Origin of the sequence: Microcoleus sp. Pol8_D6 (assembly GCF_036700965.1) — a bacterium.
Taxonomy (GTDB): domain Bacteria; phylum Cyanobacteriota; class Cyanobacteriia; order Cyanobacteriales; family Microcoleaceae; genus Microcoleus.
In genome coordinates, this window is sequence record NZ_JAUBPW010000022.1 from 1 (window position 1) to 57,671 (window position 57,671).

Consider the following 57,671-nt stretch of genomic DNA (forward strand, 5'->3'; position numbering starts at 1 on the left):
CCTCATTCTCTCCTGGCGCGGTGGCTCTAGTTCTTCTTTTGCCACCGTTCTCATCTTTGGTTAGTCTAAACTACAGTTAATGTGAATTATAGCGATATTTCGGTGGTGGTCAACTTCAGTGTAAATCATAATGTGTCTGGGATTTGCTTTTGCTTCTTCCAAGTTTTGCTTCAGTAGAAAATCTTCTAAGGTATCAATTGCATTAGATATAATGTTAATAAATACCTGATTTATCTGTCCGGGGTAGCACGGTACTAGAGGTAAATTTCCATATTCTTTAACTACTTCTATTTTCGGACGTAGATCATTTGCTTTTAATCGATGTTGTAGAATTAGTAATGCACTGTCAATCCCTTCATGCAGGTTAGCTTCTACTTTTGATGTACTATCAGCGCGGGAAAATGTCCTTAAAGATACACTAATTTGACGAATCCGTTCTACGCCCATTTTCATGGATGAAATAAGCTGGGGTAAGTCTTCTATTAAATACTCTAAATCCACTTCTTCGGCACGAATGGCGATCGCTGCACCTGGAGAGGGCAACTCTTGCTGATAAAGATGAACAATTTCTAATAAATCTTGAATATAAGTTTCAACATGAGTCAGGTTTCCCTTGATAAACCCTACTGGATTATTAATTTCATGTGCCACCCCAGCCACTAATTGACCGAGGGTAGACATTTTTTCGCTTTGGATCAATTGTAGTTGAGCTTGTTGTATGGTCTGTAGAGCTTGTTTTAGTTCAGAGGTTCGGTCTTCAACTCGTTTTTCTAATTCTTGATTCAATTGTTGTAAAGTTTTTTCTAAAGCCGTTTTTTCTTCAACTTTTTCTTGGAGTAATTGATTTTTGCGTGCTAAATCTTTGGTCAAGTTTCTCAACTCTAAATGAACTTTAATTCGCGCTAATACTTCTTCTTTCTGAAATGGTTTAGTGATATAATCTACAGCGCCAAGACTCAAACCTTTGACTTTTTGATCGGTGTTGCCAAGAGCAGTCATAAAAATTATCGGAATTTCTGAAGTTGACGGGTTACTTTTCAGTCGAGAACAAGTTTCAAATCCGTCAATTCCCGGCATCATTATATCTAATAAAATTAAATCTGGGGTGACATATTCTATTTTTTGCAGCGCACTTTCTCCCTCTTGAGCTACTAAAACTTCTAGCCCTGCTTCATCTAAAACGTTAAATATAACACCTAAGTTTGTAGGATTATCATCTACAATTAAGATGGTGTTTTTTGAAAAAGATAAATTATTCATAACGGTTTAGCCTTCTCCTTTCTTTTTAATTATAAGCCGCGTGGCGTCCTGACTATCTAAGCTGCCAGTTTGCAGAGCCAATCTGCGACAGGATTTTTCAATTATTATAAGCTGCGTAGCGTTCTGACTATCTCAGAGGCGGGAAAAAAGTAACTTTGTTCCCTTGGTATATCATTATATTATAGTTCAACGCGAATGCCAACAAATGTAAGATTTTTTGTGTTAAATTAAAATTTTTGTAACACACTCTAGTCTTATTGTTTTCCTATCCCTTTCTCTACAGAAGAGTCCTACGTCTGGTGAATATTCTCTTCCTCTATAGTATAGACAAATACATTTTTCCTAAAAAGTTATGTGTACAAATGTTGCTAATTTCCGGAAAATGCCGTTACGCCGTGTCTTAATTGTTCCTTTTGTTTTACAAATATTTACAGCCGTAGGGTTAACCGGATATTTTTCGTTACAAAATGGACAAAAAGCTGTTAATGATGTAGCTGCACAGTTGCGCCGTGAAATGGCCACGAGAATTGAGCAGAATTTGCATACCTATCTAGCTGCTCCCCATTTAGTTAATCAAATTAATGCTGATGCTGTTAGTCTGGGCCAATTGAGCATAGAAGATATGAGAGCATGGGAGCGTCATTTTGGGCAACAAAAAAATCGCTTTAATAGCGTAGATGGCTTGACAATTATCAATGAAAAAAGCCAAGGTATATCTATTATTAGTAACGATGAAAGAAAGCGATTCCTTCAAGCAACAAGTCCAACCAAGCCGAACCAAGTATTCATGTATTTGGCTGGTAGTCAAGGAGAAAGAATAAAATTAATCAAAGTGGTTAAGAATTTCGACCCCCGAAGAATTACAGCTTACCAAAAAAGCATGGAAGCTGGCAAACCTACCTGGAGTAAAATACATTTTGGTGAACTTATTATCACCCCTATAATGACAGCAGGGCAACCAGTTTTTGATAAAAATGGAAAAGCTACTGGTGTCTTGTTAACTACTCTACGTTTATCCCTCATTGGGGATTTTTTGCAAACTCTAAAAGTTGGAAAAACAGGACAAACTTTTATTATCGAGCGAAGCGGAATGCTAGTGGCAACTTCCACATCAGAAAAACCATACCGAAATAGGCAAAGCTTTCCAGCCACTGACAGCAAAGATATTTTAACCAAAGCGACTGCCAAGTATTTAATAGATCGATTTAACAATCTCAATGAAATTAAAACTTCTCAGCAGTTAGACTTTTTAGTGAACGGACAAAAACAATTCCTACAAGTTGTTCCTTTTCAAGATGGTAAAGGTATTGATTGGTTAATTGTAATTGCGGTTCCAGAAAATGATTTTATGGAACAAATTAACAAGAGTAGACATACGACGATTTTATTATGTCTTTTGGCACTATTTTTGGCAACTGTTTTGGGAATTGTGACTTCTGAATGGATAGATAGACCGATTCGGCGTTTGGGTAAAGCCACAAGCGCGATCGCTGACGGCGACTTTGAGCAAAAAGTAACTGCTTCCTCTATTAAAGAAATCAGTGCTTTAGCGACTTCTTTCAATTTAATGAGCCAGCAACTCAAGCAGTCCTACGCACAATTAGAAGATTATTCGTACTCCTTAGAACAAAAAGTCGCAGAAAGAACCCAAGCATTAGAGCAAGAAATATGCGATCGCCAACAGATCCAAGAGATCCTCCGAGAAAGCGAGCAAAGGTATCAATTAACCCTAGAAAGCGTGAATGAGGGCATCTGGGACTGGCGAATCAAAACAAACGCCATCTATTTTTCACCCCAATGGAAAGCCATGCTAGGCTATCAAGACAACGAAATTATTAACGAGTTTAGTTCTTGGGAAACACTGATTTACCCCGATGATTTACACCCGGTATTAGACTCTTTAGAAAACTATTTAAAAAGTGGAAGTAACGAACCTTATAGTTGGGAATTTCAGATGCAACACAAAAACGGTAGCTACAGGTGGATACTATCGCGAGGTCGGGTTGTAGAGCGAGATGCAGACAGCCAACCCCTACGTTTAGTCGGTTCTCACACCGATCTGACCGATCGCAAACAAGCAGAAATAGAACTGCAAAGAGCCAAGGAAACTGCCGACTCTGCTAACAAAGCCAAAAGCGAATTTTTAGCCAACATGAGCCACGAACTTCGCACGCCACTCAACGGTATATTGGGCTACGCTCAAATCCTCATGCGTTCAAAAAATTTAGACTCTCAAGATGCGAACAGTCTGAAAATTATTTATCAATGTGGCTCTCATTTGCTCACTTTAATTAACGACATCCTCGACTTTTCTAAAATCGAAGCTAGGAGAATAGAACTTTACCCGACACAATTTCATTTTTGGGCATTCTTAGAAGATATCAGCCAAATCTTTCGCCTCAGATCAGAACAAAAAGCCATCAGTTTTATTTGTCAATTTGACTCTTCCTTACCCACCAACGTACAAGGGGATGAAAAACGCTTAAGGCAGATTTTAATTAATCTCTTAGGTAATGCTGTAAAATTTACCGATCGAGGGGGCGTTACTTTCAAGGTTCAACTCATCAAATCAGTAGCCTTAGAACCTAACCCGAAAGAATTCAACGCCATCAACACTATCCACTTTCAAATTGAAGATACTGGAGTGGGGATCGGCGAAGAGAAAATACAGAAAATTTTTCAACCTTTTGAACAGGTAGGCAATACCGATAAGATGGCAGAAGGAACGGGTTTGGGATTGGCAATTAGCTTAAAAATTATCGAAATGATGGGTGGCAGTATTCAAGTTAACAGTCAGTTAAATGCTGGCAGCCAATTTTGGTTTGATTTAGATTTACCTTCTGCTAGTAAATGGGAATCGGCAATTCAGCCACAAGCTGCGATCGCTGGCTATCAGGGAACTAAACTGAAAATTCTCGCAGTTGACGATAAGTGGGAAAATCGATCTGTGCTGGTTAATTTGTTAGCACCTCTTGGCTTTGAAGTGCTAGAAGCTGCTAATGCCAAAGAAGCTTTAAAACAAATCAATCGTGGCTTATTTAATGCCATTATTACTGATTTAGTCATGCCAGAAATGGATGGTTTCGAGTTAGTAAGCCGTCTTCGATCTCAACCTAAATTTAAAGATTTAGTCATTATCGTTTCTTCAGCTAGCGTGTTTGAAGCTGACCAGCATAAGAGTTTAGATATGGGCGCAAATGCTTTTTTACCCAAACCCGTACAGGCGGCTGAGTTATTTGTATTGCTACAAAAGCATTTAGGGATATCTTGGGTATATCAAGAGTCATCTCACCTCAATCAAAATGTCAATCCATCCGTGCGATCGGATTCAGATTCTTTGTTAGTACCTCCCCCAGATGAAGAACTTGTAATTTTATACGATTTGGTTATGAGAGGTAATTTAAAAGCCGTGACTCAACAAGTTGAACAGTTAAAAAATTTGGATGCAAAATATATTCCCTTTGCCGAACGGGTAGGTGAATTGGCTGCAAGCTTTCAGGAAAAACAATTACGGTTATTTATCAAGGATTACAAAGCCGATAACAAAAATCAAGTTGATGGTTAAAAATAACGTAAGAATAGTTCAATTATAAGCCTATAAACCGCGTGGCGTTATGACTATCTAATGGGCGTGAAAAAAAGTAACCTTGCCCGAGAATACATCCTAGTTCTCGAATAATTTCTATTTGTTCTTGAGTTTCCACTCCTTCAGCAACAATTTCCATATTTAAATTTTTACCTAATAATATAATTGTTTGAATTAAACTTGTATCATTGGGATTTCGAGCCAGGTTTTGCAAAAAGGAACGATCAATTTTTAAAGTATCAATTGGTAACTCTTTGAGTAAACTTAATGAAGAGTAGCCCGTACAAAAATCATCGATACATATACCAACACCAATAGCTTTTAAAAATTCAAAGTTTAAATTTGTTGTTTCCAATAGACAACTTTCTGTAATTTCTATATTTAAAGTGTTTTTATTTATCCCAGTTTGTTGTAAAATTTCTGCAATTTGTTCAAAGAAATTAACTTGCTGGAATTGAATGGGAGAAAAGTTAACGTTCAGTTTCAAAGGCAGGTCAGGCAATTCCTCTTGCCAACGTCGTAACTGGCTGCAAGCTTCCCGTAAAATCCACCAACCTAAAGGGTTAATTAATCCTGTTTCTTCAGCAACAGGGATAAATGTATCGGGTGAAATTATGCCTTTGGCATGATTCCAGCGGATTAAAGCTTCAAAACCTTTAATTTCTTCAGTAATGAGGGAAACAATAGGTTGATAGTACAAGCAAAAGTCTTGTTGAGCGATCGCTTTTCGCAAGTCTTGCTCCAGTTCGAGGCGTGCGCTCGCATCCGCTTGCATCTGCGGATCGAAAACCTGATAGTTACCACTTCCCTGCTTTTTGGCTCGATACATTGCAATATCCACATCTCTAAGGATATCCATCGGTTGTTGATAATTCATTGCACTAGAAGTGATCCCAATACTCGCTTCTACAATCGCTTCATAGTCATTAAACTTAAAGGGTAACTTAAACTGTTCTAATAATTTTTGAGCGACTGAAGTTCCGGTTTCTGTTTCTACTACTAAAATAACAAATTCATCCCCCCCCATTCGCGTTGCTATTTGGGAAGGTTTTAAACACCCTTGTATCCGCTTTGCTACGCACTTTAGTAGCTCGTCTCCTGCTAAATGTCCTAGGCTATCATTGATAATTTTAAAACGATCTAAGTCAACAAACAAAACAGAATAACTCGTATTTGCGGCAATTAACTCCTGCAATTGTTTAATCAACCATTCTCGATTTGGCAAACCAGTTAAGGAGTCATGAAAGGCATTATGCTCCAATTGAGCTTGACTTCTATACAAGTCTTGTAGCGTTTGAGAAACTTCTGCTGTTCGTTCTTTGACTCGGTTTTCCAATTCTTGATTTAGCTGTTTTAAGTCGGCGCGAGCCTTAGCATGTTCAACAATTTCTTGCAATAAATGCTGATTTTTAGTTTCAATAGTTTGAGTTAAATTTCGCACCTCTAAATGAGTTTTAATTCTTGCTAAAACCTCTTCTTTTTGAAAAGGTTTAATAATATAATCAACGGCTCCTAAAGATAAACCTTTGACAACATTATCTGTTTCGGAAAGAGCCGTAATAAAAATTACAGGAATTTGACTCCATAAGGGGTTAACTTTCAAGCGTTTATAAGTTTCAAATCCGTCTATTCCGGGCATCATTATATCTAATAAAATTAGGTCGGGAATCACATAATTTATTTTTTGAATAGCACTTTCTCCATCTTGAGCTACCAAAATCTCAAAACTAGCTTCACTGAGGAAATCAGCTAAGATTGCTAAATTAGCAGGGACATCATCCACTACCAAAATTGTATTTGAGTAAGGCATTGAATTTTTCATAAATTTAGTTCTTTGTATTGAGTGAGCATCTCCAAAATTTTTTTCTCTTGAAACTCTTTGGCTAGCTGTAGCATCTTTGACGCAAATGGCAAGTATATTGGATCGGTTTTTTCAAGATTTTCTGTTTGTTTGATAATTTCTTTCAAATTACCCCGCAACGCTAAATCCAACAGTTTATCTAAGGCTTCTGGAGGAGGAGGAATAATTTTATCGTAATTGGGTTTCTTTCCTGAAGGCATCAATGATACAGGTTCATAAATCCACTCTATTTGTAAATGAAGTTCTAATTTGTCTAAAAGTTCTTCAGCTTGAACTGGTTTGGCTAAAAAATCAATAGCTCCCGCTTGTAAGCTTTGATGTTGGTCGGTTTCAAAAACACTAGCAGAAGAAACAATTATTTTAATATCTTTTAATTCTAAGCTTGTTTTCCAGTATTGCATCAATTGAAATCCATCCATTTCAGGCATGACTAAATCTGTAATCACTAAATCTGGTTTAGCCTGAGTTGCTATGTTCAGTCCTTGTTTACCGTCGGTCGCTTCTATCACTTCAAATCCTAGAGGCGTCAGTAAATTAGCAATGACCGATCGATTTTCCCAACGATCGTCAATTACGAGAATTTTTTGGGGATTTCCTTTAAATCCAATGATTTTACCTCTGTCGTTTTGAGAATTTGTATTAACCCATTCTGTGGCTTCTAAGAGATCTAAATCAACCCCAAAAATACTGCCCATTTGTACTTGACTGGTGACTTGAATGGTACTGCCCATTAATTCAATAATTTTTTGAGTAATTGCCAGTCCTAATCCCGTTCCTTCTGCTTTATTTTTGCGAGTTCCAACTTGTTCAAAAGGCAAAAATATTTTGGCTATTTCTTCGGGTTTAATTCCGACTCCTGTATCTTTGACACTGAAGCGAATTTTATAGAGAGTTTGATTGGAAAAATTAATATTTTTTTCAATCACACTGACACTAAAACTTATTTCTCCTATTTTGGTAAATTTGATGGCGTTACCAAGGAGATTAATTAATGCTTGTCGCAAGCGTTTTTCGTCGGCGTGAATGGAAATGGGTAAATCGGGATCGGGTTGGTAGCTAAATTTGAGACTTTTTTGTTCGGCGCGAATGCGACAAATTTCGGCAACGGCGTGTAGAAAAGCGGGAAAATGAAAATCTGTAGGGTAGAGTTCCATTTTCTGAGCTTCTATTTTAGACAGGTCGAGAATATCGTTAATTAAAGTTAGCAGGTGAGAACCACACTGATAGATAATTTCAACGCTATTTTGTTCATGTTCTCCTAGTTTTACAGAACGTTTGAGGATTTGGGCATAGCCTAAGATACCGTTGAGTGGGGTTCGCAGTTCGTGACTCATGTTAGCCAGAAACTCGCTTTTGGCTTGGTTGGCATTTTCTGCCGCTTCTTTGGCGGCATAAATTTCTTGTTCAGCACGTTTGTATTCGGTAATGTCTTCTACTGTCCCTTCGTAGTAGAGAATATTGCCATTTTCATCACAAATAGCGCGAGCATTTTCTGAAATCCAGATAATACTACCGTCGCGGCGATAAACTTGAGATTCAAAGTCGGCAACGCTGCCGCGATCGCCTATAATTTTTACGAATTCTTCTCGGCGGTTGGGCTCGATATAAAGTTGTTGGTTAATATTGGTTAATTTGCCAATTAATTCGTTAGGAGAATTGTAACCATAAATTTCCGCTAAGGCTGGATTAGCGCTAAGATATTCACCGGCTGGCGTAATTTGGAAAATTCCATTAATTGAGTTTTCAAAAATACTGCGATATTTGGCTTCAGCAGCTTGCAATTCTTTTTCAAATTGCTGGCGCTTTTTGCGGTTGCTGACAAAAGCCATAAAAATGTAAGTCACTACCCCTAATACTAGCAGTGCAAACCCAATAATTTGATATTTTCTACCAACTAACTGATTCAGTCGCTGTTCCAATAAACGATCTAAAAGTGGAAAAGCTGTATCGTAAAGTTTTAATTGGGACTCTAGGGCAGTTTCGGCTGTAGCTGTATATACGAATGGCTGTAAGTTGATGCTGTTGGCATTAATGATATCTTTATCGAGTAAGTCAATAAATTTTTTGATATCCTTGAAATTTTCGCTCACGCTGCTAGTGGATAGCTGCCGCTGAATTTGCGGATTAGCATTAGCAGAAATTTGCAAGCCTCTTTCCACTGCTTGTATAGGCGGTGCAATTAAACTCCGAATAATCAAAAGTTTTGCTCGATCGCTGTCTGCAATTTTTTGTTTAGCTTGTTGAGCGGCGATCTTTGCACCGATATCTTTAGCTTGAGCCGTATTCTCTATCGTTAATGGTAGCTGCGTAACCACTGCATCCATTAAATAATAACTGTCTAAAGATGGATCGAGAATGAGATTAGAAACATCTCCTATGTGGGCAATTAAATCGAGGATATCGTTAACAATAGTTGTATGTGCTTGCCAGCTTTGGGTAGGAGATAAGTTTAATTTTTGCTCTTTTAATCGCTGCCAGTTGCCGTTAATGGAAGTTTTGATCGTTAGCCATTGCGGGCTAGTTTTAAATTGGGGCGATAGCTGTTTTTCTACTGCATTGAGGTTTTGAATTGCAGTTTCGATTTTTTCAGTTGCCGTGGTGATCGCAGGTGCTAAAGATTTATTTCCATTTAAATATTGATTAACTTGCGTGCGGTGTTCAATAACAGCGACAAGCAAATCTCTCAAAGGATAGTTATAAGCCAAGCCGACTTTTTCTTTTTGAGCAAATTCAATTTTGCTATCAATTTCAGCGATTAATTGATAAACTACCAGAGCAAAAGGAAAGATAAAAATTAACAACAACGCAATTAAATTTATGGGTTCGGTGAGGCGCTGGTGCAAGGGCTTATTCATAATCTAATAAGTAATGGATAATCATTTTTTTTTAAGATCTATTAAGATGATTGTCAATCTGCGCTCTAACCTCATGGTAGAATTTGACAATTTCCTTAGTAGCTGTTTGTCCATTATGTAAAGAGACATACCCCGTTATTCCTACACCCAGAAAAATATTTAGGATAAAAGGCCAAACCAAGATCAGACCTAATGGAATTTTGGGAGTTACCGTCATTAAGTAACTGATTGAGACTTTTTTAGAATTTGCCCAGCAGATACCTGACTAATATCAATATTACGCTGTCTTTTGCTGAATATCTATTCTAGTTGAAAGAAGATGCTAATTAATGTCATCTTTATTACAGTACATAAAAGTTAATGTAATGTAATAGACTTTAGTCCTATAACTATTCAATTCTCTTCTCTACGGAAGACTTTTACCTTTGGTAAATATTCTATTGTTATAGACTATAGAGTAATACATTTTTTAACAATTTATATATAGAATTGTTGCTAAATATCAGAAAAGACCGCTCTCTAGCATCTTAACTTCTAGAACTTACGCATTGACAAAGTGTTTATATTTTGTATAAGTGTCCTTAGAGGCGATCGCTATTTCCAGAGCAAACAGAATTCAGTAAAATTATTCAAGTTGTCATTGGGAGCAGAAACATTAGACATCTCCGGAAAAGCTGAATCACCTAATGGGACACAATTGTGCAGAATATGCACAGCCAGTTGACTTCACCTCGATTTGACGACAGCATCAGGATGAGAAGCAATTCTAGTTAAAAGCTAGTCCAGAAATAGCGCTTAGGTTAGTCGTTTTTTTGATAATGATGAGGGAGAGTCTACATCATCAAACCATCGGTAAAGCTGTTGAGTAGAGGATTGATATTGCTGGGGCGACCGCCCTTCCTTCCCTCGCGTTCAAACAAACTTAGCTACAATAAGCTATACTGTGCTCGGCGACTCCCCAAATCGAACAATTTGCCGTGGTTTATGTCTAACTCCTCCCTCCTCACCCCTGGTTCGACTCTCGAAAAACGCTACCGCATTCTCCGCGAATTGGGCCGCGGTGGCTTCGGGCGCACTTATCTCGCCGAAGATATCAACCGCTACAACGAACACTGCGTGCTCAAAGAGTTTTCTCCGGTGGTTCACAGCCCCAAAGCTGCCGAATTGTTCGATCGCGAAGCGAGTATGCTTTACCACCTCCAACACCCGCAAATTCCAAAATTTCGAGAACTGCTGCGAACGGATTTGGGCGGGAGTCCATCTTTATTTTTAGTGCAAGATTATATCAAGGGTCAAACCTACGAAGAAATATTGATATCGCGCCAGCAGCAAGGTAAAAATTTTACCGAAGCCGAAGTTACTCAACTGCTATTTCAGCTTTTACCAGTTTTAGAATACATCCACTCAAAAAATTTAATTCACCGCGATATTTCCCCGGATAATATTATTCAGCATGATGCTGACAAACTACCCTTTTTAATTGATTTCGGTTCTGTCAAACAAATCGCAGCCAATGCCGTACTTCAGTTTAACGGACAATCGGATACGGCGATCGGCAAACAGGGTTATTCGCCTGCCGAACAAATGCGACTGGGGAAAGTTTCTGCCGCTAGCGATTTGTACGCTTTAGCCGTCACGGCTTTGGTACTGCTAAGCGGCAAAAAGCCTCAAAAATTGTACGATATCAATAATAAAATTTGGGATTGGCGATCGCACCTCACCGTCAGTCAAAATTTCGGTACTGTGTTGGATAAGATGCTAGCAGAACAACCGGGCGATCGCTACCAATCTGCAAAAGCAGTCCGCGAAGCACTCAAAGATCCAAAACTCTCTCACATTGGCAGTATAATTTCCCAAATGGTGACAATGAACTTTGTGGGCCGCCCTTTCAAAAACACCACTCAAACTGCTACCAGCAATCATACTCCTGTTCACCAAAATCCTCAAATTGTTAATAACAACAGCACATTCAAGTTAATTCCTTGGAAAACTCTAGGGAGTTTAAGCGTGATTTTGGTGCCAGGAATTTTAGCTTTTAGTGTAGTCAAATCTGGTTTTACGTTACCAAATTTGCCGGATTTACCTAAATTTTCGTCGCGCCCGCAACCTCCCAATACATCCTTAGAGGAAGCCGAAATAATTCGTCAAGAAAAGATTGGTAAACGGCGCAAAAATCTCAACATTAATCAAGATATATTCTATCAAAAAGTTGATGAATTATATTACAATAAATATCCCGAATTCCAAGGTCGTACCTTGACAGAAAAGCCTCAAGATGCTGAAATTAGGCGGAAATGGTATGAAGTTGCGGAGGATTTACTGGACAAGTTGGAGAAAGGAGGACGGTTGTGAAATTTAAGATAAAATAAGAGTGATTGAACCGCAGAGGCCGCAGAGGGCGCAGAGAGAGAAGGAACAGGGCACAAAAAGAGAGGGAAGAGAAAGAGAACTTTATCTGGTTTAATACAAAGTGGTATAGACAACGCACTTTTAGTTTATTGCAAAATGGATTCTATTCAACTTACAGGAATTCGCTGCTACGGATATACGGGCTATCTGCCGGAAGAGCAAGTTTTGGGGCAGTGGTTTGAAGTGGATGTTACTCTCTGGCTGGATTTATCGCAAGCTGGAAAAAGTGATGATATTCAACATACTCTTGATTACCGCAGCGCAATTACTCTGATTCAAAAGCTAGTCAAAGAGTCGAAATTTTTATTAATCGAACGCCTAGCAGATACTATCGCTCAAGCGCTTTTAGAACTACCGTTAGTCGAAAAAGTTAAACTACAACTCTCGAAACCTGCTGCCCCCATCCCTGATTTCGGGGGTAGAATTACTCTAGAAATTACTAGAAGCCATTAGTCATTAGTTTTTAGTCCTTAGTCATCAGTCTTTAATCTGCATTAGTTTGTCGCTAATGACTGATGACTAATGACTGATGACTATTGATGAATTACCACTTCAGCAAGTTAAATTCTTCCATGTCTACGGTATTGCGGTTGCGATAAATCGCCAAAACAATTGCCAAACCTACGGCAGCTTCAGCCGCCGCTACCGTAACTACAAACACGGTAAATACTTGGCCCTTAATTTGTACAGGGTCGAGATAATTGGAGAAACCCATCAAATTGAGATTGACAGCATTCAGCATCAACTCGATCGACATCAACACGCGCACTGCATTTCTGCTGGTAATCAAACCGTAAATACCTATACAGAAAAGTGCGGCGGCTAATAACAGGAAATACTGGAGTTGCAGTTGCATAAATTTTGCGATTTTGTCTCAATCTAAAGTTACTACAAAACTAACACTATGGTGCGCTAGGCGCACCATAATATTACTTAGATTCTGGCGAAGACACATCTCCGGCAGAAACTAATTCGCGAGGTCTTTCCGGCAAACTCAAAGCAGGTGTTTCGGATAGCTTCTTTGACAGTTCATCCGGGAAGAAATCGCGGCGCGCCAACACAATTGCCCCTACCATTGCCATCAACAAAAACACTGATGCTAACTCGAAAGGCAGCAAAAAGTCGGTGAAGAAATGTTTGGCGATTGTGACGATCGAACTTTCTGCCGGTGCTCCTGTCGTCGCGACAATAGCCCAAGGAGTAGACACCACCATCGTACCCAAAAGCGCAAATAAACCAGCACAAACCACTGCAGTTGCTACTTGACGCACCCAAGCGTTGGGAATTGTGCGGAAGTCTTCTCGCTTGTTTACTAGCATGATGGCAAACAAAATCAAGACGTTAACAGCACCAACATAAATCAATACCTGCGCTGCTGCTACAAAGTCGGCATTCAGCAACAGGTACAAGCCGGCAATGCTGGTAAATACGCCGCACAGCAAAAATGCTGAGTAAACGATGTTGGAGAACAGCACTACTCCTAATGCTCCTGCAATCATCATTACCGACAGTATTCCAAATGAAACAATTTGAACCCCTTCAGCTAGATTCACAATTTTTTATCCTCAATTATTAGTTTTCTATTGTTCGTTTTTACTCATTAGTTAGCAGTCATTAATAATTGGTTATTTCACTAATGACTGATGACTGCTGACTAATGACTAATTACTTACTTTTCGATAATTTCCTCGGGACGCAGACCGGCGCGGCGATCGGTGTAGGAAACTTCATGAGGGTCGATCGCACCTTTTGGCAAATAAGCGAATTCCCGCATCGGTGTTACCATCGGATCGTCTGTAACCTTGTAGGGTAAACGTCCGAGGGCCACGTTGTCAAAATTCAATTCGTGACGTTCGTAGGTGGCCAACTCATACTCTTCTGTCATCGACAAACAATTAGTCGGACAATATTCTACGCAGTTGCCACAGAAGATACACACTCCGAAATCGATACTGTAGTGCTTGAGTTGCTTCTTCTTAGTTTCTTTGTTAAATTCCCAATCCACTACAGGCAAATTGATCGGACACACCCGAACGCAGACTTCGCAGGAGATGCACTTGTCAAATTCAAAGTGAATTCGACCCCGGAAACGTTCCGAAGGAATTAGTTTCTCGTAAGGATACTGCACCGTAATCGGCCGGCGTCTCATGTGGTCAAAAGTAACAGATAGCCCTTGACCGATATACTTAGCAGCTTGAAGAGTCTCTTTGGCGTATTCGCCTACTTGATTGAGGAATTTTAGCATGGTGTTCTCTCTCTGTACTTGAGTTTTTGGTAATTGATAATTAATAATAGGTAATTGGTTAACAGCTATTTTTGTTTAGCTATTGCCCTTTACCTATTATTAATTAACCGCCAAAAGCAAAGGGAAAGGCAAGTTTCAAAGCTGCGGTCAATAGCAAATTAACTAGAGCAACGGGAAGTAAAAACTTCCATCCCAAATTTAGCAATTGGTCGATCCGCACTCGCGGCAGAGTCCAGCGGAGCAGAACTGCCAGAAACAGGAAAAAGTAGGCTTTCAACATGGTCATTGTAATGCCCAGCAAGCCAGTAATTACCTGTAACCAAGGAGTCGTCTCGCTCAATCCCAGGGCATTTGTCAGCACTCCGACAGGAATCGGGCATTCCCAGCCGCCGAGGTACAAAACTGCTACTAGCAGGCAAGAAAGGACGAGGTTAACGTAGGAAGCGATATAGTACAAAGCAAATTTCATGCCAGTGTACTCAGTCTGATATCCTGCTACCAATTCTTCTTCTGCTTCCGGGAGGTCAAAGGGCAACCGTTCGCATTCTGCTAGTGCTGCGATCCAGAAAATCAGGAAACCTGCTGGTTGCCGCCAGATATTCCAACCGAGAATGCCGTAGCCGGCTTGCTGCTGTACGATGTCGATCGTACTGAGGCTATTGGACATCATCACGACTGCCAATACTGCCAAAGCTAGGGGAATTTCGTAGCTGAGGGATTGAGCCGCGGCTCTGAGTCCTCCGAGGAGGGCGTATTTGTTGTTGGAAGCATAGCCGGACATCAGCAAGCCGATCGGCTGAATGCTAGACAGGGCAATCCACAGAAAGATTGCTGTCCCCATATCGGCGATCAGCATATGCTCTCCGAACGGCACGATTAAGTAGGAGAGAAAAACTGGAATCACCACAATTACCGGGCCTAGGGTAAATAGCAGCGCGTCAGCTTTTGCAGGTACGATGTCTTCTTTGAATACCAACTTCAGACCGTCAGCAACGGGTGCTAAAACTCCCAGAGGGCCGATGAATTCCGGGCCTACCCGCTGTTGAGCGGCGGCGGAAATTTTCCGTTCCAGCCAGACGCTAGTGAGTACCCCGAAAACGGCAGCGACAATCATCAGCAACATTGGCAGCGGTAGCCAAAGCACTTGGGCGATGTCCGCCGGTAAGCCCAAATTCATGAGGGCTTCTACGAAACTTCCTTGTAAGTCAATTCCTGGGTTCATTTGTCCAGCTTTTGAGCGATCAGCATATAATTTTTCACCCGTCCTTTGTAGGAGTAGGCTTAGAAATCGGGGTCTTTGTAAAGATTTTTAATGCTTTACCGCCTAATAGTATATCGCCCGACAGGCTCCAAGAACGCACAGACAAGGTGAAGTTCTAATTATATGAGCCCGCAGCGTAGCTAATGGGTGGGTAACTTATGGTTGATGGTTGACGGTTGACTGTTGGCTGTTGACTGTTGAGTGCCCGATCGATTTTGAGTAAGAAATCAATCTGGATTTATGCACTCTCGTGTCTCAAATCTCGATCCCCCCAACTCCCTTTAATTAATTATGGGGATGCGAGGCAGGGCTGTTTCATTCTCGCTCCGGGGCAAACCCCCGTTGTTGCCCCGATGCCTGAAACGCCCCTTCGATCGTCGGTAGCGGGGTAGGCACGGGGGCACTACCCCTACAAAACCATGATTTTCCTGAGAATGAAACAGCCCTGGGATGCGAGGGGGATCTAGACTCAGCTATAAGCCAGATATAGGCCAAACAAAAGGGCCCAGAGTTAACTCTGGGCCCTTTTAATGCTTTAAAGTAACTTTCAAATGGCTTAAACCATTGATTTTACGCTACTTTTTTTATGGAACTGGGCAGAATCGAACTGCCGTCCAAAGCGGGTATTTACCTTCCGATCGTTCACAGGTTTATCCCCTCTAATCCTCGGGGCGGGAACCATCTTTATCCCAAATGGGGGGATTTTCTAGTGATTGCTTTCCTAGCTAGCCGACTAGAAACGTTTAGCTAGGGCATCCGTTGGGGGTTGTTATGCTACCTTTAACGGAGTGAGGTGGCATACACTCTAAACCGAGCTCAAGAAGTTTTTAGGCTACAGCTACGGCTTTGCGAGCGAAAGGAACGATGTTGTTCGCATTTACTATTTTTTTTGAGCCGATATTAACGAGAGTAGACTCCCTCTCGACCTGCATCACGGAGCAGCTTTCGCCACCCTGTCGAAACCATTACAGCCCCTCGTATGTTCTTTTATGATAGACAATATTTCGTGTTGCGTCAAGTCGAGCTGGGATTTTCGATTTGGGATTTTCGATTTGGGCACAAAGCTGAGTCGGGAAAATTTACATCTTGCACCATTTTTTTGAACAGGCAAGATGCCAGTTCCACAAGAGTTCCAGTTTTTTTGGGGTGGACCCCAGAGTTCGCCCTTGAAAGGTTTATTGACAGTGGTCAAAAATGTCAGCGCTGCCAAGTTTAATGCAAATTTTCGTCCCAGACGCCGATGTAAATCCGATCGCGCTCGTTGCGTTCGATCATCCCTTCGAGCGAACCCTTCCTAAACGTAAACCGATTACTCCGGCGTTGCTGCACGTCGCCCAAGCCTTGCAAAATTTCCCTGCTGGCGCCGCCCACCATCCCGTTTAACGCGGTTCGCACCACCAAATCGTCCACCGACTGGGCAAAAGAACCCTCTGTTTGTACTAGCTCGCCCGAATCGCGATCGTAAATGTAGCCGAGAGTAATCCGATTTGGCAATATTTCATAAAGTGCGGTGCGAGTATTTGGCCAATAGCCCCGCGCTTGAGAGTCAGTGGGTTCTCCCAATTCGGATAAAATCTGACTTTCCGCCGTACCAACCGCATACCCAGGGATTGTGGGAGTCTTCTGATAACTGGTTCCCGGTTGTTCGCTGGGTGCGGGCGATCGATCTGGCGGCAACTCTTTGTCAACAAGTTTTTCCGTTGGTGTGGGTTCGACAGCTTCCGGAGAAGGCGCTGGTGTTGGCGCTGGGGCTGGTGTTGGAGTTTCAGCAGCAGGCGCTGGAGTTTCAACAGCAGGCGCTGGAGTTTCAGCAGCGGGCGCTGGAGTTTCAGCAGCAGGCGGCGGAGTTTCTCTGCGAGTCGGGGCTGGTGTTGATGTCGGCGCGGGAATTGGTGCGGGGTTCACGCGCGCGTCTGGATCGGCGGGGGTCGAAGTGCGATCGTCCTGGGCTACGGGTGCGGGTTCCGAAGACGGCCGGTTGAGGAAAACCCTAGCCATCCCGACCAAACCTGCAACAATAAGTGCGATCGCCACGAACCCCAAAATCCACCAAACCTTGCGGTTGCCTTCCCCAGAAGACACCACAGCAGGCGCTGTTCTGGAACCCGCAGGCGACTGAGGCCCGTGTCCCGGAATCACGGCCACCGTCGGCCCGGTGCTCGGCGACGCTGCACCAGGAGGCTGCCCCTGCAGCAGCGACAGCCACTCATCGACGCTAGCAGGGCGATTTTGAGCTTCTACCGTCATCCCCCGCATCACCGCAGAGCTGACAGCCGCACTTAGCTGAGGCTGCAAGTCGCGGGGCGAAGGCATCGGCTGGCTGGTACGCAAAATTGCAGCCACCGGCACCTGTGCTGTCAGCAGAGTATAAAGCGTCGCCGCCATACCGTAAACATCTGTGGCGGGCGTATATTTTCCTTGGGCAAAATACTGTTCTGGCGGCGCGTAGCCATCGGACACCATATTAGTGTGACTTTGGGTTGCACCGGGAGTAAACTCGCGGGCAATGCCAAAGTCAATCAGCACGACTTCCTGAGTACCTTGGCGCAAAAGAATGTTTTGCGGCTTGACATCTCGGTGCAGCAAACCCTTTTGATGAACAACTTTTAAAGCAGCGCCAATTTGAGTGATGTAGAGAATTGCGAGATTTTCTGGCAGCGGATTATTTGAACCGACTACATCGCCCAAATTCTGACCGGCTATGTAGTCCATCACCATGTAAGGCTGCCCGTCTTCCACAAAGAAATCGCTGACGCGGACAATATTCGGATGAACGCAGGAAGCCAACCGCCTCGCTTCGTCTTGAAACTTGCGATCGAACTCAGCAAAATTGGGTTGCTGCCGCAGAGATTCGTTGAGGGTTTTAATGACTACAGGCTGTCCTAAATAGCGGTGATTTGCCCTGAAGGTTATTCCAAAGCCGCCTCTTCCCAATTCTTGTTCGAGGGTGTACTTTCCACCCTGTAAAGTTTTGCCGATTAGCGCATCCATAGGTTCAGGCGATCGCGTACCAGATAATATGGCTGATTATGGCACGTATGGTGGGCTAAGTTACCAGTCTAAAGTGCGATCGCAATCCTCGATCGGCGTTGCCATTCCTTCCCGAATTGATTCCACGTATGGTGCTACAACTGCCCCAGCAACTTATCGTAATCTGCGTGTGAACCAACCCAAAACCAGATCGCACCGTCTCCATGCAACTGACCAACTGCTCGATAGTTTTGGCTAATTCTGGCAATAGATTGGTAACTCTGGATGCACCTTCTTGAAACGCAGGCTGGGATGACTTGGGTTTTCTATGAACTAGCGATAGGCCGCCCGCGTCTGCTCTTTAACTTGTTGAGGTAAATCAGCAAATAATCTACGGAACTCGGTTATAGTGCTTGACTTCACAATGTTTCTGGATCGAGTTCTTGGGTTTTGCCTGCACGATACTCAGCCATTGCGGTCGCTGCGAGTTTAGCAAGAGCATCTGGGGAACGGGAGAATGCTTGATCCCAGCGCCTATCGTCTTCAAGTTCTTCCAGAATCATTGAAGCGAGAGCATCTTGCTCGCTGGCAGACAATGTTTTCAACTTGGCGATTCTCTTCGAAGGCTCCGCTAACGCACGTTCGAGTAACTCAGTCATGGCTACCACACTTTTACAATGAAAATGGCATCCTATCCATTATCCATTGTTTCAGCCAAGTTGAGGGTAGGTCGAACAAATGGCAGGCTAATTATCCTCATTAATAACTACGGGAAACCCACTTCTATGTTTTCTACTAGCTTTTCCATGCACTTAAATACATCTCTATATCTCGCAAATGCAGGGATTCCACTATTCACTCAGAGTGTTTTCTATCAAATTATTTTGCTAATCCCAATTATCGCGATAGAAGCTTATATTCACAAAAAACTACTCAATCTCAGTATCCTAAAAGCAATTTTTATTGCTTTTATAACAAATATCATATCGACGATTGGGGGAGGTTTTATTATCCTCTGTATTGGGGCGTTTATTGGACATATCGTCTTCCACACAACCGTGCCTGTACAGCCTGGTTCTTTTCCATTTCTGCCGTTGGAAATTATGATTACACTCATTCCTATGTTTTTCTTTTCCGTTTACCTAGAATCATTAATAGGGAGTTGGGGAGTAAAAAAAATTGAAAAAAGCCAAGTTAATAAATCATTTTTCATAGCTAATTTATTCACTTACTTAATGCTTGAGATATTAGCTTTTACCCAACTTGTCAAGGGATACATTGAAGGGCGTGGCTAACCAAAATGTTCTATATCGTCGCATCGCTGATTGACATCTTGAGCCACCATCATTGCATTGATGTGGGTAAACATACGATCTAATTCCCCAACGGCGTCGAGTTCCGCTACCTCTTCTGCTATTAGTTGATCTGCCTTTTTCTTCTCTAACAATTGTGACCTGCGCTGTTGGAGCGATTCACTAAATTTAAACAAGTTCCACCGATCGACTTTTTCAATGCCAATTTCATGGATTAACGAGGAGGGTTTGTTGAGAATTGAAACCATTGTAGGCTCCGAGCTTCGGGTTTTAGGTAGTGACTAGATTATAGCTTTTATTCAATCGGCCAGATTTAAGGCTCCAACCGAGAACCTTCAAATTACCGCCAAAACCAGTGGCTTAAACAGCCAAACGGCGTTACAGTTTAAGTCGGATGATATTCATCCCTGCTTATTTGCCATCGCCATATCTTGCCTTCTTCAGGATCGTCCACCTCTGCAATGAACTTCATTCCCACTTTTTGCAACACGCTATTCGAGGCATTTTTTTCAGCTAAAGTGTGAGCGATGACTGCTTTCACCTCCTCGTGAGCGAAAGCATAATCGATCATTCCCTGTGCCACCTCAGTTGCAAATCCGCGATTCCAATATTCGGAAGCAATTTCATAACCTATCTCTATAGTCCCCGACTCGTCAGGTGAGCCTGTGAAACCTCCATTGCCGACAAGCACTTGATTTTTTGGATGAATAAAGAAGTAGCTGTGCCAGTCAGTTGGAGGCGGATTGGATTCGCAAGCTTCGTCAACAGGGAGGGAAAATGCTTCCGGGAAAAGAGGCCAGCTATTAGGCACTATGACATTTAAAATTGCTGCAAGCTCGCTTTTACTTCGTAAGAAAGCTTCTATGTGAATCCTTTCGACGGCAAGTAGTTGAAGATTCTTAGTTGTAATCATTTTTCTACCTTGTTTAACAAGTATGAGATCACACTATAGGCACTATCGAAACGCTTGTCTCGGAACCCTGGCGAGTTGGTAAGCGCCCCGACTTTCCAACAATTGATATTGATTTGGCTGCAATCCTAATTCCACAAATTTCTCTGGATATCCCAGCAACAAAATAGAGGGAGAATTTGCGTTTTTAGATTGCTTAATGTAGTCGATCGCCTTTGTGACAGCTCGGTAGTAAGTCACCGGCTCTTGGGTATAAAAAACCAGACTTGGTTTCCAGAAACCAACCATAATAAACTCTTCCCCTGGCAGTTTTTGTTGAACTGCAACCTGTGCTAACTGTCTCAGAGGTAACTGGCGGTTGATATCGACCACTTTGTAGGCAGGAGTAAGACCAAAGATGATAAATGCTACTAACCCGATGAGGTTAGCAACCAAAATCCAGCGCTGTTGCCGCTTCCAGAGTAAAAGTGCGATCGCCACCGCTGTAATTATCCAAATCGTACCGCCGACAATCAGCAATCCCGACTGCTGAATTGCTTGGGGAAAATTGGGCATTGCCGGGTCATCTCCCAGCCAGTTGTAACTGTAGAAAGTTGCTCCGGCTACAATTAATAAAAATATGACATTAAAAATGTATGTAACTAACAGCCCTCGCGGTAAAGAATTAGGTTTTTTTTCTAAATTTATGCGCCTGTTTTCGGGTTCATTGCCTGCAATAATATCGCTCCACAGCAGCGTTACCAAAATCGCAGCGGCGGGGATTAAAGGCAATACATAACTGGGCAGTTTGGTAACGGCGATCGTAAAAAAGCCAAAGATGCAGCCGAACCAAAATAGGGCAAATAAACTCAACTGAGCCGATCGCGGTTGACGACGCCAGTAACTGCGCTGCCAAAAACGGGTGCGGGCGATCGCCACCGGCAAATAAATCGACCAAGGTGCAAAACCAACTAGCACTACAAAAAAGTAAAAATACCAAGGTGCCGAGTGCTTGTTGACTACTCCAGTAAAACGCTGGAAATTGTGATAGCCGAAAAAGCTGTCAATATAAGTTTGACCGTTGTCTAAAATAACGAAAATGTACCAAGGCAAGGCGATCGCCAGAATAATCAAGATTCCCGACACCGGACGCATTTCGCGCCAAAGTTGCCGAAAATTTCCCAAATAAAGCCCGAAGCTGCCAACAATCAGCGCTGGCACGACAATTCCCACAGGCCCCTTAGCCAGAATTGCTAAGGAAATTAGTACGTAAAAAGTCAGATACCACTTATTGGGAAATCGGGAAGCGGAAACAGTGGAAAATTCTGCTTTTTCTCTCTGTTCTTCTAGAGTGTAACCGAGGAAAAATGCGAGTAGTGCCGAACACATACAGGCGACTAACAGCATATCTGAAACGCCAGTCCTTCCCCAGGCAATAGTTTGGGGATTTAAAGCTATTAGGGCCGCACCAATCCAAGGAGTAGAAAAAAAGAGGGGAAGACGGCGAGTTTTGAGTGTTGAGTTGTTATTGTCTGTTTCTTCTTCCGGCTTCCATCGAACTTCTTCCTGCTTCCTGACATCCGTTAAATCCCGTACAGTGCTCGTTGTCGAACTTCGTTCTTCCTGCGAGTGAGTGAACTTTTGTAGGGTATAAAATCCGAGGCAAGTCAGACCGATCGCGCACAAAGCCGAGGGAAGACGCACGGCCCATTCGTTAACGCCCAGCGTGCGGTAAGCCACCGCCATCAGCCAGTAAATCAACGGCGGCTTGTCAAACCTGGTTTCGCCGTTGAAATAAGGAGTGATCCAATCCCCTGTCACCGTCATTTGACGGGCGGCTTCGGCAAACAACGGTTCCGTTTCGTCAACTAAACCGATGTTGCCGAGATTCCACAAGAAACCTACCCAGGCGATCGCGCACAGCCATAAAATCGATAGCAGCAAAGGTGCGATCCGGCGATTTCTAAACTCTGACAAACTTTTAATAACTTCCTTCACCCAAACTTCCTGCGATTTTAGATTTTAAATTTTAGCTCGCATAGAGAGTCTACCGAAAGATTCGCATTCTCGAAACTCCCCATTCGATCGAATCCGGTTAAACAGAGATGTTGCACCATTCTCAACAAGGCTTTCATGGGCGCGTAGGATGCTCAACCCCTACTCCCCACAAGAAAATTCACTCTTTGTGGAACAGGCATCTTGCCTGTTCCTGGTAATGATGTCGCTATCTGAGGTTAACTCTCATAGCGGCACCATTCTCAATAAAACCGGATCAACCGTCTTTCTCGATTAAAATCTCGGCACCTGCCGCTAAGCATTCACGGCTGCAAAATTAACTGCCATTCTCCGGCTGTGCTGTTCCAAGCGGGTGAGGGTGTCTCCCCGGCGACGAAAGGCCCCCAGTAGCGGCGAGAACCATCCTGAGCAAAAACCACCAGAATGTCTCCCCGTTTGACTTGTAACTTGCCCTCCGGCAGCGATAGCATCAGTCCCTTGCCACCGCCTTCCCCCGGCGCAAAATCCCAGTGCGCGGGTTTTCCATAGGATTCCTTGGCTTGCCGTTTCGACAGCAGGGCCACTCGCACTGGGTGTTCGCTGCGGTTGCTGACGCGCAAAAGGCCGGAGGCTTTAGCATTTACAGGGACTGAGGAAAGCAATTCCTCCTCTGCATCTGGGGGGGTTGGTGTTGAGTCGGGCTTGGGCTCGCTGGTCGTGTCGGCAGAAGCTGTGGCGACTGGGGAAACGGGGAGTGTGGGGGGATATGCGGTGGCTTGTGAGGGCCAATCGCTGGAAGGATTTGAACCGTTGGAGATAGTGATTTCAAAACGTCCTAGAAACATTCCTGTAATTAGGACGATCGACACTCCAATTACGATCTGGTAAATTTTAAGATTCATAAATTTTAGGCTTACAGGATAGACTGCACCGATAATGAGTCTTAACTATTTTTAATGTAAAACCAGGGGCTGCTGTGCCACAAGATACAGTTACACTTAATTACTTGACCGTTCTCGGCTATAAGTCCGCGATCGCTCAATACCATCTTAGATGTTAAATTTGAGATTTTAGATGGCGACATACTGACTCCGGTAAGGATTTGGAGTTGGTCGGGAGGGTCATTTGTTTACTTATCGGTATAGCTTTTAATACCAGTTGAAAAAAAGAGTACCACTATAGGCCCGTACTCCAAACCCCAATAATTATCAGTAATTCCGCATCTCAAATCTCAAATGGTATAACTTTTATGCAGAATACCCGAATTAACAGATTGATTGATGTTCTGGGCGATCGCTTCCGAGGCTGGCTGAGCAATCCTTGGCGGCGGATTTCGCTTCTGATAATTAGCCTGCTGTTCGGCACTTTTTTGGGAACTGCTATTTCGACGATCGCCGGACAATCTGCGGATTGGGATATTATCGCGGCCGGGATGTTGGTTTTGTTGACGGAGTTCGCCAACTGGCTGGTTTACACCCGCCTGCGGCCTGCGGCAGGTTCTTTGTGGGTGGAGATGCTCAATGCTCTGAAAATTGGTCTGACTTACAATTTATTTGTGGAGGCTTTTAAACTAGGTTCTTAAAAAATGGTGAAATATTGGTCTGCTGTAGATAGTATTTATAAAAACGTGATCTTAAAAAATTTTAATTTGAACTAGGGTCGAAATTTTTGAACTCTCCACGACCGGAGTTGGGGCTTGTATCCGTTTTGAGTGGGGTCAAATATTTGTCAATTGCAGATAGGATTTGTACAAAACCCGCTTTGGCATCAAGAGTTTTGAGAAGATGGATCGCTCAACTGTAACCCCTGTTGAAATTTTACATCGATGGCAAGCCGGCGATCGCCCGATCGCTCCCGACTTCGATCACCTGGCTTTTTGGGAACTTGCGGATGATTTGCGATCCTCTTCGAGGGCTTCGCTAACGGGCGCTTTTGGGATTACTCCCGACAATGTAGCCGATGTTGTCCGCTGCAAAACCGATTTATTCTTTTCTCTTCTTGACGAACTGCATACTTTCCCCGTAAAGTCAACTGTTTTTCTCGAAACTTTGTGGAATCTGTGGCTGCCGCTGGCCATGCAATTATCGGCTGCCAAACAAAGTTTAAACCGTCCTTTAATTCAAGGAATTTTAGGAGTGCAAGGAACGGGAAAAACTACTTTATGCCAAGTTTTGAGGCTGATTCTGGGAAAATTGGGATATTCTACTGTCAGCCTTTCTTTAGACGATCTTTACAAGACTTATACCGATCGCCAACAACTCCAAAAAGCCGACCCGCGTTTAATTTGGCGAGGCCCTCCCGGCACTCACGATATTGACTTGGGAATCACAGTTTTAGACAAGTTGCGCGCTTCTCAAACTCGCAATTTAGCAGCAGTTGACAATCCACAATTTGATGCCCTCAAACCGGATATAATAAAAAATATAGAAATTCCCAGGTTTGATAAATCTGCCTATGGAGGTGCAGGAGATAGAAGTCAACCCGAAATTATTTCCGGTGCGGATATTGTACTTTTTGAAGGTTGGTTTGTCGGTGTGAATCCGGTGGTTGATGCCAAATTAAACGAGTTTTTGGCGACTGCACCGTTTCCGATTTCCACAGAAAGCGACTGTCAGTTTGTGCGCGATATGAATGCGAAGCTGCACGACTATCTGCCGCTGTGGAACCGATTAGATCGGTTGATGGTTTTGTATCCCCAAGATTATCGCCTTTCTCAAGTGTGGCGCAATCAGGCGGAACGGGAAATGATGGCGACGGGGAAGTCGGGAATGTCAGAAGCTGAAATTAATCGGTTTGTTGAATATTTCTGGAAAGCGCTGCATCCAGAGTTATTTATTAAGTCAATGCTGGAGGGCGATCGCGTGGATTTAGTAATTGAAATTTTGGGCGATCGCACTGTCGGCAAAATTTGTAGGGCGATCGACTTAAAATTAAACGATTAGGGACACTAAAAATTAAAGATTTAAGGACACAACATTGTTGTGTCCCTACTGTATTGCAGCTTATCGTGCACTCACTTAACCACTCAGGACTTATGCAAAAAGTGGTTTGACGCGCGAATTATAGAGGTAAGGCGCGCCATCAGCACCCTACAATACAGAGGTTTTGCATCGAGGATGGAGAATTTCTAAATTAACTGCCAGGAGTCCCAAGATCGATCGCTTTCTGCATCAAATCGTCGGTAACTTCGCCCGGTGTACCTGCAGGCGTAATTTCCTGAGCCATCGAACGAAAATCAGCGGGATTGCCGCTTGTATCTGCCGGCTTTGCAATATTATCTTGAGCAGCGGGAATAGGAAATTTAGGTGCAGTTGCAGCGGCTGCAGCTTGAGCGCCGGCACCAGTGCGATCGATGTCACTAACGCTGAATTGTTTTGAAGCTTCGTAGTCTGCTGATACATCCACGGTCGGCAACTTTTGTTCTCCAGCTTCCGCGCTTTCAGTGATCTGCTGAGCGTCAAAGTTTTCAGTGTTATTGACTTCTGTATTGATTTGAGACATAGCCGACTCCTTGCTAGTTTTATTTAACAATTCACTGTATCAATTATTACTTTGCTCCCCGGCTTTTTCATCTACCCGCAGATGTATCGTTGGCTTCTATCTTAAGGATGATTTATTCTAGGTTAGTGCCTTAACATTACATCACTTTCCAAAAAGAATGCAGCTTTAGGCAAGCTCCCAACCCATACATACTAAGCCATTCCCCATTGTTTGATCTAAAATCTAAAATCTAAAATCTAAAATCGTATTACCTCTCGGGGATGGTGACTTGTACTTACAAATCTTGATATTTGTATATTCTGGAAGCATTTTTAAGGAATTTTGTTTATGAACTCACCCGCCGCCACCAATCCTCACTCTCTCTCCAACGACACTAAAAACATCGTTCAGACAATCAACGGGTTGGGTACAGATGAAAAACTGGCGCTGCTCTATTTTGTTTATGAAAAAATGGGAGACTCAGTTACACCAGCAGCTCCCGCTGCCGCCGACCCACAATTAGCTCCCATGCTGCTCGATGATTTTTACAAGCTTTCCCATGACCAACAACTGAATATAATGCGCGGTATTGTCAACCGCGACGACACGCCGTATTCTCACGCTTACGGAGCTTTAACTGCTAACAATCAGTTGGTGGTTTGGTATGCTTGGGCTATTGGTATGGGGGAAACAATTGTCGATATCCCTGAAGGATATGAGGCAACTGAGGCTGTCAATGGCGTGTTGGGTCAAATTGAAGGTCTTGAGTTTGAACAGCAAATTACAGTGCTGCGCGACGTAGCTAATAATATGGGCTACACCGATGTTAAACCAATTGCTACTCAGGCGGAAGTAGGGAAAACTTCTAGTCTGTAGATAAGAGTCTGCTGTTGCAACCTATCCTACACAAACTCTCCTCCTAGCAGAGAAAGACTCAAGAATAAAGGAATTACCCAAAACCTCTATATGTAGGGTGCGTCTCGGCGCACCCTACCGCTATAATGAGTAGGTAAAACCTTTTTTTGCTCTTAGTCATATTTATTTTTTCGTGTCTTAGAGAGGGACGAAAGTTTTTGTATGATCAGTTAAAATCTGCCATTCTGATAAATATAAAAAGTTTTTCAGTCAGCAAGTGAGTTTTTTAGGGTAAACTTTTCGCGGGAATTCCATCCGAAAGATTGAACCTTTTTTGGGTTGACTTTCGGCAGTAATTGTACCGTCGATCATCTTGACTAAAGAAGCACAAATAGCTAGTCCTAAACCGGTGCCTGGATATTGGCGAGTTGTGGTTTGGTCGCCTTGGCGGAACTTGTCGAAAATGTGGGGAAGATCCTTTTCACAGATGCCGATTCCTGTATCCCGAACGGTGATAATTAGCCGATCGCAATTTAATTCCCGCACCTCAATGTAAATGCTGCCCTCATGCGTAAATTTAACCGCGTTGGAAACGAGATTCACCAAAATTTGCCGCAGGCGCAACTTGTCATTAACGATCAACTGATCCTGCAAGCAGACGCTGAGGGACAATGCCACGGTCTTATCTGTGGCTTGATTTCCGAATTCCAGGGCGACATCCATTACTAAATGCGCTAAATTAAATTTTTCAATTTTTAATTCTGTGCGGCCACTCTCGATTTTGGAGAGGTCGAGGATATCGTTAATTAGCAGTAGCAGGTTTTTGCCGTTATGTAAAATGCGCCCCACCATTTCTGTTTGCTGGGCGCTCAGTAGTTGTTTGTGCTGGCGCAGCAGCAATTGGGAAAAGCCGATAATCGAATTCATGGGAGTTCGCAATTCGTGGGACATAATGCCCAAAAATTGCGATTTTAACTTGGCTGCTTCTAGCAGTTGCAATTTTTGCTGTTGAATGCGTCGCGCCTGATTTTCCAGTTCTTCCTGCTGGCGAATTAGCAGCTCGTTTTGCAAGTCTAAAAGCTGTTCCTGCTTTTTTAATTTTTCGATCGCCAGCGCGTTGTTAATTGCGATCGCAGCTTGTTTTCCCATCACCGCCAGCAGTTGCTGAGTATGGGCGTTAATCGCCCTGCTGTCTTTGCCGTTGCCGATGGCCAACACACCCAAACGTCCGCTTGGCGCAGACTCGATCGCCGCAGCACAGGCCGCCGCCGGCAGCCAGCCGTCACGGCACTCCGACCGCAACAGTACAGACTCTCCCGTCGCAAATGCTTTCCACAGCAGCTTGTTTTGCACGTGCGGGGTTGTACCCTCACCAAAGTTTTCCATACCCCCGACAGCGCTGACTTTGAGGCCACTGCAATCGTACTCCAGGAGAGCAACTAGGCAAAATTCCGCTCCTGCGATCGCCTCTACAGTCGCATCCGCAATGCCTTGCAACAACTGGCACAAGCTACCCGCGCGCTGGCTCAACTGATTTGTAAATCGATCGATCGCGTGCAACTCGTGTTCCCCGTCTCGTACCGTCCGGGCTTCACACCAATTTTTTGCTGTAAAATTGTTTTCCGAGGGCACTTGATGGGGCAAAAACTCTGGTTCTGCTTGGGGTTCGGCTGGAGTTTTTTGGATGGCGTCGATGTCGGTGTAGGTTCCCGCCCACTCCAAAACTTCCTGACTGTCTACATTAGCGGGCGTTCCTCTGACCAGGTTCCAGCGGTAAGTGCCCTCTCGCGTCCGCAGACGAAATATAATTTCGTAGCTTGGCGGCGGGAACTTAGAACTGTGCGATCGCGCTAAAAGACGAGGACGGTCTTCTGGGTGGACCTGCGCCAGATAGCCGAAACCCAAAGCTGCTGCTGCTGGTACGCCCGTGTACTCCTCCCAGCGCTGACAGAAATAAGTCGCCCAGCCGTCGGCCTTTGTTTTCCAAACTATGTGAGGAATTGCCGACCACAGGCGATCGTCCTGAGTTTTGCAATCGCCAACTTGCGGTTGGGGCGATGTTATTTCAGATACTTTGTGTAAGATTTCAGAGTCGAAAAACTCCGAGGGAAAAGAGTTATTGCCGTGATACTGAGTCATAACAGGTTATATAAATAAGCATTGGACTAGAGCCCTAACACCGGCTAAAGACTCGTGCTGCTAGCTTTATTTATTTTGACGGCTCAAGTGCATCAAAATTTTTTATACTTTAAACTTATCCGGGTAGTGGTATCTTTACCTCTATCAACGGGCGGACAATGAGATAATTCAGTTAAAATGTTGAAACATTGAGAGCTTATCGGTCCCGATCGGGTTCGTGCAGGCATCGCCGCAAAATAATTTAAAAATTAACTTGCATTCTTGGCGACTGCATGAGTATGCTTAAAAATGATGTGCAACCTGTAAAACCATAAATCAGGACACATTCTCAAATTTACTCAGTTAGGCTGAGTCAGTTGACGATATTTTAAAAGTTTAGCGGGCTATTGGAAAAAAGATGAGTAAAATTCGCGTTGCTTTGGTAGAAGACCATGACCTGACAAGAGTCGGCATCCGTACAGCTTTACAACAGCGTGACACGATAGAAGTTGTCGGCGATGCAGCTAACGCTACAGAGGGATTGAAACTGCTTCAGTCTTCAAAACCTGATGTGGCAATTGTAGACATTGGGTTGCCGGATTTTGATGGCATTGAACTTACACAAAAGTTCAAAAAATCCGTAGCGGAGTCCGATCCAGATACAAAAATTTTGATTCTGACTTTTCAGGACAATGAAGAAGAAGTTCTGGCAGCTTTTGCCGCTGGAGCTGACTCTTACTGCATGAAAGATATTAGCTTCGATCAGTTATTAGATGTAGTAAAAGTAACTCACGAAGGTAACTCTTGGATCGATCCGGCGATCGCCCGTATCGTCCTGAAACAAGCTCGCACTCAGGAAGCCGCGCCGGAAGAACCGAAGGCTGAGGGCAAAAGAGTCACAATTAAGGCTGCTGAACCTGAGTTCAGTCACATCATTGAGACTTACCCTTTAACCGAACGGGAATTAGAAGTTTTGGAACTGATCGTGCAGGGTTACAGCAATGCTGCCATCGCCGAAAAGCTGTACATTACTGTCGGTACAGTCAAGACTCACGTCCGCAATATTTTGAACAAGTTGTGCGCTGATGACCGCACTCAGGCAGCCGTTCTTGCCCTGCGTTCTGGCTTGGTTGGATGAAGCCTGATCATCAGGCAAAATCAAGTTAAAAGTAGGGTGCGCTAGGCGCACCTTACGATCACTGATTTAGGGTGTGCAGTGCACACCGACTGACTAATTGTTACCCAAAAATTAGGGTAGGCAGTGTAGACCAGCCGAGGAATTGTTTCTTGCTAAAAAAGGGTAAAGTTTAAAGCCGCATCTATCCCAGTACAGATATTTTTTTAATCTTTTAAGCAGTAAATCTACCTTAAGATAGATGCTAAAAAACTATCCTTTTACTAATACTTATTCTTGAGCGTTACCCAGTTAGATAAATTTCGCTCGCACTGCGAATATTGCGCGATATCAATTCATAAAAGGCGGATACAGAGGCCAGATTACGATACTTTTAGGAAGAGTTAAGCCTTAAACAAATTATATCCGTAGAGTGATGCCTGAGTTCGCTTAAATTTGCGAAATTAAAAGTATCAACTGCTACTGAAATATTTTAGAAAGAGGTATTATGGCCGCCCCAATTGAATTCAAGTTATTTGCTCCCTACAACAAAGGAGCTGCCTTGATTGGCTCTTTTTCTAATTGGGAAGATATTCCGATGGAAAAGGACGAAGAAGGTTATTTCCGCACGCGAGTTGAGTTGGAGGATGGCGTTTATCAATACAAATTTCGCGTTCAGTCGAAAAGCTGGTTTCTGGAAGCGGATCAGTGGGTAGATATAGTCGATCCCTACGCGACTGACATAGACGATCCTACTCAAAACGGCCTTGTTCGGATCAAAGATGGCGATCGCATTGTCGATACCTACGTGTGGAAACACGACGATAAACCGCTACCCGCCGATCGGGAATTAGTGATTTATGAAATGCACGTTGCCGACTTTTCCGGCGGCGAAGCTGATCCGTTCGCCCGTGGCAAGTACAAGCACGTTGTCGAAAAACTCGATTACCTAGTCGAACTCGGCGTCAACGCGATCGAACTCATGCCCCTCAAAGAATACCCAGGCGACTACAGTTGGGGCTACAACCCCCGCTACTTCTTCGCTGCCGAGTCCAGCTACGGAACCACAGAAGAACTCAAAAACCTGATAGACGAGTGTCATGGCCGCGGTATTCGCATCATCATGGACGGGATTTACAACCACTCGGAATCATCCAGCCCCCTCACTCAAATCGATCACGATTATTGGTACCACCACGCCCCGCGCGATCCTGACAACAATTGGGGCCCGGAATTTAACTACGAATTCTACGACGAAAACTTAGGAACATATCCGGCCCGCAAATTTATTGGCGATACAGTCCGCTTCTGGATTCAAGAATATCATCTCGACGGCATTCGTTTCGACGCGGCGCGACAAATTGCCAACTACGATTTCATGCACTGGATAGTTCAAGAAGCCAAAAGTGTCGCCGGCCCCAAACCGTTTTACACCGTTGCCGAATACATTCCCGACGAGCCTAGCATCACGAATCTAGACGGGCCTATGGACGGCTGCTGGCACGACAGTTTCTATCACTCTATAATTCCACAACTGTGCGGGGACAATTTTGATTTAGAACGGCTCAAAGAGGTAATCGACTGCAAGCGGCAAGGTTACTTGGGTGCTACGAATGTAGTCAATTATTTGAGCAATCACGATCACGATCGCGTTTTTGCCGAATTGGGCGATCGCGGAATTTTGGATGAAGCCGCCTTCAAGCGGGCGAAGTTGGGAACCGTGCTGTTAATGACAGCAGTTGGCGTGCCGCTGATTTGGATGGGCGAAGAATTTGGCGAATACAAAGGCAAAACAATTGAGCAATCTAAAATTGACTGGACGCTGCTAGGAAATGAGATGAATAAAGGTTTGTGGGAATACTACAAAGGCTTGATTCATCTCCGCAAAAATAACCAAGCACTTTACACAGAAAACATCGAGTTTTTCCACGAAGACCCCGACTCAAAAGTTTTTGCTTACACTCGCTGGAACGATGAAGGTTCGAGAGTTGTAGTAGTTGCGAATATGTCGGAAAATTATCTGGCAGGTTACAGCGTTCCCCACTTCCCTGCCAACGGAACTTGGCACGAATGGACTGGGAATTATGATGTTGAATCTGGCGATGACAATATTATGATTGACTTGCCGGAATACGAAGCCAAAGTGTTTGTTTGGCAGTAAGCTGTCATATCAATTCCGGTTACACCGGAATCCTTGTTGACTGTTGACTGTTGACTGTTGACTGTAAGTCAAAAAAATGAAAATTGCGCTAATTATTTGTTGGCAGCTTGATTCAACTTTACGCCCGACGATGAAGCGCGGATTTGATATCATTCCGGCCTGCGCCGGAATTGATATCACTATAAACTTATAAGGGTTATTTGACAGGTTCTTATCTAATTTACAACTCAAAACAGCAACTATTTTATGTTGCGGTTCCTGATGGTTAATTTAAACTCCTTATTTTCCCAGATTGATTTTCTAGGCACAATTGCGTTGCCACCGCCGCCGGTATTGGTTTGCTAAAGAAGTAACCCTGACCCATATCGCACTGATGCGATCGCAAAAACGCTAACTGTTCTGGTGTTTCCACTCCCTCAGCAATCACCTGTAAATTCAGCCCCTGTCCCAAGGCGATCGCCAGTTTCACAATAGTAGCACCGCTGCTGCCGGTCACCAAATCGGCCACGAAAGATTTGTCTATTTTTAAATTATTGAGGGGAAAATTTTTCAGAGACCAGAGCGAAGAATAACCAGTGCCAAAATCGTCCAGAGAAATGTGAATTCCCATGTCCTGCAACTGCTGCAATACCGACACCGTGAAGCTCACATCTGTCATGGCAATGCTCTCGGTAATTTCTATTTCTAAATATTCGGGATTTAACTTGGTTTCTGATAAAATTTCAGCGATGGTTTGTACAGTGTGAGGTTGCAGAAACTGGCGGGCTGATAAATTCACTGCTATCCGAATCGGCGGCAATCCCAGTAATTGCCACGCTCGATTTTGCAAGCAAGCAGTCCGCATCACCCATTCGTCAATTTGGCAGATTAATCCTGTTTCCTCAGCTAAGGGAATAAATCGATCGGGAGGAATCAAACCGCGTTCGGGATGCTCCCAGCGAATCAGAGCTTCCATGCCCGCTATTTTGCCAGTATTTAAATTTATTTGCGGTTGATAGTGCAGGACAAACTCAGATTTGTTTAGAGCTTTGTAAAGATCATTTTCTAAGTTAAGATCCTCGGAGACTTTACTGCCGATCGCCTGCGTGTAAAACTGATAATTATTGCGACCTTTCTGTTTAGCTTTATACATCGCAGCATCAGCATTTTTTAGCAAAGTTTCTGCATCTTCTCCATCATAAGGAGCCAAAGCAATTCCCAAGCTAGCCTTAATATAAAGTTCCAGACCCTCAAAATCAAAAGGACTGCTTAAACTCTGGATAATTAGCTTGCAAATTTTAGTTGCTTCCTCCGGGGTGTTGATATTGTACAGCAGTACAGTAAATTCATCTCCGCCCCAACGAGCCATCGAATCCCCCACGCGCAAACACTTAGTCAAACGCCGAGATACACTTTGCAGCAACAAATCGCCCACTGGATGGCCGAGAGTATCGTTAACATTTTTAAATCTATCTAAATCTAGAAAGATTACCGCCAGCATTTCTCCATTTTGGTGAGCGCTAGCTAAAGCTAAAGACAGCCTTTCATTAAACAGTAATCTATTAGGTAAACCAGTTAATGGGTCGTGAGAAGCTTGATGTCGGATCATCGCCTCGACACGCCTCTGCATTGCAGCCATGTACAGGTGAGTTCCTAAAGATTGTGCTAGCTTCTGTTCTTCGCTAGTCCACTTTTGAGCTTCGCCTGTTTTGATTTCTTTCCAAGCTGCAAATGACTGTCGGGGACGATCGTGCCGGGTGTCCGAACTGCAACGGCCCGCCCACAAAATTTCGGTTTGTATAGGGCTGCGAAAAACGGTGAGACAGCCGATGCACTGTTGGCGGTATTGCAGCGGTACTGCCAAAAATGCTCGAATGGAAGCTGCGACTAAATTGGCAGATACAGATGTGAGTTGAGGTTCTTTAGAAATATCGGAAATTGCGTACAAGTGCGGTACGAGAAAACTGGAAATATTGCTGTCAATTGAGCTGTAATGCTGGGAATATAGATTTTCAAAAATACCTAATTGGCTTGTATGATTAGCTGTTTGTGGTGGATCGTCTTGGTTTGCCCTCCCCATAATCTGCTGCCAAAATGGGCTGAGTTCAAGGTCGATGTCCGCGGGCTGCTGGCCACAGGTATAAAGCAAAGCAGGCCGATCGCCAAACTCGGCTGCAATGTAGAGTCGCCCTCCTGAACCACGCAAATGCTTGACAGTTTGTTCGAGAACTACTTTCCGAATTTCGTTTAGTTCTAGAGGAGAATGCAGCAAACTGGTAATTTGGTTAATAACGGCTTCGTCACGCGCTTGCTGTCTAGCTTGACTCAGCAGAAAAGATTGGGCGATCGCAATTGAAAGTTGATCCACAAGCAACTGCACCATTTTCAATTCTCGATCGCTAAACCGTTTCGGTTGGCTATGGTGAGATACCAACAGCCCCCAAAGGTGATTTTGATGCAAAATCGGTACTGTCAGAGAAGAACGTGCCCCCATAGCCTTCAGATATTCAGCGTGACAGGGGTCTACAGGACGATAGGTAATATCTTCAACTGCTAAAGTTTTGCCGGTTTCGGGACAATCTAACCGATTAATTGTTTGATGCTTCAATTCCACATCTACAATCACTCGCTGCCGCGCTTTGAGAAACATTTCCCGAGCACTATTGGGAATGTCGCCTGGTGGAAAGCGCAAACCCAGCATAGAGGGCAATTTGTCGCCGTTGATCGACTCAGCAATAACCTCACCACTACCGTCGGCCTCAAAGCGATAAACTTTTACTCGATCGCTCTCTAAAAAGCTGCGGATTTCTAGGGCAGTTGTCGTCAAAATCTCTTGGAGTTCTAAAGAGTTGCGGATGCGATTGGTAATTCGATTGAGTAAAATTTCTTGTTCTAAAGTCGATCGTGACATTTGTGTAACTTTGGTGCGGGTCATGCCTTTTGATCTCCCGGGCTGTTGACAGCTTTTTTGCGAGCCACAGTCTTAACTTGCCCTGTATTATACATTACAATACTTTCGCTCTGTCTAGGGGCTTGACCCAACCCAAGAGCGCGAAACTCGGTTTCTGGGGATATTTCTGATTTTTAGACAAATTTGAGTGATAAACCGGGTTTTTCACAGCACTTACAAGGCAAGGCAAAAGCGATCTGACAATTAGTGAGGACGAAAGTTCGATCGAGTTTGATCAGGACTCAAGTCCTCACTACAAAGCAATTGCAGAGCTACCAGACAAAAAGTATAAAGAAACCGGGTTGAGCAACCAGTATTCTGCCCTCTGGAGGGAGAATACTGGTTGCTCAACCCGGCTGGTAAGTATTTATACCTTAAAAGGTCTCGTTAAGCAGACTCCCAAATTCCCCGAATTCTGTCCGGCAAAAAGCCAGCTATTTCCTGAATTCGCTCCTCGGACAGCTCATCCTTCGTTGCCGAAAATACAGCCGCGATCGCAGTTTCCGGTTTTACTCCCGAAGGAAGTGCGCCTTCTAGTTCCACCCTCCGTGCAAACAAATTGCCATCGATCCCCAAGGGTGCAGGCGCGCCGGTCAAAGGTTGACGCACCCGGCTGAGCAATCCCACCAGCGGATTGGTATCTTTCCAGAGGTCGGCTATTTCTTGTTGCAGGGTTTTGTCATCCGTAGGCAAAACTTCTTTGTGCAATTCAGATTCCACGTGCTCGATGGCTTCTTTTGTCATCACATCGCGCATGATCCGGTACACTACTTCGGTAATGTCACGGGCATCAAAAATATCCTCCAAGTGACCGTTTACCATCACTTTTTCCAAAAACGGCATATCCTTTGAAGCGATAGGAACTGCCGACCCTTCTTGATGGAGCGACTTCGGAGGATTCGTCTCCATTTTGTGTAACAGTTTGCGGCCTTTTTCTGTTAAATCAGCTTCTTGAAATGCGACTAAAGGCGGCAATACCTCAGTTCCTCCGTAAGGTTCTCCACTAAAGTCAGCTTTGATAAATTCTCTTTGGTTGAGGTAGTCCAGATGACCGAGCAATTCCGCTTCCGCCACCTGGTGACCGACATATTCTTCGGCTGCGTTCCTAATTTCCGACTCTCCCCTGCCGTTTCCGCTGCCAATCTTTTTGAGCAAAATGTAAGTCAGGTCGTCTCTGATTGGAATTGTCATTAAAACCTCCTAGGTTAATATCCGGTAAAGCTCATGTAAAAACTTATTTTTTTTACTGGCTTAAATTGTGATGATTACTACTTAAAAACATTGAAGTATAAAGTAGAGTAATCAAGTATCTCTCAGCAGGTGTAAGTTATTAAATTCAAGTTGGGGCTAGAATATTCCTTTAGGTAGATCCATGTACGGGAACCCACATCTAATGTTGTTATTATCCTTAAAAGCTGTCGCCACTCTTCAATGCTATTAAGCGAGGACGCTTTATTGGTAAGATTATCCGTATTTATTGCGTGTTTTTACCAGGGCTGACGCACCAAGAGCCCCTAAGTTGGTAATTGGCGCTGGGAGAGGTAGAATTAAACAGGTGCTATGGGGTTAATCAACAGCGGTCATTTTGCCCGCAGCTTGTAGCGATATTGTATCGGATTAGACCAAAAACTGGTCATGGAAGAGCTACCAATACGAGCCAATCTGTTTCAAGTGCCGCAGTGCCACTTGAAGAATGCCTCGGTAACAAATTTTTTGATCGTTTCGAGCGGCATTTATGAACTACCTTCATTGGGACAATAAATTGGAATCCTCGTCTTTGATTAGCGGTCAACCCCCGGTTGACAAGCGTCCTTTAGTGTTGGCTGTAGACGACAATCCGGACAACTTAGAGCTGCTGACACAAATACTCGATTTATTCGGCTGCGAGTGTGTGGGAGCAGTTGACGGGTACGCAGCTCTTTCAGCAGCAGTCGATCGACAACCCGACCTAATCGTACTTGACATTTGCCTGCCGGATATAGACGGTATGGAAGTAGTAAAGCGCGTCCAACAAAACCCCGATCTCAGACATATTCCGATTGTTGCCGTCACAGCACTAGCAAAAGCAGAAGATCGCGATCGGATTCTCCAAGCAGGCTGCGTGGAATACCTTTCCAAACCTTTTAACATCAAAGATTTAGAAAGAATTATCCGCCAGTACCTGAACTCTGAAATGCTTTTGGTTGAGTTTTAGATTTATAATTAGAATCACGAAATTGAGGTGCCGAGTCCAAAATTGCGATCGTTCCCGTGCGGCCAGTCTCTAAGGTCGCATCGCGGAGCAAATCAGTGACTCCCACGCCCAAAACCTTTTGAATTAATTCTTTCAGTGGCAATTCCAGAACTGATTCTAATTGTGCTCGCACCTGCAAAGCCAAATCGTGCTGACCGTTCTGAGCCAGCAGTTTTTCTGGTTCAGTAAGCCCATTTTCGATAACAATTATCAATTTGTTATCCAAAAGATTGCAGAGCGCTTGACTCGTTTGGTGTCCGAGCTGAGAGCGGTACAAAGCTTGAATTCCCTGCGAAAGAGTGCGTTCTAATTTCCCGCGAGTAGGTTCTAATGTTTCGCCTGTCATATTTTTTATTGAGATAAAGATAAATCAAAAAAACAGTTAACAGTTAACTACTAACTGGTTAACAGTTAACTACTAACTGCTAACTGTTAACTGTTAGAAATAACCGTCGCGTTATCCGACAGTAACTTCATTAGTTTCCACCCCAGTTGCACCCTTAACGCCTTTAGCAATTGTTACCAACTTCTTGACAATTTCCTGACTGGGAACTGTACCTTTGAGAACCACCGTAGTGCCAAGTTGAGCCACATAAACAGTCTCAATATCCGCAACATCTGGATTTGCATCGAAAGCCTGAGCAACCCGTTTAGCTAAACCGCTTTGATCGTATTCTCCGTTCAAGCCCATGCGTTCCGGCGGGATTGTCTGAGCGCTCGCAGCAGGTTGAGCTTGAGCTTGAGATTGAGCTACAGGTGCTTGGTAAGCAGGAGCATCAACAGTTTCTTGATTTTCAAGTTTTTCTAAACCAAACAATCTTTTTAGCCAGCCCATAGAGTTTGTCCTCCGACAAAGTTTGTGTTAATTGACTTGTTAATTGACAGTTGGCACGTCGCCGTGCAATTTTTATTCTCAATACCAGGAATTACGATCGCACTCTTGGATGCAGAAACCGAGTTTTTTTACAAAAAAGTATCGTTACAGCCATCCACCTAGGTAGAAAAACCCAGTTTGTTGAGTTTGGTGCGCCCATCCTAAATACAATCTACTGTTGTACAACTGAGCCGATCATCTGCCTGGAGACATAATTCTCCGGCTCTCAAACAAATACTTGCGCTGATCATTCCGGCAAATCCAACTTAAACCCTTCTTGCCCAACTTCTACTATTTTGTTATACATCCACTCGTGCCAACTTCCTGCCGCCGGAAACTTAGGAATGCTGTTACCAGATAGATAAGTATCAGAAAAATTAGCGACAACTACTGCTCGCGTTTCCTCATCGCTCCAGCGGTAGTAAGCCAGCACTTTGGCTTCGAGATTTTCGTGGATAAATATCAATATTTTCGGTATAAAGTGCCGGAACTTTTTCCCGCAGCCGAATCACGTGTTTGTAGTATTCCAAGAACTCATGATTTGGCTAATTTTTCAACAAAAACCATTGCAGTTTATTCGACTGGTTGCGAGTTAGCCGAGTGGATTGTCCAAACTCTTCGCCCATCCACAGCATCGGTATTCCTACTGCTGTGACTAACAAAACCGGGCGTTGCTGATTTATGGTATGAAAGGCTAAATATGCAAGTCATAGAAACCAGTATCTACAAAGCTTCGGGATTTTCAACTTATTTTTTTATACCCTGATTAAGCAACGCGCTGAATTTTAGTGCGGAAATAACCTCTGTCATCTTTTTCTAATAATTTTTTTGCCATTGGGAAAAAGCGCCGAGCAGTGTAGCTGCTTTGTGGTTGGGAGCGAAGAGTTTGAATTCAATTGCAGCGGCCATGAATATCTGGTTTGCAGAAATTATAAGTGTGATTAGTATTGATTTTTACAATTTGGTAAATCTGTCGCCCTCGTTCTTAAGAGTTACAGGTGTAACTCTTATGTTGTTAGGTAGTTATAGGCGCACCCGGAGGGTTTAGTAGTAGACACCCTAGCGATTGAGTAAGGTGCGCCACTAAGCACCCGGAGGCCAGATTTAAATCAATCAAAAATGTAGTTAAAGTAACTAAAAAATATTAAGGGCTGTTTATGAAAAGTAATTTAACTTTTGATAACTATATAAATCGTGGTCAGAGTTTAATTTTTGTAACTAAAGGAACATTTTTTCGCTAACAGAGCTAATACTGTAGAAAGATGTCATTTTAGGCGGAAATAGCGAGGATGTGATTGTAATTATAAGGCAAGGAAAACCACAAGAATGAATGCTTTATTCCACTGGATTTTCGCGCCATCGACTTTAAGCCAAGTTTGAGCCGAGAATAGCAATGATTATTTTTGCTTATGTCTTGGCAGCAGTTGTTTTATATTTTTTGACTGGCAAACTTGGCAGAACCGGAATCAGCTTTAACGACTGCTGCTACCTCAGTAATTGGTAATTGGTGAAAATCTCATTCGTCCCTGTTACCCGTTAGATATTCCGAGCAGTGGCTCTAAAGCTCTAAAAGTTTAATTGGGGATGTTGGCGAATTACCGTTACTGTAAAACTCTGGAGTGTTAAAAATGCTAAAACAAATGTGTTGGTTGCCCAGACTCGGAGGCAAGGGAGAAAAGATATTGCACTTACGCACCGATGCCCGTCAGGGGTGGCGGCCTTATACAGCTTTTCCGCAGTTCGCTGTACCCGACTACCGGGAACCGGGCGGTTCTAAGGGATGGGCAACTTATCAGAAGCTGAGAACTCAAGGGTGGAATTTAATATCGACTGCAGAAGGGCAGCAGTCGATTTTTGGCGAACAGAAAAGTGCTTAAAAAATCTGAAGCCGCAGCAATAAAAGAAGAGGTAAAATCCTCTTCTTTTTATTGCTTGTGGAGAGAGAAACTGGGTTTTTAACCGTCCTACTTGCTAGAATGGGTAAGGTTTGCAGTGCTCACCTTAGATAATTTTAAGATGTTTGCCAGTTGCAAGTAAATTAGGCGATCGCCCTTTCTTTCTCTGCTGTAGTTGCTACGTTATGGAGCACCGGCTGGCGAGTTTTCAAGTTAAACCGGTATCCGTGGGGGAGTATGTGCAACTTAGCGCCGCAAATCGCCAAAGCCTCATCCTTCAAAAGTCCCTCTACATTGTCGTGGAGTTTTTCCGACTCGTCGATGACAGTTACAGCGCTTTCGCCAATGACTTCCAACTCGTCACCGTGGACTAAAATAGCTGTATTTTCGTCAATACCAAATCCCAACACGGCAGGTTGCAGCAAGAGTGCCGAAACTAAGCGTCCCAGACGGCCTCGCTGGGCGAAATGCTGGTCTATGACAACTCCTGGAAGGAAACCCATTCCCGGGCCCATTGCTACCACATCAACGCGGGGATTTGTCTCTGAGTCTCCTTCAATAATCATCATGTCTGGCATCATTGCCGCGCCGGCGCTGGTGCCACCAACAATCGCCCCTTCCGAGTAGCGTTTGTGCATAGCTGCGTCGAGTTTGGTGTCTTTCAAGCAGCTAATAATCCGCGCTTGATCTCCGCCAGTAAAGAATATGCCAGTGGCTTGTTCGATCGCTTCTAAATAATCTGGATTGCTGGCATCTTCGGGTCTCTGGGTGTCAACAACTCGCACATCTTCAGCGCCAAGTCGCTCAAACACTCGGATATAATTATCTCCTACTTCTCCCGGCAGGCTTGTGGCAGCAGTCATCACTACAATGCGCGCTTTAGTGCCTCCGGCGCACCGCAAGAATTCCCGCAGAATTTTGCAGTCGCCCTCTTTGTCTTCCGCGCCACCAATAATTAGCAACTTCCCCTGGTTTTCGTTGCTCGCCATATTATCTCCACTTTTAACTTATTAAATTTCAATAAAACACAAAATTCCTTTTTCCGAAAACTGCCAAAAGGTATATATAGATACAAAAAAATCTCATGCTTCTACACTCTAGGATGCACACAGCAAGGGTGATATGGAAGTTTACTCATCCTCGATGATCCACAAAACAAACTTACCCCCCCTAACAGGAGATAGGAGGGGTCAAGAAATGAGCTTAAACTACAGGGCTGACGCGCGCGCGGTGATCAATCCGGTTTCTGATCCGATTCTTCGCTAATCCTCCTCTGATTGCTCGTAGAAATCGGGTTGATGAGCATCAGTCCTCAATTAGTCCGATCGCCCGTTAGTGCGATCGCTCGATCAAATTGCTCAATATGGTACTCGCCCGTTCTAAAGGTAGGTGTCTGGGTTTGCCGTTCCAGACAATCTGATATTCGTTGCTGTTTTGACCATCACCGTAGCCAGATATTAGCTTCCGGTGAAATGCTTCCTCAGCCAAGTGGTGAACTTTTTCCCTGAGAGCAGTTTGTGCGATCTTCATAATTTGCTGCCTCTTAAATTTTCTTTCACTGTCATAAACAATTATAAGTACACAGTGTACCTCTCAAAAGTTATAGCTTTTTTTTGCAAGCGGGGAAAGAAGTAGTCGTTAGTCATAAGTGCTTAGTTATCTATGCTTAGTTATCTATGCTTAGTCATCTATGCTTAGTTAGATGTTGAAGGAAGAAGGAATATTTTCCCACTCTCACCCTCTCCCCCTCTCCCCATCTCCCCTACTCTCCCACTCCCCCTATCGGGCAATACTGAGGGCAGAATTGCTGGGAGTATTTATCTCACTGCTGGAATATCTATGCCCGCAGGTAGTATCCCCTGCACCGACTATAAAGTTACCGTAAAAAATTAGCTCAAAGGAGGTTAGAAAATGCTGCAAGAAAAAAGCACGGAAACAGCCCGCGTCAATGCTCGAAAAACCGATATTTTTGATGTGTTCAACTTCAAACACTATATCGGGCCCAACCCTTATTTAGACACCGCGGCTTTAGTTTTTGATTTAGCGGTGACGGGCGCGAGCGAACCTTTGCCGATCGCACATTACCAGGAAATTATTAGTGATCGCTACCCGCAATTCCTGCACGAAACTTTCTCGAACCATGCCCAACTGTTCGGCCGTACCGCCTCAGAAGTAGCAAAACTTGACATGGGTTTGCATTTTCAACACTGGAACATCAAGCCGTTTTCTCAGTTTAACAGAATCAGCATAGAAGCACTTCACGCCCGCACTGCCAGAGCCGTAGTGTACGCAGTTTGGGATTGGTTTGAAGCCATTAATCAAAATCAAGACTTTCCCTTGGAAGCACAAATGGGCGCGCTGCAAAATATGTTCCGGCAGTCAGTTTACGGAGGCCCGACAGTTTATTCGTTAATGCGATCGGCATCCCAAAAAGGCATTCCCGCATTTTATTTGTGGGATGAAGGACTAATGCAATATGGGTACGGTAAAAAACTGGTTCGTGGCTCTGCAACTACCTTTGATTCTGACAGCCACTTAGACTCAGATTTTACCACCCGCAAAGACGATTGTAAAGCTTTTCTCGCTACATTAGGATTTCCTGTTCCCAAAGGCGATATCGTCTCCACAGAAAACGGAGCTCTGGCAGTTGCTAGAGAAATTGGCTACCCAGTTGCTATCAAACCAGTAGTCGGTCATAAAGGAATTGGCGTCACAGCAGATGTCCGGGAGGCAGAGGAATTGCAGGCTGCTTTTAAAAGAGCAGTTAAGGCTATTCCCGAAACAGATCCGGTGCGAGTAATTGTGGAAAACAGCATCAAAGGATCGGATTTTAGGCTGCTGTGCGTTGACGGCAAATTTGTTTCTGCCACTGAACGCCGACCCGCTTGCGTAACAGGTGATGGCGACTCAACAATTCGCGAATTGATCCGCCGTGAAAACCGCAAACCAGAACGTTTGGATACGCCAACTTCGGCGATGAGCAAAATTCAGTCCGACGAAGCGATGGAAATGTATCTGGAAGAACAAGGACTGTCATTGGATAGTGTGCTAACTCGCGATCGCACTGTGTATCTACGCAAAGTCGCTAATCTTTCCGCAGGCGGTGTCAGCATCGACGCTACCCGCACTATTCACCCGGATAACATTGTTTTGGCTCAAGATATCGCCCTACATTTTCGGTTAACTTGTTTGGGGATTGATGTGGTAACAGAAACTCTCGCCAAATCTTGGAAAACAGGCAATTTTGGGATTATCGAGATCAATGCCGCGCCGGGAATTTTTATGCACCTCAACCCCGCTGTCGGCGAAGGAGTTGATGTGCCTTCGCATATTATCGAAACTTTCTTTGAATCGGGAAAATCAGCTCGAATCCCAATTATTACTTTCAACAGAATTTCGGTACATGACCTACAAGAAACTATCGACCATATTCTGTTGCAGCATCCTGATTGGACAATTGGTGCTGTTTGTCGCGGTGGACTTTTTGTTAACCGTTCTGAAAAAGTTTTGAATAAGAATTACCATCTTAACGTGCAAAGTTTGCTACGGAATCCCAAGCTAGATTTGTTAATTGCTGAATATCCCGAAGATATTTTGGAAGCCGAGGGAATGTTTTATCGGGGCAGCAATATGGTGGTGCTAGATAATCCGGGAGAAACTGAGATGATGTTGGTTAGAGAAAGCACTGATGACGATACTGTTGTGGTGAGGGAAGGAAGTAGTATTTCTATTCGCCGCCAGGGGTTGATCGAACAGTATACTCTCGGGGATGAAGAACCGTTTACGCGGGTTTATTTGAAGGAAATAGGGACTGTTTTGTAAGCGCTTCCACAGTTAAGTTGGTTTTGTAGGGTGGGTATTGATTACCCGCCCCACCACATCAAGGTTTTTTCTTGTTCCCAGGTTCTTCCGGGGAAGGAATTTGGGAGGGATCAGATGGGAACTGGCTTCGTTACACTTAGTTACAATCGCTTTCAATTCCTCAGTCGTGGATACACTATTCGTAAAAAGTCGGTTTCTTCCCAACTTTCTCGTTACCACACCAATAGTTTCGTAGAAACTGAGTTGCTCAGGGTAAGTCTTATTCCTGCGATCATAAGTTTTTAGACAATCTGGTTTCTGCGCTGCCCTTCGTGCTATCAAGGAATTTTACAAGTCTTTAAAAAATTGCACTCCGGTGGCAGAAGGTCTGGAAATATGAATTTTGCGAGCAATTGGTTTAATTCGCTGACCGAAAGTTTACTGTCGCACCGTCGCTACATTCCAGCAGCCCTGACTCTTTGCACTGGTACGAGTTTGTCATTGGCAGCCGCAGCCGTTGTGTGGCATTCGGAAAACCAACGAATGCAAGCTCAATTTCATCAGCAAGCCGATCGCCTGAATGTGGCATTGCAGCAAAGCATCAATAAAAATTTAGAAGTTTTGTACTCACTTGAAGGATTCTACAGGGCGTCTACTGAAGTTACCAGAGAAGATTTTAAGCACTTCGCTCAACCTGCACTTGCCCGCAATACTGCTATACATTCTGTTAACTGGATTCGGCGCGTACCTGCTGCCCAAAAAGCAGCTTATGAACGGAGAATTCGAGCCGAAGATTTTCCGGCATTTCAAATTTACGAGCGAACTCCTGACAAAAAGCAGGTCAAAGCAAAAGTGCGATCGGAATACTTTCCAATTATTTACAGAGAAGCATTAGAAGAAGATAACAAAGTGATCGGTTTTGATGTTGCCTCCAGCCCCGATCGCAAAGCAGCTTTAGAGAAATCGGTGAATACCGGGAAAATAGCGGCTTCCGCGCGGATTAGATTAGTCAGCAACAATCAACCGGGATTGCAAGTATTTCTACCAGTACACCGCCGTACAACTTCTGCTGATAACTCCGTCAACGGCCGCCAAAACCTCATGGGAGTTATTGCGGGTCTGTTTCAGATCACGAGTATGGTCGATTCCTCTTTAGAATCGCTAAATTTAGACAAGATTAATTTTTACCTCTATGACAACTCTGCTATAGAGAAAGAACGCTTTCTAGTGCGCTACGACTCACAAGCTAAGCAGTTAATAGATAACCCAAAACACGAAAAGCCAGAGTTAGCTAATATCCGGGGAAAAATCTGTCAAAATCCTAGTGCTTGCACTCGCCTATTTAACGTAGCAGACCGCCAGTGGAGGCTGCTAGTTTTGCCTGGGAAGGGGTACAACAGTATGAGGACACATCAGGGTTCGCTGGCAATTGGCGCGATCGGGCTATTGATGACTGGCAGCTTGACGATTTACCTGTTGATGTCTCTAGAACGTACTGCAAAAGTAGAACAGCAAGTGTACGATCGTACCATTCAACTAAAACAGCGCACGGCTGAACTAGAAACGGCACTAAAAAATTTGCAGGAAGCTCAATTTAAACTCATCCAAACTGAAAAAATGTCCAGCTTGGGACAGTTGGTGGCTGGAGTTGCCCACGAAATTAACAATCCTGTGAACTTCATCTCTGGCAACCTGATCCATACAGGCGCATATACTCGAGACTTGCTGGAACTTGTGGAAATATACCAGCAGCAATATCCGAACCCAACGCCCGAAGTGCAAGCAAAACTAAAAGATATTGATTTGGAGTTTATCAGTGAAGACTTGCCTAAAATCCTACAATCTATGAATATGGGAGCTCAACGGATCAGCCAGATCGTGCTTTCTCTGCGGAATTTTTCGCGCTTGGATGAAGCCGAAATGAAGTCGGTTGACATTCACCAAGGCATTGACAGCACCTTGATGATTTTGGAGAGTCGGCTGAAACCAAAAGCTGATTTTTCGGGCATTAAACTCATCAAAGAATACGGAAATTTGCCATTGGTGGAGTGCTGGGCGGGACAATTGAATCAGGTATTTATGAATGTTTTGAGCAATGCAATTGATGTTTTATATGATACAGCAAATCAAAACAAGCTCGAAAACAACGCCTCGAATTCTGTATTTTTACCTACTATTCGGATTCGCACTGAACTTTTAAGTTCTAATTGTGTATGCGTGCGAATCGCTGACAATGGAACGGGCATGACGGAAAATGTCAAAAAGCGTTTGTTTGATCCGTTTTTTACTACCAAGCCTGTAGGCAAAGGTACTGGCTTGGGATTGTCGATCTGCTATCAAATAGTAGACAAACATCACGGTTCGCTCAGGTGCGTATCGGCTCCGGGAGAGGGAACTGAATTCTTGATTGAGGTGCCGGTGCGGCAACAGTTCGAGCAATCTGTTTCTAAGGTTTCACCTGCAGTAGGTGTCAATCGATTTTAGATTTTAGATTTTAGATTTTAGAATTGGGGATAAATTACTGTTTAATGGTTTAGATGTCTGCTACAGTTGCAGCTTTTATGAGAACTAATATCAAGTGAAATTAGGTGAAGAAATTGGTAGAATTTGATTTTTTTTAAATAGTTTTGAGGAGCGTGAACCGGAGAACTAGATTGACATATAGTAGTTCTCAAAAAAGTTCGTAGACGCTTGGGTTTTCCGTGTTCGGTAATCGGTAATCCGGAAAAAGGTCATCATGAAAAAGCTTGCTGTTCAAAAGCAGGGTAGTGCCATTATTCATTACCCATTACCCATTACCAGACATACCTCACTCTTAATGAGACTGGGCTATATATACCTAGCCATAATTTGGCTTGCATTCCTGTGAAAGATGCTCGCGGTGCTTAGGTTGCACCCTACAATTAACAGTCAACTGCCCTGAGTTAGAGTTATTGCCAAGCGCGTCTTAATTTATAGTTAAATATCGCCCAAAACAAATATTTGGGGTTTTACCCGTCGTGACAATTTATAATTGTAGCGATGCCAGATTACCAATTACTAACTACGATGTCTTTACAATTTATTAGCATTCCGCCAAAAACCGATCGCAAACCTGTCGCTTTGATTGTCGCTTTGCACGGATGGGGTGCTAATGCTCGCGATTTGACTTCCTTAGCACCCTTTTTCAATTTGCCGGATTATCAGTTTCTGTTTCCCGATGCCCCGTTCCCCCATCCCCAAGTAACGAGCGGCAAAGCGTGGTATAACCTTCAAAGCAAAGACGCTCAGGGATTGGTAGAAAGCCGGCAATTGCTGAGGGAATTTTTGCTGTCTTTGGAAAGCACCACGGGCGTGCCTTTGTCTCGCACGATTTTAGGCGGCTTTTCTCAAGGCGGAGCGATGACTCTAGATGTGGGATTGACTTTGCCCCTAGCTGGTTTAATTTGTCTGAGTGGTTATTTACACCAGATTTCGCCAGTTGCGGGGAGTGTATTGCCACCTGTTTTAATCGTACACGGTACTCAAGATACTATTGTGCCTGTTAGTGCTGCTGTGCGATCGCGCGACAGTTTGACGGCTTGGGGAGCTGAGGTGCAGTATCAAGAATTTAACATGGGACACGAGATTCTGCCGGAAGTTATAGAGGTAATGCGAAGTTTTGTTGTAGAAACTGTGTCGAAATCTGATTAAAGGTTTAGTATATAGTATGGCGGAAGTCTCGGGCAGGGGAAAAAAATGAAAACTTTAACCAAAGCATCGCGCGATATAGCTGTACTTACTTCTCAGGACGTGGCAGAATTGGCTGTCCGTTTGGAAGTTGACGATTATACAGATCCTTTTGAGGGATTGAATGATTGGCATTTGTTGCGATCGCTTGCCTTTCAGCGGCCGGAACTGGTTGAACCTTATCTCCACCTTCTGGATATGGAAGCCTACGACGAAGCATAGACTGAAAAATCTAGCTCAAAAAATTCGACGGAATTGAGGAAGAAGTTAGCAGCATATTTTGTTGCGGATTAAACAGATGAATTAGGGATTTTAGCCTGTTTTTATCTTAATTTCTTTCTTGATTCTTTTTTATGGCTGAAGGAAGAAGGAAGAAGGAAGAAGGAAGAAGGAAGAAAGAATGAGGAGATGCGATCGGGCAATTCTTCGCACTGGTTTCAGGAATTCATCAAGTTCTCATAACCTCGAAGGTTGCTGTATTACCAAAAATCATGAAAGGCAGACGAATTTTAATTGGCGTTAGTGGCGGGATTGCGGCTTATAAAGTTTGCGAAGTAGTTTCAACTTTAGCAAAAGCTGGAGCGGAAGTTAAAGTTATTCTTACTGATGCTGCCGGGGAGTTTGTAACGCCTTTGACTTTTGCTACTCTTTGCCGCCATCCTGCTTTTACGGACAAAGATTTTTGGCAACCCAGTCACGGCCGCCCCCTGCATATTCAATTGGGAGAATGGGCGGAAGTTTTTGTGATTGCTCCTTTGACAGCTAATACTTTGGCTAAGTTGGGGGGGGGTTTTGCTGATAATTTGCTGACTAATACTGTCTTAGCTTCTACTTGCCCAATTTTGCTGGCACCGGCGATGAATACGGATATGTGGGAACAGCCGGCGGTGCAGCGGAATTGGCGTGAAGTGTTGAGTTATCGGCGCTATCATGCTGCGAATCCGGGGGCGGGAATGCTGGCGTGCGATCGCGCGGGTGTCGGCCGCATGGCAGAACCTTATGAGATTTTGCCTCATATTGAATCGCTATTGTATGCGAAGGGCGATCGAGATTTAGCAGGCCTTCGGGTGTTGATCAGTGCGGGAGGAACGCGGGAACACCTCGATCCGGTGCGGTTTATCGGCAATCCTTCCAGTGGCAAAATGGGTATAGCTTTAGCGCAAGCTGCAAAGCACCGGGGCGCGACAGTGACGCTGGTACACAGTATAACTGGCGAATTGCCGCTCTCAGGTGTACTGGCGATCGCAGTTACGAGTGCACAAGAAATGCGGCAGGCGATGCTGCAATGCTTTCACGATGCCGATTTGACGGTGATGGCTGCGGCGGTAGCAGATGTGAAGCCGGCTGACTACAGTAGCGAGAAATTGCCGAAGCGATCGCTCCCGAATAGTTTACCGTTGGCACCGGTAGCGGATATTGTGGCAGAGTTGGGAAAATTGAAACAGCCGCACCAAAAATTAATCGGCTTTGCAGCACAAACTGGGGATATTGTCAAGCCAGCTTTGGAGAAATTGCGGGCAAAGAAACTAGATGTAATTGCCGCAAACCCGATCGATCGAATAGGTGCAGGTTTCGGCAGCAATACCAATCAAGCAATATTAATTAATGCCGCCGGCAAGCAAGTAGAAATAGCACCTTGCAGCAAGCTAGAAATGGCTCACCGATTGTTAGATTTTGTGAGGGAAGGGTGAGGGCGCGATTTACTCATTAACTGGGATTAATTACTACTGGTTCGGGCGATAATTCTGATTCCCCAAAATCCGTTGATTCCGAGTCAGCAGACAACTCAGTATCTGCGACAGTAATTTCTAGTTTAAATCCTAATGCTTCGAGCAGTGCTACCAAACTATAGATTTCCGAACCTGCACTTTCTGTCAACATCTTGTCAAGTTTTTCCCATTGAAGTTGAGCTGACTCTGATAAATTGTTGAACTTTAGCCGAGAATCTACAACGTCTTTGAGTACCATTTGGAGCAATTTAGGTTCATCGCTGGCTTCTGTCAATGTCACCTCGATATAACCTGCTGCTTCTTGGGCATTTCTCATAGATTCGCTCAGAAATTCTTGGTAACTCCTACTCGTTGGTGCTTTCACGTCTTTCATAGTCTCTCCAATATTGAATAGCTTTGCCAATATCTCGCTCTTGAGTGCTCTTATCTCCACCTATTAGCAGAAGTAGAATTGTCAGCCCGACTTGGCCAAAGTAAAGCCGATATCCAGGGTCAGAGTCAATTTTGAGTTCAAAAACTCCTTCTCCCACGGACTTACAATCTCCTACATTACCAGTCATGACTCGCTTCAGCCTTAACCGAATCCTATTTTTGCCTGTGGTATCCCGGAGCGAGTTATACCAATCTTCAAAAGGATTTGTCCCATCTGCTCTCAGGTAGTTGCGAATTTCCCTGGGTTGTACTTCCATGATTTTATCGTACTTGATTAACAATTTCTATCGTAGGGCGATCGACACCGCATTAAGTGGGCAAATCATACTTAAGACAGAGGTATTCGCTCAGCTTTAAGGTAAACTTTGTGGCAGGAAACTTTGATTAAAACAGGGCATTGTGAATGAATTTTAAATCGATCGCAAAAACCAATCTACTATTCGGCAGTTTGATAATTAGCCTCGGATTGCAATCACTTCCAGCCACAGCGCAAGCAGTCACCGACGCGCAAGTTTCCGCACTCGTAGAAGCGCTGCGACAAGCCGCCCCGCCACAAACTGCAAATGACGGAATGTACAGTCAGTGGCAAGTTTTACCAGGCAATATTTCCCGCTGGGCAAAATTCTGTACCAAACAAGATTTAACACCGCAACAATTTGAGGCCGACGCGACAAAAGCCAAATCAATTGTTACCTGTATCGTGGGCGATTTGCTGCGCGACGAATACAAAGCTACCAGCAACAATGAATTAACCGCTGTACGCCGCGCCGCTTGCTGGTGGATGACAGGGGACTCCGCAGCTTGTAAAAGTGGGGCAACTGCTACTTATGCCGATAAAGTTATCAGCGTTTACCAGAAGCAGCAACCTAAAAAGTAAGGTTTTTGCTGCGGGATTTAGATTTTTTTACCGCTGATGCACGCGGATTAACGCAGATGAATTGCGATCGATTTTATTCCCCGATCACCAATTCATCTTCTTTTAAAGTAACTTTTAGTCTAAATCCTAGCGCATCCAAATACAATTTCTGCGTTCAGGACTAGCCGAATTTTCCTCGCTTATACTTCCCTGATTTTTGTGAAATATACATATTAACCTGTGCAGGTTTGACTCTGCGACTGAATTACCCATTTTCTGCCTGACTTCTCATCAACTTTTGCACGCTGGCTAAAGCCCGATTTACTTCATAATTTTTTCTTTCTGAATTCTGCAAAAAAGCCTGCTGTTCTTCTTCAATCATTAACACATCCTGCCGCACCAAACCATCTAATAATTTTTGAGCCGCACCGAAACAACTATCTTTGATAAACCTGCGAAACCATACAGGCAATTTGTGCAGCCGCCAAAACGCATTTAATGAGGTAAAGTGAATTAAATAAGCGCGAGTTGCTGTCTCACTCACCGGACAAACCAAGCAGTAAATCTTAAAGTCGCTTCCCAAAGTTGAAACCCAGTGCGGGTAAACATAACTCACCTCCAGCGGTTCCGGGTGCAGTCGGCGCAGAGATTTAAAAAACAACTGAGAAATTGACCAAATTTTATCTATTTTGTAATAACTTTGGGCCTGATAGCGAGCAGTTACTTGATGCTCGTTTTCTTCTAAAGTATCTAACACTGGATTAGCCCAAGCTTGCCAATCATCGTGCAAGTGTCCGTGGTACATATCCATCAAGTTTTCAATTAAAAATGAATAGTGTGCCTGACAGTCGATGACTGAAACTGTGGCAATATAATTGAGATGTTCCCACTCTGGCACATCCAATAAATCTATTTTTTGGGCGTGGGTTTCGTCGCCGGGAAACAGCCAGATAAAACCGTTTTTTTCCTGGACTGGATAGGAGCGAATTTTGCAGCTAGGTAGCTTTTGATTTTCTGCTAAATAATTGACTTCGGCGCATTCTCCCCTTGTATTTAACCGCCATCCGTGGTAAGCACATTCGATTAAATCGCCTTTTACTTGACCGTGGCTGAGTTTAACTTGTCGGTGCGGACATCTATCTTCTAAAGCGTTGATTTTGCCAGAACTGTCGCGGAAAAGTACGATCGCCTGATTCCAGATTTTCGCAGCTAGAGGCTGAGTTTGCACCTCGCTGCTGCGGGCGATCGCATACCACCGATTGAGATTAATGCCCAACTGGCGGATGTGAGTTTTTTGTTCCCTTGCAGATTCCGATTTTATCGCGTTGTTTTGCATTACAAATGTTCCCAAATTACGCCCATAAAACAACCCAATTTTACAAAATAACAGCCCGGAAAGCAACGACCGTAAATTTTTCTAAATCTCCGTTCTGACAAATACCTATCGTTAGCTAAATGCTTCAACCACCCAGGCGACAATCGAAATTTTAATAATCTTAAAGCATTGCGAAATCCGTAGGTGGAACAGTCGGGCTTAAAATCTCTCGCTGCACCTAATATGTAGCCTATTGTAGCAGGTCTTTCTACTTCCGAAATATTATCTAAAAAGACGATTTTCCCGTGCGGATTTAACATTTTTTTAATTGCATCGAGGGCGACGGGGAGGTTGGGCAGGTGGTGAAAAGTTGCAGAACTAACTATTAAATCAAATTGGCGATCGAGCGCTAATTGACTGGCATCCATTTGGATGTATTCGATATTGGGAGCGGAACGTTTTTGACTGGCTATTGCCAGCATCTTTGCTGACAAATCGACGGCGACAACATTATCGTAATACTGGGCTAATTCAAAAGCAAGAATTCCAGAACCGCAGCCAATATCTAATGCTGCACCTTTGCTGGTCGATAGGTTGTTAGTAAAGAAATCGTTCTGGTTTTGCAAGGTGGCGACGAAATCGTATTCTGTTGCAAAAGCATCAAACATTACAGATTTATTACCAATTTTGCAGTTACTATTCAGCATCTATTATTGCTTTATACTAATTCAATAATATTTTAACCGCATATCCACCCACCTCAACGCAGATATTTTTTTTGTTCGCAAGCTCTGCCTTTTCTCCTCAGCGAAACCACACCCACAAACCGTAACTCATCTTAACAAAAGAATGTAACTGTAGGAAACCTCTAAACCCTTATTGAATTAGTCATTCTCATTCCTTAAAATCTCAAATCTCAAATCTCAAATCTCAAATGGTATGGCTGGGGGCGGGTTTTACCGAGAATAGCAGCCGATAATTGACGATTTATAAAACCCGCCCCCACTGCCAAGCTTAGATTTTTAACACGCCTTCGGGATTCACCGTAAAGAGCGATCGCCTCTGCAAACCCTCTTGATATAAAATAGCATTAGCTGCCAACAAACCGCTGCTCACTGCCCTTTCCATTAAACCGCAAGGAAACGGCATTTTCACCCAATCTCCCGCAAACAAAAGATTAGGAACAGCGCAGCAAGTCTCCGGGCGTTCCGCATAACTACCGGGCGGATATCCAGAGAAATTCTTTTGATTTACCAATTCCCGGTGCAGCATATTTGCCTCTTTTAATTCCGGTACAATTTCGTACAATTCTTGCTCAAAAGTCGCCAGCAAAACTTCCTGATTCGGAAATTCCTTCTCCTTGTAACAATAAGCGTGCAATTCCACTACACTACCACCAGTTTTCTGATTCCACTCGATAAACTGATCCTGAATTCGGTGGTAAAGCGTAATGCTGTCAGTCAGTTTGTAGCCGGAAAGCGAACTGAAATTGCTGTGTTCCCACGGAAATTCGCGATCGAACCAAAAACGGCCCACAGCAAACGGATCTGCTATTTTTAAGCTCTCTATCCGGCTCTGCACCTGCGGATTTACCTCACCGCTGGCCAAACTAAACAAATGCTGCATCCCCGGAACATCGGCCGCAAAAACATAGTAATCAGCCTTCAATGTTTCCGCCAAATTTTGCGGCTGCGATTGCTTAACCGCTGCTACTAACTGTATTTCATCTGCTTTTTCATCGACTACCTTAAATCGAGGCAAATCCCGCTGAGCAGGCCCACTGACAACTCGTCCTTCGGCATCAAAAACGGCCCCGTGACAAGGACAGTGAAATTGACCGTCGTTTTGTTTCTGAACTGTGCAGCCTTGGTGAGTGCAGCTCAGAGAAATTGCCTCTTTTCCCGACGGTGCGGCGGCAAATACGCTGTCCCCAGCGCCGAAATATTTGGTAGAGTTGCTGTCAGTTAATAGCGCGTTTCGCTTCACCCAAAAAGGTATTTTACTTTGCACGTCTCCAGACTGGTAACTCAGAGAATCAATCTTGCCGTTTTCCCAGCGAATCTCACTGACTGCGACATCTGTCAATACTTTGCCGCCTTTGCTTTCAATGGATCTGGCAATAGGCTGCACCAAACTCGTGCCCATATCTTGCCGCGTGCCGTTGAATGCCAAACCCTCTGGATTTCCGAAAAAGTAAAAGTGGAAAAATTGCATTAATTCTCCCGCGCTCAATTCGTCGGGAGCGTTGAGGCTGGATTTGGCAAAAGGCAGAAAATACAAGTCATAAAGTCCGCGCGGGAATTCGCCTTTTACCCAGTCGGCAACGGATATATTGTCGAGGCGAGCGAAAGTTTTTTGAGTTTGAAAACCGCCTATTTCTCGAAAGACTTCCCAGTGAGCAGGTTTTGTCAGATTGATTCCCCACTTGAGCCGATTAGGAGAAGATATCCCCAAATCAACTATATTCCAGGGAAAAGCTGAATGGTTGGGACGGAAAACTTCGGGTTTGTATTTGCCGTCTCGAAACACAACGGCGTAGGATTCTAAAGATACAAAATTATCGGTAATTTCTAGTTCTTCAACAACACTTTTGAGGTTGTAGTATTGCGGAAAAAAACCGTGGAAACCGTGTTCCATCATAAAAGTTTCGTTCCCGACTTGTATCGGCCAACTCGCAATTTTGCCGCCGAGTTGGGGGGATTTGTCGAGCAATGTTACGGCGAAACCCCGCTGGGAGAGCTCGTAAGCACAGGCGAGCCCGGCCAAGCCTGCGCCTACAACTGCAACGGTTTTGCGCTGATTCAGCATTCGTGGCAAGTCAAGAGAATCTTGCACAAAAACGGTGGGCTCTGGCTTGGAAAATCGAGAATAGCCCAGCAGCCCGCCGGCGGCACCGACTCCGAGGAATTTGAGGGCGGTTCTTCGAGAAACTGGTTGGGATAGCGGTGAATTGGTTGATTGACTCATCAGCGGTACGCGGTAACGGGCTTTAAACACAAATACGCCATAAGGCATATATCATAGACCGAAATCAGGATATGTGAAGAAATACTAAGACACATTTCCCCGTCCGATCGCGATCGCACCGTGCCAAGTTCGATCGCACACAATGTATAGTGGAAGCAAAAAGGCTTCAGTTATCTAGGAGAGAAGCAAGAATCAACAAGGAAAAAGCGATCGACCGCATCGCGTAAAATCCTCTAAATAATTAAGTGTTTTTATTTATGTTGATCAACTCTTGTCAACCGCCGCCAATGATGCTAAAAAACTAGGAGATTGTCAAGTCAAATCTTAGGCCAAAGGCTGTCTCGGCGAATTGTACGAAATAACCGGGCAGATATCCAAGGCAAAACAATTAATCAGTCGAGCTTTAAGTAAGTTGGCGAGAAAAAATTTAACTATTTTAAAATAAGTAAATACAGAGAATATATCTACTGAGCTAACTCAATATATCGGCGATCGATGCAGGGTATTCCTCACTTAATGCCAAGACAAAACTCGATTCAACCTGAGAAGTGCGGATGTGCCACAAAAATTCAAAGACGCCCGTATAGCTAATGCCGGTTAAACTCACATCTTGCACCATTCTTAAGAACAGGCTCTCCGGCTCGTTCCACAAAAGATGAATTTTTTGTGGAACAGGCCGAAAAGCCTGTTTATAAAAGGATTATTGAGAATGATGCAACATCTCAGTTAAATGTACCTGGCTGCTATGTAAAAAACAGGACTGACTTGAAGAAACCGGGTTTTTGCGTAAGTCCTGTTTATGCAAAACCCCTGAAATAATTTACAAACTTTTACATAAATCGTGCACTTCTTGGTGCGGGGAGTCGGTTGGTGCTGGTATCCACACCCTACGGTAGATATTTGGGGTTGGTCTTGAATGCTAGAGTTGTGCCGCGATCGCCAGCACAGTCAAAATTCACCCACATCCAAACTTTTGCCAACTGCTGCCGCCAACGGCGCTATTAACCGCCCCAAAATCATGCACTACCAATCCCAGCAGCAACGCCAAAAACACACGACTCAGAAAAAAATTAAAAAAGCTATTTTTTACTGCTTGATAGCAATATTTTTCTGCTGGAGCACCGCGAATGTGGCTACAATTGCCCAAAACACAAACCAGGGCGGGCTTAACGGGCAAGAAATGAGAAATTTGCTCGATCGGGGAAACCTCACCGAAGCCGTAACCAGAATCGAAGAAACCTGGGAACAAGACTATCAAAAATACTTTGAACAAGACTTTGACACCCGTGCGAAAACCGCCGAAGCAATATCAAAAACTCTTTCTCGCTTAGCAGTTCAAACAAAGAAAAAACCTGCTTTAATTTACGCTATCCCACGCACCGATCAACTAGAATTAATCTTAATATTACCCGATCGCCCGCCCATTCTCCGCAGCGTCCCGGAAGCCAAACAAGAGAAACTGCTCTCAGTAGTCCAAGAATTAGGTAGCGAAATCACCAACCCGGTAAAACTAAACACCACCACCTATCTAGAACCAGCCCAACAACTCTACAAATGGATAGTTGCACCCCTAGAAACAGATTTGCAAACAGCAAAAATTGAAACCTTGCTGTTCTGTGTCGGCGCAGGTTTGCGAACCGTACCCCTAGCAGCAATGCACGACGGAAACCAATTTCTGATCCAAAAATACAGCCTCGCCCGTATCCCCGCCTTCAAACTCACAGACAGCAATTACACCGACATCAGAAACGAGAAAGTCCTAGCAATGGGAGCATCAGATTTCGCAGAAACGGCGAACAAAGAACCGCTGCCAGCAGTTCCATTAGAACTAGGTGCGATCGCCCGACAGTGGCCCGGTCAATCCTTTCTCAACGAAGATTTCACCATAGTAAACTTGCAATCCCAGCGACTGCAACAAAGATACGGAATTATCCACCTTGCCACCCACGCCGAATTCCGCCCCGGAACCCCAAATAACTCCTACATTCAATTTTGGGATACCCAACTGGGTCTGGATCAAATGAGAGATTTAAAATGGAACAATCCGCCCCTCGAACTATTAGTATTAAGCGCCTGCAGAACCGCCTTGGGAGACAAAGAAGCAGAACTCGGATTTGCCGGTTTAGCGCTGCAATCCGGAGCAAAATCAGCCCTCGCCAGCCTGTGGTACGTCAGCGATGCGGGGACTCTGGCGCTGATGACAGAGTTTTACCAACAGTTAAGAATCCGCAGGCCAAACGACCCTCCAATCATTAAAGCTGAAGCTCTCAGGCAAGCACAAATTGCCGCGCTCGAAGGCAAAGTGACGATCGAAGGCGGTCAACTGCGAAGTGCGCGAGGCGACATTCCCTTGCCCCCGTCCATCCCCAAACTCGACAGCAAAGATTTATCCCATCCGTATTATTGGGCAGCTTTCAGCATTATCGGCAGTCCTTGGTAAGTGGGCCTCTTGACCGAAACTGGTGATAGGCTATAAAACATAAGTAATTTAATATCTGTAGCTGTCGCTCAACCAACCACCACCAACCTGTGACGAATCAAGCGGGAGCCTTCAAGGGG

48 protein-coding genes and 1 other RNA gene are annotated in these 57,671 nt (G+C 44.0%); 19 read left to right on the forward strand and 30 right to left on the reverse strand.

What is annotated here, in order from left to right; translation table 11 throughout:
• Window positions 1-60: 60 nt before the first annotated feature.
• Window positions 61-1,260, reverse strand: a complete 1,200-nt coding sequence (locus tag QUA10_RS11265; RefSeq protein WP_333082873.1) for a response regulator — start codon at window positions 1,258-1,260, stop codon at window positions 61-63.
• 352 nt (window positions 1,261-1,612) lie between these two features.
• On the opposite strand from QUA10_RS11265, the gene QUA10_RS11270 reads away from it, so the two are divergent.
• Window positions 1,613-4,825, forward strand: a complete 3,213-nt coding sequence (locus tag QUA10_RS11270; RefSeq protein WP_333086249.1) for an ATP-binding protein — start codon at window positions 1,613-1,615, stop codon at window positions 4,823-4,825.
• 22 nt (window positions 4,826-4,847) lie between these two features.
• Here QUA10_RS11270 and QUA10_RS11275 read toward each other — a convergent pair whose 3' ends face one another.
• Together QUA10_RS11275 and QUA10_RS11280 are read right to left on the reverse strand one after the other, a co-directional pair.
• Window positions 4,848-6,668 carry an EAL domain-containing protein gene (locus QUA10_RS11275; RefSeq protein WP_333086250.1) on the reverse strand — a complete coding sequence of 607 codons (1,821 nt, stop codon included), beginning with the start codon at window positions 6,666-6,668 and terminating at the stop codon, window positions 4,848-4,850.
• The gene (locus QUA10_RS11280; protein ID WP_333082876.1) at window positions 6,665-9,562 is read right to left on the reverse strand and encodes an ATP-binding protein; all 2,898 of its coding nucleotides are present in this window, start codon (window positions 9,560-9,562) and stop codon (window positions 6,665-6,667) included. The genes QUA10_RS11275 and QUA10_RS11280 overlap by 4 nt, the downstream gene beginning before the upstream one ends.
• A 984-nt stretch (window positions 9,563-10,546) precedes the next feature.
• On the opposite strand from QUA10_RS11280, the gene QUA10_RS11285 reads away from it, so the two are divergent.
• Window positions 10,547-11,914 carry a serine/threonine-protein kinase gene (locus tag QUA10_RS11285; RefSeq protein ID WP_333082877.1) on the forward strand — a complete coding sequence of 456 codons (1,368 nt, stop codon included), beginning with the start codon at window positions 10,547-10,549 and terminating at the stop codon, window positions 11,912-11,914.
• 153 nt (window positions 11,915-12,067) lie between these two features.
• Window positions 12,068-12,424 carry a dihydroneopterin aldolase gene (folB, locus tag QUA10_RS11290; protein ID WP_333082878.1) on the forward strand — a complete coding sequence of 119 codons (357 nt, stop codon included), beginning with the start codon at window positions 12,068-12,070 and terminating at the stop codon, window positions 12,422-12,424.
• Between the two features lie 91 nt (window positions 12,425-12,515).
• On the opposite strand, the gene nuoK is transcribed toward folB, so the two are convergent.
• The 8 genes from nuoK to QUA10_RS11330 all read right to left on the reverse strand — a co-directional run bounded on the left by nuoK (window position 12,516) and on the right by QUA10_RS11330 (window position 19,052).
• Window positions 12,516-12,821, reverse strand: a complete 306-nt coding sequence (nuoK, locus tag QUA10_RS11295) for an NADH-quinone oxidoreductase subunit NuoK (protein WP_228042566.1) — start codon at window positions 12,819-12,821, stop codon at window positions 12,516-12,518.
• Window positions 12,822-12,900: 79 nt separating this feature from the next.
• Entirely contained in the window at window positions 12,901-13,524 is a 624-nt protein-coding gene (locus tag QUA10_RS11300; RefSeq protein ID WP_333082879.1) for an NADH-quinone oxidoreductase subunit J, read from the reverse strand.
• Window positions 13,525-13,640: 116 nt separating this feature from the next.
• The gene (ndhI, locus tag QUA10_RS11305) at window positions 13,641-14,216 is read right to left on the reverse strand and encodes an NAD(P)H-quinone oxidoreductase subunit I (protein WP_333042046.1); all 576 of its coding nucleotides are present in this window, start codon (window positions 14,214-14,216) and stop codon (window positions 13,641-13,643) included.
• Between the two features lie 103 nt (window positions 14,217-14,319).
• Window positions 14,320-15,438 carry an NADH-quinone oxidoreductase subunit NuoH gene (gene nuoH, locus QUA10_RS11310; protein ID WP_333082880.1) on the reverse strand — a complete coding sequence of 373 codons (1,119 nt, stop codon included), beginning with the start codon at window positions 15,436-15,438 and terminating at the stop codon, window positions 14,320-14,322.
• A gap of 623 nt (window positions 15,439-16,061) precedes the next feature.
• Window positions 16,062-16,452, reverse strand: a transfer-messenger RNA (tmRNA) gene (gene ssrA / locus QUA10_RS11315).
• Between the two features lie 237 nt (window positions 16,453-16,689).
• Window positions 16,690-18,468 carry a protein kinase domain-containing protein gene (locus QUA10_RS11320; protein ID WP_333082881.1) on the reverse strand — a complete coding sequence of 593 codons (1,779 nt, stop codon included), beginning with the start codon at window positions 18,466-18,468 and terminating at the stop codon, window positions 16,690-16,692.
• A 134-nt stretch (window positions 18,469-18,602) separates the two neighbouring features.
• On the reverse strand, window positions 18,603-18,761 hold the full coding sequence (locus QUA10_RS29100; protein WP_445243577.1) for a ParE family toxin-like protein: 159 nt from the start codon (window positions 18,759-18,761) through the stop codon (window positions 18,603-18,605).
• A 105-nt stretch (window positions 18,762-18,866) separates the two neighbouring features.
• The gene (locus QUA10_RS11330) at window positions 18,867-19,052 is read right to left on the reverse strand and encodes a hypothetical protein (protein ID WP_333082882.1); all 186 of its coding nucleotides are present in this window, start codon (window positions 19,050-19,052) and stop codon (window positions 18,867-18,869) included.
• A 78-nt stretch (window positions 19,053-19,130) separates the two neighbouring features.
• On the opposite strand from QUA10_RS11330, the gene QUA10_RS11335 reads away from it, so the two are divergent.
• Window positions 19,131-19,742: a hypothetical protein gene (locus QUA10_RS11335; protein ID WP_333086252.1), complete on the forward strand. Its 612-nt coding sequence runs from the start codon at window positions 19,131-19,133 to the stop codon at window positions 19,740-19,742.
• Here QUA10_RS11335 and QUA10_RS11340 read toward each other — a convergent pair.
• The 4 genes from QUA10_RS11340 to QUA10_RS11355 form a co-directional block, all read right to left on the reverse strand.
• Window positions 19,739-20,008, reverse strand: a complete 270-nt coding sequence (locus tag QUA10_RS11340; protein ID WP_333082884.1) for a hypothetical protein — start codon at window positions 20,006-20,008, stop codon at window positions 19,739-19,741. The genes QUA10_RS11335 and QUA10_RS11340 overlap by 4 nt on opposite strands.
• A 137-nt stretch (window positions 20,009-20,145) precedes the next feature.
• Window positions 20,146-20,673 (reverse strand): GNAT family N-acetyltransferase, encoded by a 528-nt coding sequence (locus QUA10_RS11345; RefSeq protein WP_333082885.1) that lies wholly within the window; start codon window positions 20,671-20,673, stop codon window positions 20,146-20,148.
• 42 nt (window positions 20,674-20,715) lie between these two features.
• Window positions 20,716-22,647: a glycosyltransferase family 39 protein gene (locus tag QUA10_RS11350; RefSeq protein ID WP_333082886.1), complete on the reverse strand. Its 1,932-nt coding sequence runs from the start codon at window positions 22,645-22,647 to the stop codon at window positions 20,716-20,718.
• 320 nt (window positions 22,648-22,967) lie between these two features.
• Window positions 22,968-23,546 (reverse strand): hypothetical protein, encoded by a 579-nt coding sequence (locus QUA10_RS11355; RefSeq protein ID WP_333082887.1) that lies wholly within the window; start codon window positions 23,544-23,546, stop codon window positions 22,968-22,970.
• Between the two features lie 347 nt (window positions 23,547-23,893).
• Here QUA10_RS11355 and QUA10_RS11360 point away from each other — a divergent pair, with 347 nt between their 5' ends.
• Complete coding sequence (locus tag QUA10_RS11360; protein ID WP_333082888.1) at window positions 23,894-24,226, forward strand: DUF565 domain-containing protein; 333 nt, start codon at window positions 23,894-23,896, stop codon at window positions 24,224-24,226.
• A gap of 202 nt (window positions 24,227-24,428) precedes the next feature.
• Window positions 24,429-25,586, forward strand: a complete 1,158-nt coding sequence (locus QUA10_RS11365) for a glycerate kinase (RefSeq protein ID WP_333082931.1) — start codon at window positions 24,429-24,431, stop codon at window positions 25,584-25,586.
• Window positions 25,587-25,776: 190 nt separating this feature from the next.
• Here the strand turns inward: QUA10_RS11365 and QUA10_RS11370 are convergent, their stop codons facing one another.
• Complete coding sequence (locus QUA10_RS11370) at window positions 25,777-26,145, reverse strand: hypothetical protein (RefSeq protein WP_333082889.1); 369 nt, start codon at window positions 26,143-26,145, stop codon at window positions 25,777-25,779.
• 327 nt (window positions 26,146-26,472) lie between these two features.
• Between QUA10_RS11370 and QUA10_RS11375 the strand changes: the two genes are divergently transcribed.
• A complete protein-coding gene (locus QUA10_RS11375; protein ID WP_333082890.1) occupies window positions 26,473-27,000 on the forward strand; it encodes an orange carotenoid protein N-terminal domain-containing protein in 528 nt (175 codons plus the stop codon).
• Window positions 27,001-27,249: 249 nt separating this feature from the next.
• Here the strand turns inward: QUA10_RS11375 and QUA10_RS11380 are convergent, their stop codons facing one another.
• Complete coding sequence (locus QUA10_RS11380; protein ID WP_333082891.1) at window positions 27,250-29,118, reverse strand: PAS domain-containing sensor histidine kinase; 1,869 nt, start codon at window positions 29,116-29,118, stop codon at window positions 27,250-27,252.
• A 397-nt stretch (window positions 29,119-29,515) separates the two neighbouring features.
• On the opposite strand from QUA10_RS11380, the gene QUA10_RS11385 reads away from it, so the two are divergent.
• Together QUA10_RS11385 and QUA10_RS11390 are read left to right on the forward strand one after the other, a co-directional pair.
• Window positions 29,516-30,235 (forward strand): response regulator transcription factor, encoded by a 720-nt coding sequence (locus QUA10_RS11385; RefSeq protein WP_333082892.1) that lies wholly within the window; start codon window positions 29,516-29,518, stop codon window positions 30,233-30,235.
• Window positions 30,236-30,719: 484 nt separating this feature from the next.
• Window positions 30,720-32,372 (forward strand): alpha-amylase family glycosyl hydrolase, encoded by a 1,653-nt coding sequence (locus tag QUA10_RS11390; RefSeq protein WP_333082893.1) that lies wholly within the window; start codon window positions 30,720-30,722, stop codon window positions 32,370-32,372.
• Window positions 32,373-32,637: 265 nt separating this feature from the next.
• Here the strand turns inward: QUA10_RS11390 and QUA10_RS11395 are convergent, their stop codons facing one another.
• Together QUA10_RS11395 and QUA10_RS11400 are read right to left on the reverse strand one after the other, a co-directional pair.
• On the reverse strand, window positions 32,638-35,286 hold the full coding sequence (locus QUA10_RS11395; RefSeq protein WP_333082894.1) for an EAL domain-containing protein: 2,649 nt from the start codon (window positions 35,284-35,286) through the stop codon (window positions 32,638-32,640).
• 402 nt (window positions 35,287-35,688) lie between these two features.
• A complete protein-coding gene (locus tag QUA10_RS11400) occupies window positions 35,689-36,492 on the reverse strand; it encodes a DUF2267 domain-containing protein (RefSeq protein ID WP_333082896.1) in 804 nt (267 codons plus the stop codon).
• Window positions 36,493-37,036: 544 nt separating this feature from the next.
• On the opposite strand from QUA10_RS11400, the gene QUA10_RS11405 reads away from it, so the two are divergent.
• Entirely contained in the window at window positions 37,037-37,495 is a 459-nt protein-coding gene (locus tag QUA10_RS11405) for a response regulator (protein ID WP_333082897.1), read from the forward strand.
• Here QUA10_RS11405 and QUA10_RS11410 read toward each other — a convergent pair.
• Both QUA10_RS11410 and QUA10_RS11415 read right to left on the reverse strand, forming a co-directional pair.
• Window positions 37,449-37,880 (reverse strand): DUF2294 domain-containing protein, encoded by a 432-nt coding sequence (locus QUA10_RS11410; protein ID WP_333082898.1) that lies wholly within the window; start codon window positions 37,878-37,880, stop codon window positions 37,449-37,451. The two genes, QUA10_RS11405 and QUA10_RS11410, sit on opposite strands and share 47 nt — an antisense overlap.
• Window positions 37,881-37,991: 111 nt before the next feature.
• Complete coding sequence (locus QUA10_RS11415; RefSeq protein ID WP_333082899.1) at window positions 37,992-38,369, reverse strand: BON domain-containing protein; 378 nt, start codon at window positions 38,367-38,369, stop codon at window positions 37,992-37,994.
• A gap of 24 nt (window positions 38,370-38,393) precedes the next feature.
• Between QUA10_RS11415 and QUA10_RS11420 the strand changes: the two genes are divergently transcribed.
• A complete protein-coding gene (locus QUA10_RS11420; RefSeq protein WP_333082900.1) occupies window positions 38,394-38,531 on the forward strand; it encodes a hypothetical protein in 138 nt (45 codons plus the stop codon).
• A gap of 124 nt (window positions 38,532-38,655) precedes the next feature.
• Here the strand turns inward: QUA10_RS11420 and QUA10_RS11425 are convergent, their stop codons facing one another.
• Complete coding sequence (locus QUA10_RS11425; RefSeq protein WP_333082901.1) at window positions 38,656-38,874, reverse strand: alpha amylase C-terminal domain-containing protein; 219 nt, start codon at window positions 38,872-38,874, stop codon at window positions 38,656-38,658.
• 1,162 nt (window positions 38,875-40,036) lie between these two features.
• On the opposite strand from QUA10_RS11425, the gene QUA10_RS11430 reads away from it, so the two are divergent.
• Window positions 40,037-40,285, forward strand: a complete 249-nt coding sequence (locus tag QUA10_RS11430; RefSeq protein ID WP_333082902.1) for a hypothetical protein — start codon at window positions 40,037-40,039, stop codon at window positions 40,283-40,285.
• A gap of 161 nt (window positions 40,286-40,446) precedes the next feature.
• Here QUA10_RS11430 and QUA10_RS11435 read toward each other — a convergent pair whose 3' ends face one another.
• On the reverse strand, window positions 40,447-41,292 hold the full coding sequence (locus QUA10_RS11435; RefSeq protein ID WP_333082903.1) for a cyanophycinase: 846 nt from the start codon (window positions 41,290-41,292) through the stop codon (window positions 40,447-40,449).
• Between the two features lie 343 nt (window positions 41,293-41,635).
• Window positions 41,636-41,833, reverse strand: coding sequence for a hypothetical protein (locus QUA10_RS11440; protein ID WP_015175364.1), 198 nt, complete (start codon window positions 41,831-41,833; stop codon window positions 41,636-41,638).
• A gap of 381 nt (window positions 41,834-42,214) precedes the next feature.
• On the opposite strand from QUA10_RS11440, the gene QUA10_RS11445 reads away from it, so the two are divergent.
• The 5 genes from QUA10_RS11445 to coaBC all read left to right on the forward strand — a co-directional run bounded on the left by QUA10_RS11445 (window position 42,215) and on the right by coaBC (window position 49,503).
• Window positions 42,215-44,125, forward strand: coding sequence for an ATP-binding protein (locus tag QUA10_RS11445; RefSeq protein WP_333082904.1), 1,911 nt, complete (start codon window positions 42,215-42,217; stop codon window positions 44,123-44,125).
• 375 nt (window positions 44,126-44,500) lie between these two features.
• Window positions 44,501-46,588, forward strand: a complete 2,088-nt coding sequence (locus tag QUA10_RS11450; protein WP_333082905.1) for a CHASE domain-containing protein — start codon at window positions 44,501-44,503, stop codon at window positions 46,586-46,588.
• Window positions 46,589-47,152: 564 nt separating this feature from the next.
• A complete protein-coding gene (locus QUA10_RS11455) occupies window positions 47,153-47,776 on the forward strand; it encodes an alpha/beta hydrolase (RefSeq protein WP_333082932.1) in 624 nt (207 codons plus the stop codon).
• A 45-nt stretch (window positions 47,777-47,821) separates the two neighbouring features.
• Entirely contained in the window at window positions 47,822-48,034 is a 213-nt protein-coding gene (gene isiD, locus QUA10_RS11460) for a protein IsiD (RefSeq protein WP_006632739.1), read from the forward strand.
• Window positions 48,035-48,303: 269 nt separating this feature from the next.
• On the forward strand, window positions 48,304-49,503 hold the full coding sequence (gene coaBC / locus QUA10_RS11465) for a bifunctional phosphopantothenoylcysteine decarboxylase/phosphopantothenate--cysteine ligase CoaBC (RefSeq protein ID WP_333082906.1): 1,200 nt from the start codon (window positions 48,304-48,306) through the stop codon (window positions 49,501-49,503).
• A gap of 16 nt (window positions 49,504-49,519) precedes the next feature.
• On the opposite strand, the gene QUA10_RS11470 is transcribed toward coaBC, so the two are convergent.
• Complete coding sequence (locus tag QUA10_RS11470) at window positions 49,520-49,915, reverse strand: transcriptional regulator (RefSeq protein ID WP_333082907.1); 396 nt, start codon at window positions 49,913-49,915, stop codon at window positions 49,520-49,522.
• Entirely contained in the window at window positions 49,887-50,231 is a 345-nt protein-coding gene (locus QUA10_RS11475; protein WP_333082908.1) for a type II toxin-antitoxin system RelE/ParE family toxin, read from the reverse strand. Before QUA10_RS11475 ends, QUA10_RS11470 begins: the two co-directional genes overlap by 29 nt.
• A 146-nt stretch (window positions 50,232-50,377) precedes the next feature.
• On the opposite strand from QUA10_RS11475, the gene QUA10_RS11480 reads away from it, so the two are divergent.
• Window positions 50,378-50,851 carry a hypothetical protein gene (locus QUA10_RS11480; RefSeq protein ID WP_333082909.1) on the forward strand — a complete coding sequence of 158 codons (474 nt, stop codon included), beginning with the start codon at window positions 50,378-50,380 and terminating at the stop codon, window positions 50,849-50,851.
• Between the two features lie 244 nt (window positions 50,852-51,095).
• Here the strand turns inward: QUA10_RS11480 and QUA10_RS11485 are convergent, their stop codons facing one another.
• The 4 genes from QUA10_RS11485 to QUA10_RS11500 form a co-directional block, all read right to left on the reverse strand.
• Window positions 51,096-52,166, reverse strand: coding sequence for an aromatic ring-hydroxylating dioxygenase subunit alpha (locus QUA10_RS11485; protein ID WP_333082910.1), 1,071 nt, complete (start codon window positions 52,164-52,166; stop codon window positions 51,096-51,098).
• A complete protein-coding gene (locus QUA10_RS11490; RefSeq protein ID WP_333082911.1) occupies window positions 52,166-52,852 on the reverse strand; it encodes a class I SAM-dependent methyltransferase in 687 nt (228 codons plus the stop codon). The genes QUA10_RS11485 and QUA10_RS11490 overlap by 1 nt, the downstream gene beginning before the upstream one ends.
• Before the next feature lie 307 nt (window positions 52,853-53,159).
• Complete coding sequence (locus QUA10_RS11495) at window positions 53,160-55,112, reverse strand: FAD-dependent oxidoreductase (RefSeq protein WP_333082934.1); 1,953 nt, start codon at window positions 55,110-55,112, stop codon at window positions 53,160-53,162.
• Window positions 55,113-55,584: 472 nt separating this feature from the next.
• Window positions 55,585-55,731 (reverse strand): hypothetical protein, encoded by a 147-nt coding sequence (locus tag QUA10_RS11500; protein ID WP_333082912.1) that lies wholly within the window; start codon window positions 55,729-55,731, stop codon window positions 55,585-55,587.
• Between the two features lie 297 nt (window positions 55,732-56,028).
• Here QUA10_RS11500 and QUA10_RS11505 point away from each other — a divergent pair, with 297 nt between their 5' ends.
• The gene (locus tag QUA10_RS11505) at window positions 56,029-57,552 is read left to right on the forward strand and encodes a CHAT domain-containing protein (RefSeq protein ID WP_333082913.1); all 1,524 of its coding nucleotides are present in this window, start codon (window positions 56,029-56,031) and stop codon (window positions 57,550-57,552) included.
• Window positions 57,553-57,671: the final 119 nt, after the last annotated feature.

Excerpts from the sequence above, each read along its gene's own strand:
- QUA10_RS11265 (WP_333082873.1), bottom strand. The coding sequence starts at position 1,260 with ATGAATAATTTATCTTTTTCAAAAAACACCATCTTAATTGTAGATGAT.
- QUA10_RS11270 (WP_333086249.1), top strand. The coding sequence starts at position 1,613 with ATGTGTACAAATGTTGCTAATTTCCGGAAAATGCCGTTACGCCGTGTC.
- QUA10_RS11275 (WP_333086250.1), bottom strand. The coding sequence starts at position 6,668 with ATGAAAAATTCAATGCCTTACTCAAATACAATTTTGGTAGTGGATGAT.
- QUA10_RS11280 (WP_333082876.1), bottom strand. The coding sequence starts at position 9,562 with ATGAATAAGCCCTTGCACCAGCGCCTCACCGAACCCATAAATTTAATT.
- QUA10_RS11285 (WP_333082877.1), top strand. The coding sequence starts at position 10,547 with ATGTCTAACTCCTCCCTCCTCACCCCTGGTTCGACTCTCGAAAAACGC.
- folB (WP_333082878.1), top strand. The coding sequence starts at position 12,068 with ATGGATTCTATTCAACTTACAGGAATTCGCTGCTACGGATATACGGGC.
- ndhI (WP_333042046.1), bottom strand. The coding sequence starts at position 14,216 with ATGCTAAAATTCCTCAATCAAGTAGGCGAATACGCCAAAGAGACTCTT.
- nuoH (WP_333082880.1), bottom strand. The coding sequence starts at position 15,438 with ATGAACCCAGGAATTGACTTACAAGGAAGTTTCGTAGAAGCCCTCATG.
- QUA10_RS11320 (WP_333082881.1), bottom strand. The coding sequence starts at position 18,468 with ATGGATGCGCTAATCGGCAAAACTTTACAGGGTGGAAAGTACACCCTC.
- QUA10_RS11335 (WP_333086252.1), top strand. The coding sequence starts at position 19,131 with ATGGCATCCTATCCATTATCCATTGTTTCAGCCAAGTTGAGGGTAGGT.
- QUA10_RS11340 (WP_333082884.1), bottom strand. The coding sequence starts at position 20,008 with ATGGTTTCAATTCTCAACAAACCCTCCTCGTTAATCCATGAAATTGGC.
- QUA10_RS11345 (WP_333082885.1), bottom strand. The coding sequence starts at position 20,673 with ATGATTACAACTAAGAATCTTCAACTACTTGCCGTCGAAAGGATTCAC.
- QUA10_RS11355 (WP_333082887.1), bottom strand. The coding sequence starts at position 23,546 with ATGAATCTTAAAATTTACCAGATCGTAATTGGAGTGTCGATCGTCCTA.
- QUA10_RS11360 (WP_333082888.1), top strand. The coding sequence starts at position 23,894 with ATGCAGAATACCCGAATTAACAGATTGATTGATGTTCTGGGCGATCGC.
- QUA10_RS11365 (WP_333082931.1), top strand. The coding sequence starts at position 24,429 with ATGGATCGCTCAACTGTAACCCCTGTTGAAATTTTACATCGATGGCAA.
- QUA10_RS11370 (WP_333082889.1), bottom strand. The coding sequence starts at position 26,145 with ATGTCTCAAATCAATACAGAAGTCAATAACACTGAAAACTTTGACGCT.
- QUA10_RS11375 (WP_333082890.1), top strand. The coding sequence starts at position 26,473 with ATGAACTCACCCGCCGCCACCAATCCTCACTCTCTCTCCAACGACACT.
- QUA10_RS11380 (WP_333082891.1), bottom strand. The coding sequence starts at position 29,118 with ATGACTCAGTATCACGGCAATAACTCTTTTCCCTCGGAGTTTTTCGAC.
- QUA10_RS11385 (WP_333082892.1), top strand. The coding sequence starts at position 29,516 with ATGAGTAAAATTCGCGTTGCTTTGGTAGAAGACCATGACCTGACAAGA.
- QUA10_RS11390 (WP_333082893.1), top strand. The coding sequence starts at position 30,720 with ATGGCCGCCCCAATTGAATTCAAGTTATTTGCTCCCTACAACAAAGGA.
- QUA10_RS11395 (WP_333082894.1), bottom strand. The coding sequence starts at position 35,286 with ATGACCCGCACCAAAGTTACACAAATGTCACGATCGACTTTAGAACAA.
- QUA10_RS11400 (WP_333082896.1), bottom strand. The coding sequence starts at position 36,492 with ATGACAATTCCAATCAGAGACGACCTGACTTACATTTTGCTCAAAAAG.
- QUA10_RS11405 (WP_333082897.1), top strand. The coding sequence starts at position 37,037 with ATGAACTACCTTCATTGGGACAATAAATTGGAATCCTCGTCTTTGATT.
- QUA10_RS11410 (WP_333082898.1), bottom strand. The coding sequence starts at position 37,880 with ATGACAGGCGAAACATTAGAACCTACTCGCGGGAAATTAGAACGCACT.
- QUA10_RS11415 (WP_333082899.1), bottom strand. The coding sequence starts at position 38,369 with ATGGGCTGGCTAAAAAGATTGTTTGGTTTAGAAAAACTTGAAAATCAA.
- QUA10_RS11430 (WP_333082902.1), top strand. The coding sequence starts at position 40,037 with ATGCTAAAACAAATGTGTTGGTTGCCCAGACTCGGAGGCAAGGGAGAA.
- QUA10_RS11435 (WP_333082903.1), bottom strand. The coding sequence starts at position 41,292 with ATGGCGAGCAACGAAAACCAGGGGAAGTTGCTAATTATTGGTGGCGCG.
- QUA10_RS11440 (WP_015175364.1), bottom strand. The coding sequence starts at position 41,833 with ATGAAGATCGCACAAACTGCTCTCAGGGAAAAAGTTCACCACTTGGCT.
- QUA10_RS11445 (WP_333082904.1), top strand. The coding sequence starts at position 42,215 with ATGCTGCAAGAAAAAAGCACGGAAACAGCCCGCGTCAATGCTCGAAAA.
- QUA10_RS11450 (WP_333082905.1), top strand. The coding sequence starts at position 44,501 with ATGAATTTTGCGAGCAATTGGTTTAATTCGCTGACCGAAAGTTTACTG.
- QUA10_RS11455 (WP_333082932.1), top strand. The coding sequence starts at position 47,153 with ATGTCTTTACAATTTATTAGCATTCCGCCAAAAACCGATCGCAAACCT.
- isiD (WP_006632739.1), top strand. The coding sequence starts at position 47,822 with ATGAAAACTTTAACCAAAGCATCGCGCGATATAGCTGTACTTACTTCT.
- coaBC (WP_333082906.1), top strand. The coding sequence starts at position 48,304 with ATGAAAGGCAGACGAATTTTAATTGGCGTTAGTGGCGGGATTGCGGCT.
- QUA10_RS11470 (WP_333082907.1), bottom strand. The coding sequence starts at position 49,915 with ATGAAAGACGTGAAAGCACCAACGAGTAGGAGTTACCAAGAATTTCTG.
- QUA10_RS11475 (WP_333082908.1), bottom strand. The coding sequence starts at position 50,231 with ATGGAAGTACAACCCAGGGAAATTCGCAACTACCTGAGAGCAGATGGG.
- QUA10_RS11480 (WP_333082909.1), top strand. The coding sequence starts at position 50,378 with ATGAATTTTAAATCGATCGCAAAAACCAATCTACTATTCGGCAGTTTG.
- QUA10_RS11485 (WP_333082910.1), bottom strand. The coding sequence starts at position 52,166 with ATGCAAAACAACGCGATAAAATCGGAATCTGCAAGGGAACAAAAAACT.
- QUA10_RS11490 (WP_333082911.1), bottom strand. The coding sequence starts at position 52,852 with ATGCTGAATAGTAACTGCAAAATTGGTAATAAATCTGTAATGTTTGAT.
- QUA10_RS11495 (WP_333082934.1), bottom strand. The coding sequence starts at position 55,112 with ATGAGTCAATCAACCAATTCACCGCTATCCCAACCAGTTTCTCGAAGA.
- QUA10_RS11500 (WP_333082912.1), bottom strand. The coding sequence starts at position 55,731 with ATGGTGCAAGATGTGAGTTTAACCGGCATTAGCTATACGGGCGTCTTT.
- QUA10_RS11505 (WP_333082913.1), top strand. The coding sequence starts at position 56,029 with ATGCTAGAGTTGTGCCGCGATCGCCAGCACAGTCAAAATTCACCCACA.